Source organism: Nonomuraea antri (assembly GCF_013283785.1).
Classification (GTDB): Bacteria; Actinomycetota; Actinomycetes; order Streptosporangiales; family Streptosporangiaceae; genus Nonomuraea; species Nonomuraea antri.
Genome location: NZ_JABCPZ010000068.1, coordinates 1 through 44513 on the forward strand (window position 1 = coordinate 1; position 44513 = coordinate 44513).

Here is a 44513-nt window from a genome sequence, read left to right on the forward strand (position 1 = left end):
GGGTGGGCCGGGTGGTTCGCGCGCGAGCTGGTCCCGCACGGCCCGCTGCACCAGGGGCGCTGGACGATCGGCCCGGACGCCCCCTGCCTGGCCCGCTCCCCCGGGCGGGCGCCGGGGCCGCAGTGGGCGCGGTTGCTCGCCGACGGGCATCCCGAGGGGTATCTCGGCTGGATCCCGAGCGGTTCCGGCCAGGTGGTGCCGCTACGGCCGCTGCCCGGGCCCGGCGACGCCGAGGTCACGTCCTACCGGGCGGCGGCGCGAGCCGGGACGCTGCCGCCGGTGCTGCTGTGGTGGATCAGCGGCCTGGACGCCTACGTGGTGCTCGACGGGCACGACCGGCTGGCGGCGGCACTGGCCGAAGCCGTCGAGCCGCCGCTGCTGGCCTTGCACAGAGCCGCCGCCGCCTCCGAGTCCGCCGCCGGGTCCAGTGTGGCGTCGCTGGAGCGGGAGGTGATCAACCAGGCGGTGGGCGCGCGTCAGGCCCTCGCCCGGCGCTACCAGGGGTTGTCCGACCGGCCCGCGGAGCCGCCCGCGGGGCCCGAGCGCACCCGCGCCTGGCCCATGCCGGGCGGCCTGGCGGCCTGGAACCGCCACGCCGCCGGCTGGACCGCGGCCGGACCCCGCTGACGGCGCCCGGCCGCGCCTGCCCTGATCAAGCCTCGCTCAGTCCCTGCTCAGACCAGGCTCAGACCCGGCTCAGACCAGGCTCAGTCCTCGCCGGACGGGCGTTCCTGCAGGACCCAGCCGTTGCCGTCGAGATCGTTGAAGAACACGAACGAGTTCCACCGCCCGCCCTTGCCCTCCGCCAGGGTCCCGTCCTTGGCGTAGTGCCGTACCGGGCTCACCTCGACCCCGCGCCCGGTCAGCTGCGCGCGGGCCGCGTCGATGTCGTCCACCACGATCTGCACCCCCTGCAGCGAGCCAGGGGGCGTCGTGCCGGACGCGCCGAGCACGATGGAGCAGCTGGACCCGGGCGGGGTCAGCTGCACGATCCGCATCTCGGGGCTCACCTGGGTGTCATGGTCCACGACGAACCCCAGGCTCTCGCCGTAGAACGCCTTGGCCTTCTCGACGTCCGTCACCGGGATGGGGATGACCTCGATCTTCCACTCCATGTGCCACGTTCCTCCTTCGTCCGCCTCGGACTCCGTTTCTACCGGAGCGTCGAACGGGCGGGCCGGGATTCGACACGGCACACGGGCGAGTTCGTGGATCAGTTCTGGTAGGCCCCCGCGTCGGGCGCGGCGGGCAGGGCCTTGCCCTTGAGGTCCTTGGCCAGCGCGGCCCCGCCGAACCAGACCGGCGTCAGGGGCAGGCCGCGGTCGATGGCCGGGGAGCCGGGCCGCAGCCGCAGGTCGGTGCGCGAGACGAACTTCGGGTCGGCCATGACCGACTTGGGGCCCAGCTTGAACCTGGCGGTGCGGCCCTGGTAGACGCTGCCGCCCTCGTCGGCGCCCTTGCCGTCCTCCCAGCCGGCCTCGCCGCCGACCACGATCACGTTGTTGCGCAGCTTCAGGATGGACGGCGCGCACCCGTCGTGGCAGGACCAGCCGATGGTGTCCTTGGCCGGCAGGTACACCGAGTTGTGCACCGCGACCGTGCCCTTGACCGGGCCGACGACGTGCTTGGAGCCGCGGGTGATGAGGAACGAGCCGCGCGAGCGCGAGGAGGTGACCACGTTGAAGGCGAAGACGTTGCCGGTGGCGGTCTTGCCCTTCTGCGCGCCGAGCTCGGTGAACGTCTCGTTGTTGCGCGCGATGTTGTGGGTGACGCGGTTGCGGTCGCCGTTGAAGATCTCCACGGCCGCGCCGTCGGTGCCGTAGTCCTTGCTCTTGGCGTAGCTGCCGGTGATGGTGTTGCCGGTGACCAGGTTGTCGTCGCCGTTGAGCAGCACGCCGAAGGCGCCGGAGTCGTTGTCGCCGCCCTCGTCGTTGACGCTCATCAGGTTGTTGTCGATCAGCTTGCTGTTCTTGAGCGTGTTGCGCGAGCCGGACGCGGTGACGAAGACGCCGGTGATGTTCTTGTCGGCCTGGACGCCGTCGAGCGTGTTGCGGTCGCCGGAGATCGTGAAGCCCGCCCAGCGGCAGCCGGTCGCGCGCAGCCCGCTGACCCGCCAGTAGTTGCCCTTGATGTCGACGCAGTCGCCGTCCTTGCCGCTGATCTTGGGCAGCGCGCCCGAGCCGTAGGGGCGCAGCACGATGGGCTGGGCGGCGGTGCCCTTGGCCGACAGGGTGAGCGGCGCGGCGAAGGAGCTGCCGCGCTTGATGTTGATCACGTCACCCGGCTTGAACTCGGTGGCGTTGACCTTGTCGAGCGACTTCCACGCCGTGGCCTCGCCGGTGCCGGCCGCGGCGTCGTCGCCCGACTTGGAGTCGACGTAGTACGTGGTGCCCGCCAGGGTGGAAGCCGAGGCCGGTACGGCGGGGAGCAACGACGCCATGACGGCCACTGCGAGCAACCTCATCAGAGCACACACCACCACTATCTAGTTGAAATCAGAACAGGCAGGCGCCAACCGTAGCGTGATCACCGTGAGACACGCCAGATTCGCAACGACGGCCCCTCACCGGGGATCACGTCGCCGTCCGGGGCATTGTAGACCCCTTCGGCCTGCGTCCCGATCTCGACCGGCGTTCCCGGCGCCCGGCGGACGGACACCAGCAGCGTCTCGGCGTACGTCTCGCGGGCGAACACCAGATGGTCGGCGTCGGCGTGCAGCCAGCGCAGCCCGCCGTGGCGCAGCGCGGGCTCGGCGGCGCGCAGCCCGAACAGGGCGCGGTAGGCCGCGAGCGTGTCCCGGTCCTGGTCGTGCGGCCGGTTCCAGGGCATCGGGGTACGCGAGTGCTCGCCGTTGACACCGGTCAGGCCGAACTCGCTGCCGGCGAACACCATGGGCGTGCCGGGCAGCGTGGCCTGCAGGCCGAGCGCCAGCAGGTGACGTTCGCGCGAGCCGGTCACGGTGCGGATGCGCGGCGAGTCGTGCGAGTCGAGCAGCTGCCAGGAGTGCGTCAGCGAGCGCCAGGACATCTGCCCGGCGAACGCGCGGAACGTGGCCAGCGTGGCCTGTCCGTCGCGCGCCGGCACGCCGCCAGGGACGCCGAGGAAGTGCTCCAGGTCCAGCTCCGGGCCGCGCAGCCAGGCCCAGACCGGGCGGGTGAAGCCGCCGTAGTTCATGGTGCCGTGCCAGCCGTCGCGGTCCAGGTCCTGGGTGGCGTCGTGGTTGTGCTCGGCGATGAACGCGGCCTCGGGCCCGAGCCTGCGCCGCAGGTCGGCGGCGACCTCGTGGTTGTGGTCGGCGCCGCCGAGCCGGCCGGTCATGTTCGCCACGTCCACGCGCCAGCCGTCGAGCGGGCCGAGCCACTTCTTCAGCACCGCGCGCATGCTGGAGCGCACCAGCTCGCTGCCCCAGTTGAGCTTGGGCAGCGATTTCACGCCCCACCAGGACTCGTAGTCGCCGGTCTCCGGGTCGAAGTAGAACATCTCCCGTTCCGGCGCGTGCACGTCGGACACGGCGGCGGTGAACCACTCGTGGGTGTCGCCGCAGTGGTTGGTGGTGATGTCGCCGAGCAGCCGCATGCCGCGCGCGTGCAGCGCGGCCGACAGGCGGTGCAGCGCCTCGTCGCCGCCGAGCAGCGGGTCGACCCGCTCGAAGCTGGCGGCGTCGTAGCGGTGGTTGGAGCGGGCCGGGAAGATCGGCGTCAGGTAGACGGTGTTCACGCCGAGCCCCTGGACGTGGTCCAGGCGCTCGGCGATGCCGTCCAGGTCGCCGCCGTAGAACTGCTCGGCGGTGCCGGGGCCGCTGGGGATCACCGGGTCGCGGTCCCAGTCGCGCGGCAGCGCCCAGTCCGGCAGGTCCCGCATCGGGCGCGAGCGGGCGAACCGGTCGGGGAAGATCTGGTAGACGATCGCGTCGGACATCCACGCCGGTGGGGCCTGGTGGCAGACCAGGCGGAAGTCGCTCGCGTCGGTCAGGTCGTGGCCGGCGATCCCGGCCGCGGTCAGCCAGCGCTGGCCGGTGCCGGTGTGCAGCAGGAACCGGTAGCGGGTGACCGGGTTGACGGCGGTGATCTCCGCCTTCCACCACACGTCGGTGCGGCCGTAGCCGGTGGCGCCGGCGCGGGCCGCGTCGACGGCGGCCGCGGTGTAGCGGGGCTCGCCGTCGTACACGGTCCGTACGTGCACCGCCGTCACCCCGGCGGCCCGGGGCGCGCGGATCCAGACGGTCACCGGCGCGCCCAGCGCGGGCTCGGCCGTGGAGACGTACAGGGCCGAGCCGTCGTGATGCGGCTCGTGGAGATGACGCACGGCACCTATCCCTTGACAGCCCCGGCCGTGAGGCCGGAGACGATGTACTTCTGCAACCAGAGGAACACACCCACGGTCGGAACCGCGGTCAGCAGCGTGCCCGCGGCGAACATGCCGAAGTTCGCGTTGCGGTGGTCACCGGCGATCATGCCGAACATGCCGACGGCCAGCGTCTTGCTCTCCGGGTCGCGCAGGAACACGTTGGCCATGATGAACTCGCTCATCGTGCCGATGAACGCCAGCAGCGCGGTGACCGCCAGGATCGGCGTGACCAGCGGCATGATGATCCGCCAGAAGATCTGCGCGTGGGTGGCGCCGTCGACGGTGGCGGCCTCGTCCAGCTCCTTGGGCACGGTGTCCAGGAAGCCCTTCATCAGCCAGGTGTTCACGCCCAGCGCGCCGCCCAGGTAGAGCAGCATGAGGCCCCACACGGTGTCGAAGCCGAACGCCGGGTACAGCTCGGTCACCTCGGTGAAGATCATGAAGATCGTCACGATGGCCAGGAACTGCGGGAACATCTGGATGAGCAGCAGCGCGAGCAGCCCGATCCGGCGGCCGGCGAAGCGCATGCGGCTGAAGGCGTACGCGGCGCACATCGACAGCAGCAGGCTGGCGAACGAGGCGGTCAGCGCGATGAACACCGAGTTGAAGAACCACCGCGCGAACGGGTACGTCTCCGAGGAGAACAGGTGGACGAAGTTGTCCAGGCTCGCCCCGGTGGGCACCAGGTCGGTGGAGGCCAGCGTGCCCAGCGGGTTGATCGCCGCGGAGACCACGAACAGGATCGGGAACAGCGCGAACACGCACACGACCAGCACGAAAACATGTCTGAGCGCGATTTTCACGCGTAGACCTCCTCCTGCTTGCGTGTCCTGCGGAAGGCCACGGTGGAGATGACGGCCACGATCGCGAAGATGAACACCGAGATCGCCGCGGCGAAGCCGAACTGCGCGCCGCCGGCGCCGAACGCCAGCCTGAAGGTGTAGGTGATGAGCAGGTCGGTGCGGCCCACCTGCGGGCTCTCGGTGGGGAACGGCCCGCCGTCGGTGGTGAGCGCGATCGCGTTGAAGTTGTTGAAGTTGTAGGCGAACGACGAGATCAGCAGCGGCGTGAGCGCGACCAGCAGCAGCGGCAGCGTCACCCGGCGGAACGCCTTGACCGGGGTGGCGCCGTCGATGGCGGCGGCCTCGGTCAGCTCGCGCGGGATCGCCTGCAGCGCGCCGGTGGTGACCAGGAACATGTACGGGAAGCCGAGCCACAGGTTGACCAGGATCACGCCGAGCCTGGCGGTGCCGGTCTGGCCGAGCCAGTCGACGTGCAGCCCGAACAGCGAGTTGATCAGGCCGAAGTCCTGGTTGAACATGTCGCGCCAGACCAGCAGCATCGCGAACGACGGCATCGCGTACGGCAGGATCAGCACGATCCGGTACGCCTTGGTGGCGCGCATGCGCGGGTGGTGCAGCGCCAGCGCCACGCCCATGCCGAGCGCGAACGAGGCCAGCACCGAGGTCAGCGCGAAGACGACGTTCCACCCGAACACGCTCAGGAAGTAGCCCGAGATCGTGGGGTTGGTCAGCACCCGGGTGAAGTTGTCGAGGCCGACGTTGACCTGCCAGCCCTGCGCCAGGTGCTCGCCCTTGGCGTTGACGAAGTAGCCCTGGCCCTCGTCGGCGGTCCAGGTGTCGCCGTTGCCGCGCACGCAGTCGCAGCCGGCGTCGTAGACCAGCGCGGCCCGTCCTTCGACGGCGCGGCTCAGGCCGTTGGCCTTGATCACGCCGCCCGGCGTGGGCACGGCGAACGCGGAGATCTCCTGGCCCCTGGCCGCGGCCTCGGGCGCCTTGAGCACGGTGTAGCCGGGCGCCTGCTGCACCTTGCCGGTCACGCCCAGCCGGGCGCCGGGCAGCGGGGCCAGCCCGTCGGGGGTGCCCACCTGGGCCTGCTTGGTCTTGGGGTCGACCAGCAGGAAGACCAGCTCCTCGCCGCGCAGCGCGGCGGTCAGGCTGTACTCGGGCGAGCCCGGCGCCTGACGGACCGAGCCGGTCTCGATGGCGACGATCGCCTCCTGCTTGTCGCCGCGGTGGCCGTCGCCGAAGTTGGTGAACGCGGTGGTCACCGTGTAGACGACCGGGAACACCTGGAAGGCGAGCAGGAAGATCGTGCCGGGGATGAGGTACTTGGCCGGGATGAAGCGGCGGGTCAGATACAGGTAGGCGATGGCCGCCGTGACCAGGCCGAGCAGGGTCAGCGACACCCACGACTCGGCGGTGACGAGCGGCGGCACCGCGTAGAGCAGGATCGCTGCCGCCACGGCGAGCACCGCGATCCTGCTCACCACGAACGCGGTGGTGATCTCCCGGCGGGGCCGCGGAGACACCGGGGTCTCCGCGGCCGCACGGACGTCCACAGCCATGTCGTCAGTTCTTGAGCGAGCCGTCGATGGCCTTCTGCGCGGCCGTGGCGGCCTTGGCCGCGTCGCCGCCCTTGACCACGGCCTGCTCGGCGATGCCGAACGGCTCCCAGATGGCCGCCATCTCGGGGATGGCCGGCATGGGGAAGCCGTCCTTGCCCGCGTCCATGAACTTGACGGCGTCGGGGTCGGCGGCCTTGACCTCGTCGAGCGCGGCGGTCAGCGCCGGGGGCCGCGGGTCGGCCTGGTAGAGGGCCTTGGCGACGTCCTTGTTCGTCACGTAGTTGGCGACGAACTCCTGGGCCAGGGCCTTGCTCTTGCCCTTGGACGCGACGAAGAACGACTGGACGCCGACGAACGGGGTGGCGGGCTTGCCGTCCTTGAACGCCGGGACCGGGGTGATGTCGTAGGAGATGCCGCCCTTCTTGATCTCGCTGATGGCCCACGGGCCGGAGACCAGGAACGCGCACTTGCCGCCGGCGAAGTTCACGATGTAGTTCTCGTTGGTGATCGACGTCTTGAGCGCGCCGTCACCCTTCTCGCCGAGTTCCTTGAGCTTGCCGAAGGCCTTGATCGACTCGGGCGAGCCGACCAGCACCTGCTTGGGGTCGGGGTCGCCGGTCGGGGTGGTGCCGAACAGCGCGCCGCCGCCGGAGGCGAAGATCGGGTAGGCGTGGAAGGCGTCGCCCTTCTGCCCGACGGGCAGGCAGAGCGCTTCCTTGACCTTGCCGTCGGCCTTGAGCTTCTTGCCGGTGGCGATCATGTCGTCGAGCGTGGCGGGCGCGTCGGGGACGAGCTCGGTGTTGCGGATCAGGGCGAGGTTCTCCACCGCGTACGGCGCGCCGTAGATCTGCCCGTTGAAGGTGACCGCCTTGAGGGCGATCGGGGAGAAGGAGGCCTTCTGCTCCTCGGTGAGGTTGACCGGGTCGATGGCGCCGTTCTGCACCATGTTGCCGATCCAGTCATGCGCGCCGATGACGATGTCCGGGCCGCTGCCCTGCTGCGAGGCGTTGAGGAAGGTGATCTGGTTGTCCTTGCTGATCTCCTTGACCTCGACGCTCACGCCGTTGTCGGTGCCGAACTGCTCGGCGAAGGGCTGGAGCGGCTTGACCCGGTTCGGGTCGGCCCAGATGACGAGCTTGCCGCTGCCCTGCCCGGCGGGCGCGGACGCCTCGGCCGAGCCGGTGGGCGCGGCCGACGGGGCCGCCGCCGGGGTTTCGCCGCCGCACGCCGTGGCGGCGAACGCGAGGGAGGCGAGGGCGGCGACGCCCAGAGCCCGCATGCGCATGAGACCTCCTGAAAGAAGCGGCGGCGCCTCCACGCGCCGCCGCTGAAAGATCCGCTTTTCACCGCTTTCGCGGCTTATGAGTCCGGGACGTTAGCGGCTCTTTGCAAGTTTTGGAAGAACTTGCGAAAGACAGTTACCGGATCCAGACCCTACGCAGAGCCTGCTGACCTAGCAAACGAGGCCGATCCTGGAGATCTTCAGGATTTGCAACTTTCCGCAACTTGCGCTTGACCATCCGCGGCCGCCGCGTCAAGCTGCACAGACATCACCCGCATCTTGGGGCATCCCGGGGGAAGGACGACCATGCTCGGCAACAGCCTGCTCAGCAACGACGACTGGTGGCGCGACGCCGTCGTGTACCAGGTGTATCCCCGCAGCTTCGCCGACGCCGACGGCGACGGGACCGGCGACCTGGCGGGCGTCCGAAGCCGGCTCGGCTACCTGCGCGACCTGGGCGTGGACGCGATCTGGCTGAGCCCGTTCTACCCCTCGCCGATGGCCGACGGCGGCTACGACGTCTCCGACTACCGCGACGTGGACCCGATGTTCGGCACGCTCGCCGACTTCGACGCGCTGGTCGCCGACGCGCACGCGCTGGACATCCGGGTGATCGTGGACCTGGTGCCGAACCACTCCTCAGACCGGCACCCCTGGTTCCAGGCCGGGCTGCGCGACCGCTACATCTTCCGCGACGAGCCCAACGACTGGGAGTCCATCTTCGGCGGCCCGGCCTGGACCCAGGTCGAGGACGGCCAGTGGTACCTGCACCTGTTCGCGCCCGAGCAGCCCGACCTCAACTGGGACCACCCCGAGGTGCGCGCCGCCTTCCGCGACATCCTGCGCTTCTGGCTCGACCGGGGCGTCGACGGCTTCCGCGTGGACGTCGCGCACGGCATGGTCAAGGCCGCCGGCCTGCCCGACGTGGGGCCCAAGGAGGGCCGCCAGGCCGAGCTGCTGGGCGACGAGGTGCTGCCGTACTTCGACCAGGACGGCGTGCACGACATCTACCGCGAGTGGCGGCCGATCCTCGACTCCTACCCCGGCGGGCGGATGGCGGTGGCCGAGGCGTGGGTGTCCTCCCCCGAGCGGCTGGCCCGCTACATCAGCCCGGACGAGCTGCACCAGGCGTTCAACTTCGACTTCATGCTCGCCGACTTCCACGCCAAGTCCTTCCGCACCGTCATCGAGAAGGCGCTGAAGGAGTCCGAGCTGGTCGGCGCGCCGACCACGTGGGTGCTGTCCAACCACGACAAGCCGCGCCACGTCACCAGGCACGGCGGTCCGGCCCGCGCCCGCGCCGCCACGCTGCTCATGCTGGCCCTGCCCGGCTCGGCCTACCTCTACAACGGCGAGGAGCTGGGCCTGCCCGAGGTGCTCGACCTGCCGGACGAGCTGCGCCAGGACCCGGCGTTCAAGCGGACCGGCGAGAGCCGCGACGGCTGCCGGGTGCCGATCCCGTGGACCAGCTCCCCCGGCCTCGGCTGGCGCGACCCGTGGCTGCCGATCCCCGAGTCGTGGGCGACGCTGTCGGCCGAGGCGCAGGAGGACGACCCCGCCTCCACGCTGAACCTGTACCGGGCCGCGCTCAGGCTGCGCAAGGCCCACCCGGCCCTCGGCGGAGGCACGCTGACCTGGCTCGACGCCCCCAAGGACGTGCTGGTCATCGGGCGCGACCCCGGCCTGGTCGTGGTGCTCAACACCGGCGACGAGCCGGTCCGCGTCCCCGGCGAGGTGCTGCTGGCCAGCGGCCCGCTGACCGCGGACGGAGCCATCCCGCCGGACACCGCCGCCTGGCTCCAGCAGGACTGACAGGTTGGCCGAAACTTTCCCCTCACTGGGCAAATCGCTGCAATCACCGTTTGTAACCTCAGTAAGTGTCACCCCTGGCTAAGTCCCTCCGCGGACGCGTCACCCTCATCGCGACGGTCGTCGCGGCCCTCGTGCTGATCCCGGTCGGCGTCGCGGGGGTGGCCGTGGCCAGGTCGGTGGTGACGGCGTCGGTGTTCAGGGAGACCAGGGAGACCGCCGAGCGCGTGGCCGCCGAGCTGCGCGACGGGCTGCTGCCGCTGGGCGCCTCCATCCCGGTGCCCAACCCGTCGGTCGACCTCATCCAGGTGGTGAGCGCCGACGGCCAGGTGCTGTCCAGCAGCGACGCGGCCAGGAACCTGCCGGTGCTCGGCGACGTGCGGCCCACGCCCGAGCGGCGGCTGGTCGACGACGTGAACTGCCTGCCGACCGAATGCCTGCACCTGACCGCGGTCCTGTCCGCCACGGACGCCGGCGCGCCCGTCGTGTACGCCGGCCGCAGCAGCCCGAGCGTGCTGTCCACCCGCATGCTCGAGGTGATCGTCTTCTCCCAGGTGGCGGCGCTCATCGGGCTGGCCTCCTGGGCCACCTGGCTGGTCACCGGGCGGGCGCTGCGCCCGGTCGCGGCCATGCGGGCCGAGCTGGACGAGGTCAACGCCAGCGACCTCAGCCGCCGGGTCACCCAGCCGCACGGCGAGGACGAGGTCGCGCTGCTGGCCCGCTCGATCAACGGCACCCTGGCCAGGCTGGAACGCTCGGCCGAGCAGCAGCGCCAGTTCGCCTCCGACGCCTCGCACGAGCTGCGCACCCCCATCGCCGGGCTGCGCGCGCAGCTGGAGAGCGCGCAGCTCTACCCGGACGACACCGACGTCCAGGCCCTGGTGGAGAGCGCGCTGCGCGACACCGACCGGCTGGAGGCGATCATCACCGACCTGCTGCTGCTGGCCAGGATCGGCTCCCGGGTGGACATGGCCAGGGAACGCGTGGACCTGGCCGACCTGGTGCACCAGGAGCTGGCCGTGCGCCACGACAAGATCCCGGTGCGCGCGGCGCTGGCCGACGGCGTCGCCGTCGAGGGCGTGCGGCTGCAACTGGCCAGGGTGCTGACGAACCTGCTCGACAACGCCGAACGGCACGCCGAGACCCGGGTGGACGTCCTGGTGTACCGGGAGGACGACATGGCCGTGCTGGCCGTGGAGAACGACGGCGTGGAGATCGCCGAGGCGGACCGGGCCCGCATCTTCGAGCGCTTCACCCGCCTGGACGCCGCCCGCAGCCGCGACGCCGGCGGCACCGGGCTGGGCCTGGCCATCGCCAGGGACGTGGCGATGGCGCACCGCGGCCAGATCCGCGTGGAGGACCGGCCGGGCGGCGCCCGGTTCGTGCTGCGCCTGCCCGCGGTGTGAGCGGCTACTTGAGCACGCGGGTGCGCTGGTCCTTGCCCGGGTAGACGATGACCAGGAACTCCTGCCCGGCGCCCTCGCCGGACCTGGGCCGCTCGGCGCCGCGCATGTGCACCCGGACCCGGTAGTGTCCCGGGCCCGCCGGCGTCAGGACGGGCATGCGCTCGATGCCGTCGGTGAAGACGAGCCAGCCGCGTTTGCTGTGGTAGCCGACCTCGACGACACGTTCCCACCCCTTGAGCTCCACCGGCGGCCGGGTGCGGTAGGACTCGGCGGTGACGCAGACGTGCATGGCCTCGTCGGCGGTGAGCACGGCCAGGTTGTCGGGGGCCGAGCCGACCAGGCCGTTGGTGTAGGCGTGCTCCATGGCGGGGAACCGGTCGCCGTCGGGCCCCTCGTCGCCCTCGTAGACCTCCAGCACGCCCGCTTCCGACCACAGGGTGCCGCGCCCGGCCGTGACCGTGAAGATGCGCGGGCGATGCCTGGGCAGGGCCGCGCAGCGCCGCTTCGCGGCGGCGATGAAGCGCTCGTTCTCCTGCCGCTGCCGTTCCTCCTCCTCGGCCTCGCGCCGCTCGACGTCGCCGCACAGCACGGGCAGGAGCTCGGCCAGCCCCCAGTGGCGCTCGTCGGCGCCCGCCGGGGCGTCCTGGCCGCGCATCCGCTGCTCGCACAGGCGGCGGCCGATCGTCACCAGGTTCTGGTCGGGGGTGTGGGCGTACCGCTCGGCCAGGCCGCTGCCGTAGCTGCGGCGCACCTCGCAGACGAAGGCGCTCTCGCGCTCGGCGTCGGTGGTCCGCCCCGGCTCGCACGTCTCGGCCGTCTCCAGGGTGATCTCCCCGCGGACGCCGCCGGCCTCGAGCAGCCCGGCCAGCAGCGTCACGACGGCCAGCGCCGCCACCGCGCGCGAGATCGCGCCCCGGTGGACCGGGCCGGGACGGCGCACGCGGACCGCGAAGACGATCAGCGCGGCGGTCAGCAGTTCATAGCCGCGCCAGACGGCGGAGGGGCCGTCAAGGAACCCGGCCCACTGCGTCTCGCATCCGGGGGCGAGTGCGACGTCCATCCCGGCCAGGCCGAGGGCGAACACGGCGTCGGCCGCCACGTGGCCGGCGGCCACCCAGCCCAGCGCCCGGCCCCACCGCACGTACCCCTTGCGGGCCAGCAGCGCCCAGCCCGCGAACGCGACCGCGGCGACCACCAGCCCGGGGACCTGTTGCAGCACGAACACGACGTAGAGCAGGTCGAAGTACAGCCACAGGCCCGCGCAGACGCCGGGATTCTGGATGACCGACGTCGAGTACTCGGAGGTGCCGAACCAGATCGTCGCGGCCGAAAAGGCGATCATGACCAGCGCGAGACCCCAGGCGACCAGCGAAGGGCCCCAGCGCACCGGCAGCGGTGCCGGACGCCGCCGCGGCGGGCGCAGGCGCACCAGGAGCAGCACGGCCGACAGCGTGAACGCGGCGCTGTACCACAGCGGCGAGATCCCCGGCAGGACCAGCGGGGCGGGGTCGAGACCCATCCGCTCGGCCAGGACGGCCCGCGAGGCCTCGCTCGGCAGCAGCGCGGCGAGCCGGGCCGGCAGGTGGTCGCCGCCGGGCCGGGACGTCAGCGAGGCCAAGACCCCCGCCGCCGCGACGGCCAGCAGCACCCCCGCCACCACCCGGACGACCACCCGCCTGCGCCGCAGGACGACGGCGAGCAGCACCAGCGGCACCAGCGCGCCCGCGCCCACGGCCAGGTCGAGCGGGCGGAGCGGGCCGCCGGTCTCCGGCAGGACCCCGGACCACCACGGCCGCCCCAGCACGACGTCGGCGACCGTGGGCGCGGCGGCCAGCACGACCGCCAGAACCAGCCGCGCGGCCTCGAAACGCTTCAGCACCGGCGATTTCCGATCAAGGGAGGAAAGGGCGTGCCATCCTTACCGGAACCACCACACCCTGTCCATCCCCCCAGTGGCTACACGGAGGCCATCTCCCGTTTCTCGTCGGGCTCCTCGTCGGGTTCCTCGTCGAGCAGCGTGGCCTCGTCGAACGGCGCCCGCCCGGCCAGCACCAGCTCGGCCCGCTCCCGGTCGAACTCGCCGGTCCAGATGCCCACCAGCACGGTCGCCACCGCGTTGCCGGCGAAGTTCGTCAGCGCCCTGGCCTCGGACATGAACCGGTCGATGCCGACGATGAGCCCGACGCCGTCCACCAGCTCGGGCCGGTGCGACTGCAGCCCGCCGGCCAGCGTGGCCAGCCCTGCGCCGGTCACCCCGGCCGCGCCCTTGGAGGCGACCATCATGAACAGCAGCAGCGACACCTGCTCGCCGAAGCCGAGCGGCGCGCCGGTGGCCGAGGCGATGAACAGCGTGGCCATGGTCAGGTAGATCATCGTGCCGTCGAGGTTGAAGGAGTAGCCGGTCGGCACCGTGATGCCGGTGACGGCCCGGCTGACGCCCAGGTGCTCCATCTTGGCGATGAGCCGGGGCAGCGCAGACTCCGACGACGAGGTCGACAGGATGAGCAGGAACTCCCGTCCCAGGTAACGCAGCAGCGACCACAGGTTGATCCTGGCCACCAGCCACAGCAGCGCGCCCAGCACCACGCCCACGAACAGCAGGCAGGTGAGGTAGAAGGCGACCATGATGATGGCCAGGCTCTTGAGGGCGTCGATGCCGGTCGCGCCGACCACGGCGGCGATCGCGCCGAACGCGCCCACCGGCGCGGCCCACATGACCATGGCCAGGATGCGGAACACCAGCCGCTGAACGTGCTCGATCCCGCGCAGGATCGGCGTGCCCTTGGCGCCCATGGCCTGCAGCGCGAACCCGGCCAGCAACGCCACCAGCAGCGTCTGCAGCACCGAGCCCTCGGTGAAGGCCGACACGAGCGTGGTGGGGATGACGCCGAGCAGGAACTCGACGGTGGACGCCTCGCCGCCCTTGGCCGCCTCGGCCTCGGCGGCCTGCCTGGCGGCGTCGGTGAGCTGCAGCCCGGCGCCCGGGTCGATGACGTTGCCCACCGCCAGTCCGATGAGCAGCGCGACGACGGTCATGACCATGAAGTAGCCGAGCGCGAGACCGCCGACCTTGCCGACCTTGGCGGCCTGCCGTACCGAGCCGACGCCCAGCACGATGGTGCAGAAGATGATCGGGCTGATCATCATCTTGATGAGCGCGACGAATCCGGTTCCGAGGGGTTTGAGTTCCTTGCCGACGTCCGGCCAGATGAATCCGACCGCGATGCCGAGGACGACCGCCACGATGACGGCCAGGTACAGATAGCGAGTGCGATCACGCATGGGGGGACTCCGCTTGACGAACCTGCTGTTCGTGCGACTATGCGGCGCGGGGTGACGCAGGTCACCATTGCGTAAGTTTCGTTCATGGGAGTGTTCGCGATGCGCCGCTGGAGCCTGGCCGGGCAGATGCTGGTCCTGCAGCTTCTCGTGGTGGCCGTCACGGTCGCGGGCGGCGGCGCGCTGGCCCTGGTGCAGGTGCAGGACCTGCTCACCGACGAGGCGGGGGCCACGGCGAGCGCCGTCGCGCTGAGCGTGGCCGCCGCCCCCGACGTGCAGGCCGCGCTGGAGCGGGCCGAGCCGACCCGCACGCTGCAGCCGTACGCCGAGAAGGTCCGCCGGGCCACCGGCGTCGACTTCATCACCATCATGAAACCGGACGGCACCCGCTACACCCACCCCAACCCGGCCGAGATCGGCCGCCGGTTCCTCGGGCACACCGAGCGGGCGCTGGCCGGCGAGACGTTCACCGAGACCTACACCGGCACGCTGGGGCCGTCCGAGCGGGCGGTCACCCCGGTCGTCGACGCGCGCGGCCGGGTGCTGGCGCTGGTGAGCGCGGGCATCAGGATCGACAAGATCAGCGCCAGGCTGCAGGCGGAGCTGGCCTGGGGCGCGCTGGTCGTCGCGCTGGCGCTGGCGCTCGGGGCGGCGGGGGCGTGGCTGGTCACCGTCCGGCTGCGGCGTCAGACGCACGGGCTGGGGCCGGTCGAGCTGGGCCGCATCCACGACCACCACGACGCGGTCCTGCACGCGGTGCGCGAGGGGTTGCTGCTGATCGGCCCCGACGGCACGCTCACGCTCTGCAACGACGCGGCCAGGCTGCTGCTCGGGCTGCCGCCCGACGCCGAGGGCCGGCACGTCTCCGCGTTCGGCCTGGCCGAGCCGCTGTCCGGGACGGAGGAGCGCGTCCTGCTGGCCGGTGACCGGGTGCTGGCCGTCAGCAGCGCGCCGAGCAGGCTCGGCACGGTGGTCACCGTCCGCGACCACACCGAGCTGCAGGCGCTGGCCGGGCAGCTCGACGCCGAACGCGGCTTCGCCGAGTCGCTGCGCTCGGCCGCGCACGAGGCGGCCAACCGGCTGCACACCGTGATCACGCTGGTTGAGCTGGGCCGCACCGAGCAGGCGGTGGCGTTCGGCACGGCCGAGCTGCGCGCCGCGCAGGAGCTGACCGACCGGGTGGTCGGCGCGGTACGCGAGCCGGTGCTCGCCGCGCTGCTGCTGGGCAAGAGCGCCGAGGCGGCCGAGCGCGGCGGCGAGCTGGTGATCAGCGACGACAGCGAGCTGGACGAGCACGGGCTCGACGCGCGCGAGCTGGTGACGATCGTCGGCAACCTGATCGACAACGCCGTCGACGCCGCCACCCGCGTCGAGGTGCGGCTGCGCACGGAGGCCGGCGGCGTGCTGATCCAGGTGTCCGACGACGGCCCGGGCCCGGCCGACCCGGCGGCGTTCGCCAGGGGCTGGACGACCAAGGGCGACGGGCGCGGCCTCGGCCTGGCCCTGGTCGGCCAGGCCGTGCGGCGGCTGGGCGGCACGATCGAGGTGGCGGGCTCGGCGTTCACCGTCCGCCTGCCGGTGCGGGAGCGGGTGTCATGATCTCGGTGCTGGTCGTGGAGGACGAGGAGATCACCGCCGAGGCGAACCGGATCTACGTCGAGCAGGCGCCCGGCTTCCAGGTGGCCGGGGTGGCCCGCAGCGGCGGCGAGGCGCTGCGCTTCCTCCGCCGCACCCCGGTCGACCTGATCCTGCTCGACCTGTACCTGCCCGACCTGCACGGGCTGGAGGTGTGCCGGGCGGCGCGGGCCGGCGGGCTGCTGTGCGACGTCATCGCCATCACCTCGGCCAGGGACCTGGCGATGGTGCGCTCGGCGGTGTCGCTGGGCGTGTCGCAGTACCTGCTCAAGCCGTTCACGCGGGCGGCGCTGATGGAGAAACTCGCCCGTTACGCCAGGTTCAAGGAGGAGTCCCGGCAGATCGTCGGGCAGAGCGACGTGGACCGGGTGCTCGGCGCCCTGAAGGGCAGCACCGAACTGCCCAAGGGCCTGTCCAGGGACACGCTCGACACGGTCGCGGCCGAGGTGCGCGGGCACCCGGAGGGCCTGCCTGCGCAGGCTGTGGGCGAGGCGATCGGAGTGTCCAGGGTGACGGCACGCCGCTACCTGGAACACCTGGTGGAGCTGGGGATGGCGATCCGCGTCCCGAGGTACGGCGCGGTGGGCCGGCCAGAGTTGCTCTACCGGATCCCCATGGAAAGTTAATGACGGTGACGCTGGCCGTTCAATCCGGCCATCTAGCTTCTGGGTGCAAACCGTATGCACTGAGGAGTCACGTTGCGAGTCCTGGCCGTAGTTCCCGCCCGCGGAGGTTCGGCGGGCGTTCCCCTGAAGAACCTCGCCCCGGTGGGCGGCATCCCGCTGGTGACCCGCGCGGTGCGGGCCTGCCTGCGGGCCGAGCTGGTCGACCAGGTGGTGGTCAGCACCGATCACGCCGGGATCGCCGAGGCCGCCGCGCAGGCGGGGGCGTACGTCGTCGATCGTCCGGAGGAGCTGAGCGGCGCGACCGCCTCCAGCGAGTCCGCGGTGCTGCACGCGCTCGACGCGCTCGCCGCCGACGGGCTCCAGCCCGAGGTGGTCGTGCTGGTGCAGTGCACGAGCGCGTTCATCGACCCGGCCGACCTGTCGGCCGCCGTGCGGCGGGTGCTGGACGGCCAGGCCGACGTCGTCTTCTCCGGCCTGGCCACCCACGAGTTCCTGTGGACGCCGGCCGGCGCGGGCGTCAACCACGACCCGTCGTTCCGCCCGCGCAGGCAGGACCGGGAGCCGCAGTTCCGCGAGACCGGCGCGTTCTACGTGATGCGCGCGGCCGGGCTGCGCGAGCACGGGCACCGCTTCTTCGGCGAGGTGGCCGTGCAGGCGGTGCCGTCGCAGCACGCGGTCGAGGTGGACACGCCCGAGGACCTGGAGGTCGTGCGCGCGCTGGCGCCGTTCGTGGACGCGCCCGAGCCGATCGACGTCGACGCGGTCATCACCGACTTCGACGGCGTGCACACCGACGACCGCGCCTACGTCGACTCAGACGGCCGCGAGATGGTGCTGGTCAGCCGCTCGGACGGGATGGGCGTGTCCCTGCTGCGGCGGGCCGGGGTGAAGGTGCTGGTGATGTCCACCGAGCACAACCCGGTGGTGGCGGCGCGGGCCCGCAAGCTGGGCGTGCCGGTGCTGCAGGGCCTGGCCGAGAAGCGCACGGTGCTGCGCGACTGGCTGACCATCGAGGGCCTCGACCCGGCCCGCGTGGCCTACGTCGGCAACGACGTCAACGACCTGGGTCCGATGGCCGAGGTCGGCTGGCCGATCGCGACGCCCGACGCGCACCCGCGGGTGCGCGCCGCGGCCCGCGTCGTGCTGACCAAGGCCGGCGGTTCCGGCGCGGTGCGCGAGCTGTGCGACCGGGTGATCGCCTCCCGCCCCGAGCCCGCCGTGACCGAGACGGTCAAGGCGCGGCCCAGGCTGGGCCCGGTGGCGATCGGCGACGTACTGGTCGGCGACGGCGAGCCGGTGTACGTGATCGGCGAGATCGGCATCAACCACAACGGCGACCTGGACCTGGCCAGGAAGCTCATCGACGTGGCCGCCGACGCCGGCTGCCAGGCGGTCAAGTTCCAGAAGCGCACCCCGGCGATCTGCGTGCCCGAGGAGCAGAAGGGGCAGATCAGGCAGACGCCGTGGGGCGAGATGACGTACCTGGAGTACAAGGAGCGCACCGAGTTCGGCCGCGACGAGTACCGGCAGATCGCCAAGTACTGCGACGAGCGGGGCCTGCACTGGTTCGCCTCCCCGTGGGACGTGCCGTCGGTGGAGTTCCTGGAGGAGATGGACGTCCTGGCGCACAAGGTGGCCTCGGCCAGCGTCGCCGACCACGAGCTGCTGCGTGCCCTGGCCGCGACCGGCAAGCCGGTCCTGCTGTCGACCGGCATGTCCACCCTGTCGGAGATCGACAAGGCGGTGGAGATCCTCGGCACCGACAACCTGATCATGATGCACGCCACGTCCACGTACCCGCTGCCGCCCGAGGAGGCGAACCTGCGCACGATCACCACGCTGAAGGAGCGCTACCGGGTGCCGGTCGGCTACTCCGGGCACGAGCGCGGGCTGCAGATCTCGCTGGCCGCCGTCACGCTGGGCGCGGTCTGCGTGGAGCGCCACATCACGCTGGACCGGACGATGTGGGGCTCCGACCACGCGGCCTCGCTGGAGCCGGCCGGGCTGGAGCACCTGGTGCGTGACATCCGGATCATCGAGCAGGCGCTGGGCGACGGCGTCAAGCGGGTCTTCCCCGGCGAGGAGGCGCCGAAGGCCCGTCTGCGCCGCGTGACCGTCTGACCAGCCCGTCGTCAGTACGGCCGCAAGGGCCGTACCAGGAGAACAGAACATTGATCACTCTCTCGGTCGTCGTGCCGGTGCGTGACGGCGAGCGTTTCATCGCCGACGCGCTCGCCTCGCTCAGCCGCAACGCCCGGCACGACTTCGAGTTCATCGTGGTGGACGACGGTTCCGTGGACGCCACGGGCGCCATCGTCGAGGACTTCCTCGGTGAGCTGCCCGGGCTGAACGTGTTGCGCAACCCGGCCCCGGTCGGCCTGGCGGACGCGCGCAACACCGGCCTGTCGCTGGCCACCGGCCGGTACGTGACGTTCATGGACGGCGACGACTGGCTGGCCCCCGGCTACCTGGCCGAGCTGGTCGCCGCCATCGAGGGGCTGGGCTGCGACTTCGTCCGGGTCGACCACGTGCAGGTGGAGGGGCGCAAGCGGGTGGTGCACCGGGCGCCGCTCAGCCACCGCGGCACGGTGCTGAGCCCGCGCGAGGCGATCCTGCCGGCCGGGGTGAAGACCATGGTGGACTACCCGTACGCGTGGGCGGGCGTCTACCGGCGCTCGCTGCGCGACCTGCTGCACTTCCCCGGCTCGCTGCACACCGCCGAGGACCGGCCGTGGATCTGGCGGCTGCACCGCGAGGCGGCCACGTTCGCGGTGGTGTCGCTGGCCGGGGTGTTCTACCGGCGGCTGGTGTCCGGCTCGCTCACACAGGTGGGCGACGAGCGGCAGCTGCACTTCTTCGACGCCTTCGAGCTGGTGTTCAAGGACCTGGAGGCGGAGTTCCTGCCCAAGGCCGCGCGTAACTTCTGCGCGCTGCTGGCGCACCACCTGGAGCTGGCCGGCCGGTTCACCCCGGCGCTGCGCGCCCGCTTCGAGGAGCGCGGCGCGCAGATGGTGCGCGCGCTGCCGGTCGACCTGGTGACCGAGGCGGTGTCCAGGATGTCGGCCGAGCGCGAGCGTACGCTGCGGGCGCTGCTGCCCGACCTGCCCCCCAGCCCGCACGTCCGGCTCCGCCGCGACCGTGAGGAGTCAGATCGATGAAGGTCTTCTACGCCTCGACCCTGTTCGGCGCGATGTCGCTGGCCGCGGCCATCGACGAAGGCAGGTTCGGCGACGGCCGCCGGGTGCTGATCGTGTCGAACAACGCGGCGATCCCCGAGGTGTCGGTGCCGCTGGACGGCACGCCCGGCTTCGCCGCGCTGCGCTCCCGCTTCGAGGCGGTGCACTCGTGGAACGAGCTGATCGCGCCGCTGCACCCGTCGGACTGGAGGGCGCGCGTCATCGAGGTGCCGATGCTGGAGCGGCTCGTCCGCGCCCGGTGGGGCCTGGACGGCGTCGAGGAGCTGGTGCTGGAGTCGATCGCGGTGGCCCCGGCCAGGACGGTCGCCGGGCTGGTGCGCGACTGCCCGATCACCGTCTACTCCGACGGCCTGATGAGCTACGGCCCCACCCGCGACCCGCTGCCGGCCGAGATCTTCCGCCGCATCGGCCGCCTGCTCCACCTCGACCTGGTGCCCGGCCTGACGCCGCTGCTGCTCAGCGAGTACGGCGTGCCGCCCGAGATCCTGCCGGACGCGGCGTTCCTGTCGATCGTCGACCAGGTGGCCGCGACCGCGCCCACCATGCCCGCCGGGCGGGCGATGATCCTCGGCCAGTACCTGTCGGCGCTGGAGATCGTCACGCCGGAGGAGGAGGCCGGCCTGCACGAGAGCATGCTCGCCGCGCTGGCCGCGCGCGGCTACACCGAGGTCGTCTTCAAACCGCACCCGGCGGCTGGCCGCCGCCACGCCCAGCTCCTGCGGCCCGCGGCCGAGCGGCTGGGCGTGCGGCTGTCGGTGGCGGGCGAGAGCGTGCCCGCCGAGGTGTGCTTCGCGGCGCTGCGTCCCGAGCTGGTGGTGGGCTGCTTCTCCACCGGGCTGGTGACGGCGGCGCGGTACTTCGGGCTGCAGGTGGCCTCGTTCGGCGCGGGGCTGGTGCTGGAGCGGCTGACGCCGTACGAGAACAGCAACCGGATCCCGGCCACGATCGTGGACGCCATGCTGCCCCGGATGTCGGCCGAGGGCGCGATCGACCGTCCGCCGGCGGTGGACCTGCCCGCGCTGGTGCGTGCCGTGGGTTACTGCATGCAGGCTGAGGCGTACCCCGAACTGCGGCCCTCGGGGATCACCTTCGATCCCCGGTACTTCCGCCGCAAGCGCCTCGAAACGCTCGGCCTCACCGCGAGACCCACCGTGCTCACCCGCCTCCGCCGCAAGATCCGCGCCACCCTCTGACCCCGAGCGCCGGGTCGGGGGCCGATGCGGCCCGGCGCGAGGCGGTCGGGTGGCCTGGCCGCCCGCGAAGGTCAGGTCAGGGCGCGGAGGTAGCGACGGACCCGGCGCTTGGCGCGGTAGCCGGCGCGCAGCATCGTGGGCGGCACCTCCACCCGCAGTCGCGCCCGCCGCCGGGCCGCCGCGTGTTCTGGGCCGTCCAGCAGCGACCGGGCCGGGACCCGGGGACGGGAGATCACCAGCCCGGCCAGCAGCCCCGCCCAGTCGTTCCGCTCGGCGGCGTGGAAGTAGTTGGCCGCGCACCAGCCCGCGGAGGCCGTCCTGAAGTCGCCCTTGGCCAGGTCGTCGAGGGAGCCGAGCAGGTCGCTGCCCTCGAACACCAGGTTGATCATCTCGGCGCTCACGCCGAAGTCGGCGAGCACCAGCGACGGCACGTCCATGGCGATGGCCTCCAGCGCCGCCGTCGAGCTGACCGTGACGAACCCGGCCGCCTGCGCGAGTTGGTCGTGCATGGAGCCGGTCGCGAACGTCAGCCGGCCAGGCTCGCCCATCTCCCGCCACAGCCGCTGGTAGTGGTGCCGTTCGTTGTGGGTCTGGCGTTCGTCCTCGAGTGCGCGCAGTTTGACGACCACGTCCAGGTCGGGACGGCGGTCGGCGAGCGCGGCCAGCGACAGCAGGACGCGCTCGCGGTCGGGACGCGCGGCCGGCACCTTGGCCTGCGTGGCGAACACCACCCGCGATCCGCCGCCCGAGCCGGCCTGCGGGCGCAGGAACGGCAGCCTGGCCAGCCCGATCGCCCCTCCCCCGCCCAGCTCGGCGGAGATCCGGCCGAACTCGGCGGCCTCGCGCTCGCTGTGCACCACGAACAGGTCGCAGCCGCTGCGGAACAGCCACGCCTTCTCGGTGGCCGGCACCGAGATGCCGGGCAGCCCGGTGACGAACACCGGGCGCGGCCGCAGCCCGCGCAACACGTCGGCGACCAGGACGTCCACCACGGGCCCGGTGCAGGCGACGAGGATCACGTCGGGCCGCAGCCGCTCGGCGGCGCGCCGCAGCGCCCTGGCCGACAGCACCGGGGGCAGTGCGTCCCCGTCGCGGACGGCGGCGGCGATCTGCTCGGGGGACGGCGCGATCGGGGTGCGCACCACCACCAGCTCCGTCACGCAGCCCGCGGGCAGGTCGCCGAGGAGGCAGGCCGCCCACTTCAGATACGAGTCGGAGTCGGCAACCGCCAGCACTCTCACCCGGTCACTCCTGTCAGATGCGAGCTCAAATGCGAGCGCAGCGCGGGGGCCGCGCGGCTCGTCCACCAGTCTTCGGGCACGTCGACGGGTTCGACGGCGACGCCGCGCGGGCTGAGCAGCACCCGCAGCGAGGTGATCGCGGTCGAGGGGAGGCTGAGCACGCGCTGGCCGGGGTCGAGGCCGCGCAGCGTCAGCTCGGCGGGCACGCCCTCGTCGTGCACGGTGATGCCGGGACGCTCGCGGATCAGCGCCAGGTCCACCGGGTCCTCGCGGCGGTGCGGGTAGTAGGCCACCGGCTCGCGCGCGGCCAGGTCGGTCAGCCAGCGCAGGTACTGGTCGCGGTGGACCAGGCCGTTCCTGACCAGGGAGGTGCCGAGCACGACCGTGCGCTCGGCCGGCACCTGGGTGCTGATCGGCTGGGCGCGCAGCCAGGCGAAGTCGTGGCGTACCAGGTCGACGCCGGCCCGGCGGACGGCGGCGGCCAGTTCGTCGGTGACGGGCAGCGCGGTGAAGACCGTGACCTTGCTCAGGCGCAGCCTGAGCGCCGCCGCCAGGCCGAGCGCGCGGCGCAGCCGGCCGGGCCGGGCGCGGGCCCGCAGCAGCGGCCGGTACGGTCCCGCGGCCAGCAGTTCGAGCAGCCGGATGGTGGCCAGCCCGTCGTCGACGATGACGATACGGCCCGGGTTGGAGGTGAGCCAGCGCATCTGGACCTTGCCGGAGAAGGCGTCGCCCACGGCCCGGACGCGGGAGGGCATGCGCTCACGCGGCGCGGCCAGCTCCAGCCCGCCGGGCAGAGTGAGCGCGCGCAGCTCGCGCCGGGTGACCCGCAGCGCGCGCAGGCCGGCGCGCGGCACCACCTCGGTGGCAGGGCCGAGCAGCCCCGCGTGGTGGGCCTCGACGGCGCACAGCATCTGGAGCGGGGACTCCACCCAGGCCGACGCCTGTTTGACCACTCTTGTTCCCCCAGCCGGGTGATGGCCCGTTCACGACCGCTTCAAGGTAGCCCCGCCGCTTTACGGCGCCAGAAACGACACGTGAACAATGGAGGTTATGAACTCGCTCATGCTGAACACTGACGGCGTGCAGATCCCCCAATTGGGATTCGGCGTCTTTCAGGTGCCCGACGACGAGGCCGAAAGAGCGGTGTCGGCCGCCCTGCAGGCCGGCTACCGGCACATCGACACCGCGATGATCTACGGCAACGAGGAGGGCGTCGGCCGGGCCCTGCGCGGCTCGGACGTGCCACGGGAGAAGCTGTTCATCACCACGAAGTTGTGGAACTCCGACCACGACCGGGCCGAGCGGGCCTTCGACGAGAGCCTGGCCAGGCTGGGCCTGGACTACGTGGACCTGTATCTGATCCACTGGCCGGTCCCCGCGCAGGACAAGTACGTCCAGGCGTGGCAGGCGCTGCGGTCGATCCACGCCGACGGCCGGGTCAAGGCGGTCGGCGTGTCGAACTTCACCGCCGAGGGGCTGACCCGGCTGATGAACGAGACCGGGGTAATGCCGTCGATCAACCAGATCGAGCTGCACCCGTACTTCCAGCAGCGCGAGATGCGGGCCTTCCACGAGGCCAACGGCATCCTCACCGAGGCGTGGAGCCCGCTCGGCCAGGGCAAGGGGCTGCTCGCCGACCCGGCGCTGACCGTGTTGTCGGAGAAGTATCACCGCACGCCCGCGCAGATCGTGCTGCGCTGGCACCTGCAGCTCGGCAACGTGGTGATCCCCAAGTCCGTCACGCCGGCGCGGATCAAGGAGAACATCAGCGTGTTCGACTTCATCCTCGACAGCGAGGACATGGCCGCCATCGGGGCCCTGAACAGCAACAAGCGTATCGGGGCGGACCCGGACACGATGAACATGCTGTAGGCGGTCTACGATCTGCGGGTGCGAGAATTAGCATGGGGAATCGCGGCGACGGGCGGGATCGCGCGGACGGTCGGCGCGGCCATCGTGGCGGAGCCGGGCATGCGGGTGGCCGCGGTCGGCTCTCGTGATCTGGGCCGGGCCGCGGCGCTGGCCGCCGAGCTGGGCGCGCCGGCCGCGTACGGCAGCTACGCCGAGCTGTGCGCCGACCCATCGGTCGACGCCGTCTACGTGGCCACCCCGCACGCCCAGCACCTGGAGGTGGCCGCGGCCGCCATCGCCGCGGGCAAGGCCGTGTTGTGCGAGAAGCCGCTGGCCGCGACCGTGGCCGACGCCGAGCTGATGGTCAAGCTGGCCCGCGAGGCCGGGGTCTTCCTGATGGAAGCGATGTGGATGCGGTTCAACCCGCTGATCCGCATGCTGGCCGCCGACCCGCGCTTCGGCGAGATCCGCTCGGTGCACGCGAGTTTCGGCTTCACCGCGCCCTACGACCCGGCGCACCGGCTGTGGGCGCCCGAGCTGGGCGGCGGTGCGCTGCTCGACCTGGGGATCTACCCGTTCGGGCTGGCGCAGCTGCTGCTCGGCATGCCCGCGGAGATGCGGGTGACCGGCTCGCTGGCGCCCAGCGGGGTGGACGCCGAGGCGGCCGGGGTGCTGGCGTACCCGGGGGGCCGCTGGGCGCTGGTGGAGACCTCTTTGCGCGGGGATTACCCGAACCGGGCCAGCGTGGTGGGCACGCACCTGCGGGCCGACATCGAGGCGCCGTTCTGGGCGCCGGAGCGGATGGTGCTCAGCGGGCCGGGGCTGGAGCGGCCGGAGGAGCACGTGCTCGACCCGGCCGACAACGGGTACGCGGGTGAGCTGCGCGAGGTGCGCGACGCGCTGGCCGCGGGCCGCACGGAGAGCGCCGTCATGCCGCTGGACGAATCCCTGGCCATGATGGGGCTGCTGGCCGACGCGAGGCGCCAGATCTCCTAGCGATAGATAACCGGATTTGCCAGCTCTTGCCTCATGTATTACCTTGTGGGCAATCACGCGGCAGATGTCCGGTTTATCCGGATTTGTCCAACCATCGCAAGACACATCACAGGATCGTCCTGTGACCGCTGAATCCGCCCGCAGGGGCAGAACCGGGGACCCACCGTCCTTTGGGGTGAATCGGCACACTACGTGCCGTAGGGCAGCTTCCACGTCCGAACCCGTCAGCTAACCCGGTAAGCGGCATGGAAGCAAGGAGCAATCCCCTCGATGGCCAAGCACCGTCTCACCCGTGCCCTGAAGTCCGACTATGCCCGCGTCGCCATCGGCGCCGGCGTCATCGCCTCCGTATTCACCCCGATCGCCGCCACCGCTGACACCGTCCAGACGCTGTCGGTGGCGCAGCAGAGCGCCGCGAACGGCGCCCAGACCGCCGTCCAGGCCGCAAAGCCCGAAGAGGCTCAGGTCAACGTCACCGCCCAGCAGGTGCTCGAACTCGCCAAGGCGCAGGTCGGCACCTCCGAGAACGCCCAGGGCGGCGGCACCAAGTTCCAGCAGTGGTACGCCGCCTCGCCCCGCGCGCTCGAGACCGTCGCCCGCGACGGCGGCAACCCCCGCGCCTACCTGAACGCCGCCTGGTGCTCGATGTTCGTCTCCTGGGTCGGCGAGCAGACCGGCGCCCGCACCCAGGTCGGCTGGGACGCCTGGACCGTGGCCCACGCCAAGTGGTTCTCCGCCAACGACCGCTGGGGCAGCGAGGCCAAGCCCGGCGCCGTGGTGTTCTTCAACTGGCGCGGCAGCAAGAGCATCAGCTCGGTGCAGCACGTCGGATTCGTGGTCAAGGACAACGGCGACGGCACCATCTCCACGATCGAGGGCAACACCGGCAACGGCAAGGTCGAGGAGCGGACCCGGCCCAAGTCGCAGGTCGTCGGCTACGGCTACCCCAAGTACGCCGCCTGACCCCCAAGGATCGCCACGAGCGCGCACTCGCCCCGGGTGCGCGCTCGTCCCGTTCGCGCCGGCCAGTGGACGAGCCGGTCAGTAGACGAGCCGGTCAGTAGACGAGCCGGTCAGTAGACGAGCCGGTCAGTAGACGAGCCGGTCAGTAGACGATCGACACGATGTGGCAGACGGCCGCGCCGAGGCGTTCGTCCCCTTCCAGCCCGGCCCGTTCCAGGGCGGTCTCCGGCTCGATCCCGCGCGTGCACAACAGCCAGGCCGTCTCCGGGTCGAGCCGCACCACCGCGGCCGGGGTCCCCGCGGGCGCGGGGGCGAGTGACCAGCGGCCGTTCCCCGCGGTGACCGTCCAGGTGCCGCCGCCCGGGCCGTCGACGTCCACCCGCACCTGGACGCCGTCCTCGGCGGGCGTGTCGCGCAGCGTGTGCGGCAGCGCCCGCATGAACGTGTCGAGCACCAGGCCGAGCGCCGCCGGGTCAGGGTCGGTGCCCAGCCCGGTGGCGTGCCTGATCTGCTGGCGGTGCGTCCAGTGCTCGGTGAACTCCCTGGCGCAGTCGAGCCACAGCGGCGCGGGATCGACCCCGGCCCAGTTGACCCCGAGCGCGGGGGCGTGCGGGTCGGAGGTGCGGAACAGCTCCGCGATGGCGGCCCCGGTCAGCTCCAGCGTGTCCGTCAGGGCGCGCGGGCTGAGCCTGGCGCAGGCGTCCACCCATTCCTGGTTGGTGCGGTGGATGTAGGCCGCCAGGCCCTCGCCAGGCAGGAAGGGCGGCCCGTCGCGGTGGCCGTCGCGCTGCATGGACAGGCGCGCGTAGTCGTCGCCGAGCAGGTGGGCGGCCACGTCGCGCACGCTCCAGCCGGGGACGGCCGGCGACCGCCAGCCGCCGGGCGGCAGCGCGCGCAGGTCGCCGAGCAGCGCGGCGCGCTCGGCGGCGAACCTGTCACGCGCGTCGATCACGGGCCCCAGCCAGGAGAAATCCGTCATCCGCCCGATACTCGCAGCGCCGGGCGGGGCCGGGCAAACAGGTTTCACAGCATGTCGGCCACCAGGGCGGCGAACTCCTCCGGCGTGGCGATGCGCACGCCCAGGCTCTCCGCCTTGGCCCGCTTGGACCCGGCCTTCTCCCCCGCCACCAGCAGCGAGGTCTTGGCCGACACGCTGGAGGACGCCTTGCCGCCGGCCCGTTCGATCAGCTCGTTCATCTCGTTGCGCGACAGCGTCTCGAGCGGGCCCGACATCGCGCCGGTGACGACCACGGACATGCCGGTCAGCGGCAGCACCACGCTCACCACGGCCTCCCCTTCCGCGACGGCCGCGACGGCGGCGACCTCGGCCGGGACGAATCCCGGCTCCTCCATCGACACGCCGGCCGCGACCAGCTTGTCGATGAGGACGGCCAGCTCGGTCAGCTCGGCGACCACGACCGGCGCCTTCTCCGGGCCGATGCCCTCCACCGCCTGGATGGCCTCGGCGTCGGCGGCGCGGATGGCCGCCATGGAGCCGAAGTGCCTGGCGATGCGGCGGCTCATCGAGCGGCCGGTGCCGCGCACGCCCAGCGCGCAGAAGACCCGGCTGAGCGGCCTGGTCTTGGCCAGTTCGAGCGCGGCCAGCAGCTTGTCCGTGCTGATCTCGCCCATGCGGTCGAGCCCGAGCAGCTGCTCGCGGGTGAGGAAGAACAGGTCGGCGAAGTCCTCGATCAGGCCGGCGTCGAGCATCTGCTTGACGCGGTTCTCGGCCAGGCCCTCGATGTCGAGCTGGTCGCGGCCGACGGCGTACTGGATGGAGGCGATCGCCTTGCAGGAACGGCCGAGCACGCAGCGCCACCGCTCCTGGCTGCGGTCGATCTCGCCGCCGCAGTTCGGGCAGACCTCGGGGATCGGGATGGGCCGCTCCTCGCCGGTGCGCAGGTGCACCACCGGCGCCTCGACGCGCGGGATCACGTCGCCCGCCTTGTAGACGACCACACTGTCGCCCAGCATGAGGCCGCGCCGGCCGATGTCGGCCACGTTGTGCAGGGTCGCCGCCTTGACGATGCTGCCGTCGAGCTCGACGGCCTCCAGCACGGCGGTGGGCGCGATGACGCCGGTGCGCCCGGTGTCCCACACCACGTCGAGCAGCTTGGTGATCTTCTCGGTGGCCGGCAGCTTGTAGGCCACCGCCCAGCGCGGCGCCTTGGAGCTGGTGCCCGCCTGCACCTGGTCGGCGGCCAGATCCGCCTTGACGACGATGCCGTCGATGCCGAACGGCAGCCCGGCCCGCGCCGCCGCGATCTCCTCGATCCTGGCCTGGATCCGCTCCACCTCGCTGGCCACGATGCCGGCGACCGGGGTGGCGGCGGTGGTCTGGGCGCCCTGCCCGGCCACCCAGGCCATGATCTCGCTGTGCGGCTGTTCGCGCAGGCGTACGGCCAGCTCGGAGGTGTCGCCGGGCATGGGCAGCGCGCCGTAGGCGAAGTAGGTCAGCTCGCACACGTACGGCCGCTCGCGGGTGCGCAGCGTGCCCGCGGCGGCGCTGCGCGGGTTGGCGAACGTGGTGCCGTCGTGGGCCTGGCGCTTGGCGCAGGCGTCCTCGAACTGGGAGGTGGTCATCATGACCTCGCCGCGCAGCTCCACCGTGACCGGGTCGGCCAGGCGATCGGGCAGGCCCACGATGGTGCCGATGGCGTGCGAGACGTCCTCGCCCTCTGCGCCGTCGCCGCGCGTGACGAGCTGCACCAGCCGACCGGCGCGGTAGCGCGCGGCGATGGCCAGGCCGTCGAGCTTGGGCTCGACGCTCCACTGGGTGACGGGACGGCCGAGCCTGCGCTCCAGCCCGGCGGCCCAGTCGATGAGCTCCTGCGCGCCGAAGACGTTGTCGAGCGAGAGCATGGGCGCGATGTGGCGCACGTCGCCGACCGCCGCTCCGCCGGCCACCTTGCCGGTGGGCGAGGTCGGCAGAACCTCGTCGGGGTGCTCGCTCTCGTAGGCCTGGATGCCGCGCAGCAGGCGGTCGTAGGCGTCGTCGTCCAGCGGCGACTCGCCGTTGGAGTAGTAGGCGGCGGACGCGTCGAGGGCGAGCTGTACGGCCTCGGCGTAGGCGGCCTGGTCGGCGAGAAGCGTGAGGGGTGCGTCACTCATAAAGGCATCATCCCGGACGACACCGACAATTCCCCAGGCCGAGGGGTGACGTAGTGGCAAGGTTGCGCAAAGAATGGCCTGTCCATCGAAGAGGGAGACCGTGACGTGAAGTTCATGATCGTCGGCAAGGGGAACGCGGAGACCGAGGCCGGGGTGCTGCCCAGCCAGGAGGTGGTCGACGCGATGCACGCCTTCAACGAGGAGCTGACCAAGGCCGGGGTGCTGCTCGCCGCCGAGGGGCTCTACCCCAGCTCGCGGGGCGCGCAGATCTCCTACAGCAGGGGCAGCGGCAGGGGCACGGTCATCGACGGGCCGTTCGCCGAGGCCAAGGAGCTCATCGCGGGGTTCTGGCTGATCCAGGTGAAGTCCAGGGAGGAGGCCCTGCAGTGGGCGCTGCGGGTGCCCATCGTCGACAGTGAGGAGGAGGGCATCGGGCTGGACGTCTGGCAGGTGTTCGACGCCTCCGACCCGATCGACGAGTCCCTGAGCCCGGCGGAGGCCGAGCAGGAGGCCGCGCTGCGCGAGCGTCTCAGCGACCCCTCCTGACCGTCACCGGTACGAGCCCGCCTGCCCGGCTTGCGAGGGGAGGCGGGCTCCTGGTGTCATGGGCCGCGTGACGGCTTCCCAGGCTCACCCGGCCCTTTCCCAGACGCATCGGGCGATCGAGGCGGTATGGCGGATGGAGGCGGCCAGGCTCATCGCCGGCCTGGCCAGGCTGGTGCGCGACGTCGGGCTGGCCGAGGAACTGGCGCAGGACGCCCTGGTGGCGGCGCTGGAGCAGTGGCCGGACGGCGGCGTCCCGAGCAACCCGGGCGCGTGGCTGATGACGGTGGCCAAGCGCCGCGCCGTCGACATGATCCGCCGCCAGGAGCGCTACGAGCGCAAGCTGGCCGAGATCGGCCGCCTGCTGGAGGACGAGGAGGAGGAGCCGCCGGACGTCGACGAGATCCAGGACGACCTGCTGCGGCTGGTGTTCACCGCCTGCCATCCGGTGTTGTCGACCGAGGCCCGGGTGGCGCTGACGCTGCGCGTGCTCGGCGGCCTGGCCACCGACGAGATCGCGCGGGCCTTCCTGGTGCCGGAGCCGACCGTGGCGCAGCGCATCGTGCGGGCCAAGCGCACGCTGGCCGACAAGCAGATCCCGTTCGAGGTGCCGCAGGGCGAGGAGCTGGCCGGGCGGCTGGCGTCCGTGCTGGAGGTCATCTACCTGATCTTCAACGAGGGTTACGCGGCCACGGCCGGCGACGACTGGATGCGCCCGGGGCTGTGCGCGGACGCGCAGCGGCTCGGCCGCGTGCTGGCCGGTCTCATGCCGAAGGAGCCCGAGGTGCACGGCCTGGTGGCGCTCATGGAGATCCAGGCGTCGCGGGCCGCGGCGCGGGTGGGGCCGTCCGGCGAGCCGATCCTGCTGCTGGAGCAGGACCGGTCGCGGTGGGACCGGCTGCTCATCGGCCGCGGGCTGGCCGCGCTGGAGCGGGCCGAGGAGCTGAGCGAACGGCTCGGCCCCTACGCGCTGCAGGCCGCGATCGCCGCCTGCCACGCCCGCGCGCTCGACCCCGTCGACACCGACTGGCCGCGCATCGCCGCGCTGTACGAGGAGCTGGCCGAGCTCTCCGGCTCGCCGGTGGTTGAGCTGAACCGGGCGGTGGCGCTGTCGATGGCCTACGGCCCGGCGGCCGGGCTCGACCTGCTCGACCAGATCGCCGGCGAGCCCGCGCTCCAGGGGTATCACCTGCTGCCGAGCGTCCGGGGCGACCTGCTGGTCAAGCTGGGGCGCCGGGCGGAGGCGCGGGCGGAGTTCGAGCGGGCCGCGGCCATGACGCGCAACGCCCGCGAGCGCACCCTGCTGCTGGACCGCGCCGCCGCCTGCGCCTGAGCCGGACATCGTTAGGCGATCGTAATATGAGTCTTGTTCATGTTTGTCTATCGTTCCCATCACCCCCCACTGATGGAGCACGCCGATGCGGATCCGAACCAGACACGCCCTCGCCGCCCTGATCACGCTCGTGACGCTGGTCCTGCCGCTCGCGCCGCCGGCATCGGCGGCCTCCGGCACGCCCGGGTTCGGCAAGCTGACCACCGCGGACGGCCGCACGTACATCACCGACGCCAGTGGCCGGGTGCTGAACCTGCGCGGCTTCAACGCCGGCAAGTGGGACACCGACCGCCTGCGCGAGGACGACGTGCGCGCCCTGGCCGGCAAGGGCTTCAACCTGCTGCGCCTGATCGTGCAGTGGTCGGAGATCGAGCCCGAGCGCGGGAAGTACAGCCGGGAGTTCCTCGGCTACATCGACCGGGTGCTGGGCTGGGCCGACCGCCACGGCGTGTACGTCATGATCGACATGCACCAGGACGTCTTCGGCCCCGCCTTCGGCCACAGCGGCGCGCCGGAATGGGCGACCCGCACCGACGGGCTGCCGTTCGACCCCGAGCCCGGCAACTGGTTCAACGGCTACTTCACCCCGGCCGTGCAGCGCGCCTTCACCCACCTCTACGACGACCCCGACCTGCGCGCCGCCCAGGTGGAGATGTGGCGGACCCTGGTCAGGACCGTGCGCGGGCACCGCAGCCTGCTCGGCTACGACCTGTTCAACGAGCCGTTCGGCGAGTTCAAGCCGGGCGAGGACCAGGTCACCGCGTCGGCCAGGATCGAGTCGACCCAGCTCTCGGACATGTACGACCGGCTCATCGCGGCCATCCGCCCGCTCGACCGGCGCTCCTGGATCTTCGTGGAGCCGACCGTCCTGGTCGGCTTCGGCGTGCCCACCGCGCTGCGGCAGTTCGCCGACGACCGGGTCGGCTACGCCCCGCACTTCTACGACACCAACGTGGAGAACACCGGCGGCGACTGGGACCGGAACCCGCAGTTCATCACCGGCTACGCCGACGCCATCAAGATCTACCCGACGGCCGGCCGGATGCCGGTGATCGTCGGCGAGTGGGGCCCGCCCAACACCCGCACCCCGGGCAACCGGGCGCTGGTCCGCGCCCAGGTCGACACGATGAGCACCTGGGCGGCGGGCTGGGCGATGTTCTACTGGTGCCGTTCGGCCACCGGCGGCTACTGCGCGCTCGACCAGAACGGCGAGGCCGCGCCGGGCGCCGAGCCCGCCTTCGGCCCGTACGCGCCGTCGGTGGCCGGGGTGCCGGTCGCCGAGACCTACGACCCGGCGACCGGGGTGTACACGCTCAGGTACCGGCCGGGCGGCGGGCGCACGACGCTGGTGTCGGTGCCGTTCGCCAAGTACGCGGTCGGCGTCTCCGGCGCCAGGTGGCACCGGCACGGACGGGACGGCGACCTGCTCCAGATCGTCGCGCACGGCCGCGCGGCGGAGGTCGTCGTCACCGTCACGAAGCGCTGACCACCCGTTTCAGCCGAGCAGGGCGGTGATCGCGTCGGCCAGGTCGGCGGGCTCCCACCCGTGATCCTTGCCGGGGATCTCCGCCCGCTCGGCCCTGGCCAGCGACGCCACGAGCGCGTCGGCCGCGGCGTGGAAGAACGGGAACGCCGCCGAGCCGAGCAGTACCGTGACAGGCACGGTGACCTGCGACCACAGCCGGGCCCAGGGCGCGGACTGCGCCCAGGCCAGCGCCTCGGCGTCGGCCCGCACGCTGGGCGCCATCCGCTCGAACAGCGGCCAGTGCGGCCCGGTGCGCATGCCCTCGAACCACTCGGGCGGCATGCCGGCCATGAACCTGCGCAGCGTGCCCTCCCGGTCCCCGGCGGCGGCCAGTCCCTCGATCTCGGCGAGCAGCGCGGCGCCGTCGGCGCCCTCCTCCTCGCCCAGCGGCACCTCCCACAGCAGCAGCCGCTCGACGCCGGGCAGCGCGGCGGCGGCCGCCAGCGCGATGAGGCCGCCGGACGAGCTGCCGTACAGGGTCGCGCGCCCGCCGACGGCCCCGACCAGCGCGCGCAGCGCCGCCACCTCGCCGTCGAGCGTGAAGGGCGGCTCGCCGCCGCTGTCGCCCCTGCCGGGCCGATCGTAGTGCACGACGTCGAAGCCCCGGCCGGCCAGCTCGGTGGTCAGCGCCCGGGTGGCCGGATCGACGGCGCGGAACTGCCCGGCGCCGCCGATGAGGACGATCGGCCGGCCGCCGCCCTCACGGTCGTAGGCGATCTCGACGCCGTCCGCGGTCGTGACGAACTCGGTCATGTGTCTCACTCTCCATCGTCGGGGGTCGTCCGTGGAGACTCCGGGCGGGGGCGGAATTCATCGCCGCGCGCCCTCGTCCGGGTGCCATAACAGGCAGTCAGGCCGCGGGTGCGGGTGAGATGCACACGAAAGTGATGGGAGCGCTCCCAAACGGCCTTTCGCCCTACTTGCTGCCCTGAAGTCCCAGTTCACCTCACAAAACCGCCGTATCGGTAACGGTTGGGTTTCGGTGGATTGACGGGCAGGGGCAGCAAGTGCACCCTTTGTGGGAGCGCTCCCAAGAACTTCCCACCGCGGCCGGAGCGTGCGCCGCGGTGCACCTCCCCCACATCACCCGAGAAGGGGTCCACCATGATGATCAGCAAGCGTCGCGGTCTTGCCGCGGCCTCCGTCCTGGCCGCGGCGGCGCTCACCGTCGCCTCCTGCGGTTCCGGCGGAACCCCGTCGGCCAGCGCCCCCGCCTCGTCCGCCGCCGCTCCGGCGGCGCCGGTCACGATCCGGGTGCAGGTCTTCGGCGGCGGTTCCAACTTCGGCTACAAGAACGCCATCGAGAAGTGGAACGCCGAGCACAAGGACATCCAGATCAAGGAAGAGCGCCTGTCCGACCAGTTCGAGCAGCAGTACTGGCCGCAGATGATCCAGTGGCTGCAGGCCGGCAACGGCGCGGGCGACGTGGTCGGCATCGACGAGGGCGGCATGGGCCTGGCCAAGGCCCGCCCCGAATGGTGGGTGGACCTCAAGGAGCACGGCCTGGAGAGCCGCAAGGCCGACTTCCCCGCCTGGAAGTGGGAGAACGGCGTCGCGGCCGACGGCAAGCTGTTCGGCCTGGGCACCGACATCGGCGGCATGAGCATCTGTTACCGCGCGGACCTGTTCAAGAAGGCCGGTCTGCCCTCCGAGCGTGACGAGGTCAGCGCGCTCTGGCCCACCTGGGACGACTTCATCAAGGTCGGCCAGCAGTTCCAGGGCAAGGTGAAGGACAGCAAGTTCACCGACGGCACCAACACGCTCTACCAGGTGTACCTGTACCAGGAGGCGGCCAAGAACGGCAACGTCACCTACTTCGACAAGGACAACAACCTCATCGTCGACAAGAACCCGGCGGTGAAGAGCGCGTTCGACTTCGCGCAGAAGATGACGCAGGCCGGGCTGACCGCCAAGCTGCGCAACTTCACCGACGAGTGGGCGGCGGGCACCCAGAAGGGCGCCTTCGCCACGCTCGGCTGCCCGTCCTGGATGCTCGGCGTGGTCAGCGGCAACGCCGGCGACGGCGGCAAGGGCAAGTGGGACGTCGCCTCCGTGCCCGGCGGCGGCGGCAACTGGGGCGGCTCCTGGCTGGCGGTGCCCAAGCAGACCAAGCACCCGAAGGAAGCGGCGATGGTCGCCGACTACCTGACCCAGGCCACCACCCAGGCCAGCGTGTTCACCGACTTCGGCAACATGCCGAGCAACACCAAGGCCCAGGCCGACACGACCGTGCAGGGCGCCAAGAACGAGTACTTCAACGACGCGCCGATCGGCGACATCTTCGCCAAGTCGGCCTCCAGCCTGCAGCCGGTGTTCCTCGGCGTGAAGCACGCCCAGGTCAAGAACGCCATCGAGTCGGTCATCCAGGGCATGGACGACGGCTCGGTCGCCCACGACAAGGCGTGGCAGCAGCTCATCGACGACGCGGTCAAGGCCGCGGGCTGATCCCTCGCCCGGCCCGCCACGAGCGGGCCGGGCCCTGTCGTCGAAAGGTCTGCCATGAGCATCGACACCCTGCCGCGGGCGGACAGGCCCAGCCGCCGCCGCGCCCGCCCGCCCGGCCGTCGCTGGAGTTCGAGATTCGACCTCAAGGCGATGCCGTACGTACTGGTGTCCCCCTACTTCATCCTGTTCGCCGCCTTCGGGTTGTTCCCGCTGGCCTTCACGCTCTACTACTCGCTCTACGACTACGACCTGACCGGCACGACCGAGTGGGCCGGGCTGGGCAACTACGCCGAGCTGCTGGCCGACGCGGACTTCTGGAACGCCGTGGTCAACACGGTCGGGATGTTCGTCCTGGCCACCGTCCCGCAGTTGCTGCTGGCCCTGTTCCTGGCCAACGCGCTGAACAAGCGGATCAAGTTCCGCCTGGCCATCCGGATGAGCGTGCTGCTCCCGCTGGTGACCTCGGTGGTCGCGGTCGCGATCGTGTTCACCCAGCTCTTCGCCCGCGACTGGGGCCTGGCCAACTGGGTGCTCGGCTGGTTCGGCGTCGAGCCGATCAACTGGCGGGCCGAGCGGATCCCGTCCTGGATCGCCATCGCCCTGATGGTCGACTGGCGCTGGACCGGCTACAACGCGATCATCTTCCTGGCCGGCATGCAGACGATCCCGAAGGACCTGTACGAGGCCGCGGCGATCGACGGCGCCTCCCGCCGGCGCCAGTTCTGGCAGATCACGCTGCCGATGCTGCGCCCGACCATGATCTTCGTGGTGCTCAACTCCACGATCGGCGGCCTGACGCTGTTCTCCGAGCCGACCACGTTCTACAACGGCAACGTCGACGGCGGCTCGCAGGGCCAGTTCCAGACAGTCGCGATGTTCGTGGTCAAGCAGGGCTTCCGCGAGTTCGACTACGGCTACGCCTCGGCCGCCGCCTGGCTGCTGTTCCTGCTCATCCTGATCGGCGCGCTGATCAACTTCCTGTTCGTCCGCCGGCTTGGAGGCGCCAAATGACCAACTGGTCGCCGACCCTCATGACCAGGGTCATGCTGGCGCTGGCCATCATCATGTCGGCCTTCCCGCTGTACTGGATGATCGTCATCGCCTCGCGGACGAACTCCGACGCCGTCTCGGTGCCGCCGGCGCTGCTGCCCGGCGGGAACCTGGGCGAGAACATCGCCGCGGTGCTGAGCAACGAGGACGCCCACTTCCTGCTCGGTCTCACCAACTCCTTCATCGTCTCGGCCACGGTCACGATCTCGGTCGTGATCATCTCCACGCTGGCCGGGTTCGCGTTCGCCAGCCTGCACTTCCGCGGCAAGAACGTGCTGCTGGTGCTCATCCTGCTGACGATGATGGTGCCGCTGCAGCAGATGGGCGTGGTGCCGCTGTACCGGCTCATGGTGAGCCTGGAGTGGACCGGCACGCTGACCGCGGTGATCCTGCCGTACCTGCTCAACGCGTTCGGCGTGTTCCTGATGACGCAGTACACGCGCCAGGCCGTGCCCGGCGAGCTGGTCGAGGCGGCCAGGGTGGACGGCGCGGCGACCATGCGCATCTGGTGGAACGTGGTGCTGCCCGCGGTGCGCCCCGGCATGGCGGTGCTCGGCATCAACACGTTCATGTTGCTCTGGAACGACTTCATGTGGCCGCTGATCGTGCTGACGCCCGACAACCCGACCGTGCAGATCGCGATCACCAATCTCAACGCGAGGTTCTCCACGAACTACACGCTGATCTTCTCCGGGACCCTGCTGTCCATCATTCCGCTCGTTGCTGTGTTCGTGATGTTCGGCCGCCAGATCGTCGGCGGCCTCATGGAAGGTGCGGTCAAGGCGTGACGACTTACGAGGAGCAGACGCGGGCCGGGCTGCGCTTTCCCACCGGCTTCACCTGGGGCGCGGCGACCTCGGCGTACCAGATCGAGGGCGCGGTGGCCGAGGACGGGCGCGGCACGTCCATCTGGGACACCTTCACCAAGACGCCAGGGCGGGTGGTCGGCGGCGAGAACGCCGACGTCGCGATCGACCACTACCACCGCTACCGCGAGGACGTGGCCATCATGGCGGAGCTGGGCCTGAGCGCCTACCGCTTCTCCGTGTCGTGGCCGCGCGTCCAGCCGGACGGCTCCGGCGCGATCAACGCCAAGGGCCTGGACTTCTACAAGCGGCTGACCGACGAGCTGCGCGGGCACGGCATCGACCCGTGGCTGACGCTCTACCACTGGGACCTGCCGCAGGCGCTGGAGGACGCGGGCGGCTGGCCCAACCGTGACACGGCCTACCGCTTCGCCGACTACGCGGCGGCCGTGCACGAGGCGCTCAAGGACCACGTGCACACCTTCAGCACGGTCAACGAGCCGTGGTGCGCCGCTTTCCTCGGCTACGCCTCGGGCGAGCACGCCCCTGGCCGGCGCGAGCCGGGGAACGCGATCAGGGGCGCGCATCATCTGCTGCTCGCGCACGGCCTGGCCGTGCAGGCCATGAACGCCGCCCGGGTGGGCGGCTGCGTGAACCTGTACCCGGTCGCGCCGGCCACGAACAGCGAGGCGGACGTGGACGCCGCCCGCCGCATCGACGGCCTGCAGAACCGGTTCTTCCTGGACGCCCTGCTGACCGGCGCCTACCCCGAGGACGTGATCGCGGACCTGCCGGTCGACTTCGGCTTCGTCCAGCCGGGCGACATGAAGACCATCGGCTCGCCCATCGACGTGCTGCTGGTCAACTACTACAGCCGCTACCTCGTCTCCGGCGCCCCCGGCGGCCGCGCCTCGGCCTCGGCTGCGCCCACCGAGACGGCCTCGCCGTGGGTGGGCAGCGAGCACGTGTCGTTCCTGCCGGGCGGCCACCCCGTCACGGCGATGGGCTGGGAGGTGGACGCCAGCGGCCTGACGGAGATCCTCGCCCGGGTGGCGCGGGAGTACCCGCCGATCCCGATGGTGGTCTCGGAGAACGGCGCCGCCTACGAGGACGTGCTGGTCGACGGCCGGGTGCACGACACCGAGCGGCGCGACTTCGTCGAGGCGCACCTGCGCGCCTGCCGCGACGCGATCGACGCCGGCGTCCCGCTGGAGGGCTACTTCGCCTGGTCCCTGATGGACAACTTCGAGTGGGCCTGGGGTTACGACAAGCGCTTCGGCCTGGTCCGGGTCGACTACGAGACGCAGGAACGCGTGCTGAAGGACAGCGCGCGCTGGTACGCCGAGATCATCCGGCAGAATAGGCGCCATGAACCGACCGACTCTTGAGGCAGTCGCGGCTCGGGCCGGGGTCGGCCGGGGCACGGTGTCGAGAGTCATCAACGGCTCGCCGAACGTCAGCGCCAAGGCCCGCGACGCCGTCCAGAAGGCCATCAGGGAGCTGGGCTACGTGCCCAACCGGGCGGCGCGCGCGCTGGTGACGCGCCGCACCGACATGGTGGCGCTGGTGGTGTCGGAGTCGCAGCTGCGGGTGTTCGACGAGCCGTACTTCGCGGGCACGATCCGCGGCATCGGCTCGGCGCTGTCGGAGACCGGGCTGCAGCTCATCCTGGCGATGGCGCGCACTCCGCAGGAGCACGAGCGGCTTGAGCACTACCTGACGGGGCAGCACGTCGACGGCGTGCTGCTGCTGTCGCTGCACGGCGCCGACCCGCTGCCCGGGCGGCTGGAGGAGATGGGCGTGCCGACCGTGCTCGGCGGCCGCCCGGTCGGCCTCGACCCGTACAGCTACGTCGACGTCGACAACCGGGCGGGGGCCAGGCAGGCGGTCAAACACCTGCTGGGCCTCGGCCGGGCCCGCATCGCCGCCATCGCGGGCCCGCAGGACATGGGCGTGGGCGTCGACCGGCTGGCCGGCTACCGCGACGCGCTGCTGCCGTCGGGCCTGCCCGAGCTGGTGGCCTTCGGCGACTTCTCCGAGGAGTCCGGCGCGACGGCGATGGCCGAGCTGCTGGCCGCGCATCCCGACCTCGACGCGGTGTTCGCCGCGTCCGACCCGATGGCGCTGGGCGCGATGCGGGTGCTCAAGGCGGAGGGCCGGGCGATCCCCGACGACGTGGCGATCATCGGCTTCGACGACTCCAAGGCCGCGATGCACGCCGACCCGCCGCTGACCACGGTCCACCAGCCGAGCGAGGCCATGGGCAGGCAGATGGCGCAGCTGCTGGTGGCCCGCATCAACGGCGAGGAGCTGCGCCAGCCCGTGGTGATCCTCGACACCCACCTGGTGCTCCGCGAATCCGCCTGACCAGCCGATATCCTGACCCCGAACCCCCGGCAACCGATCGAGAGGACCTTTGTCGTGCCCCAGCTCGCCGGCGGCGGCTACACCGCGCAGATCAGCCCGCGTGGCGCCGCCCTCAGAACGCTCAAGCACGGCGAACGCGATCTGATCACCAGCTGGCCCGAGGGCGGCCCGGTGCCGTTCTACGCGGGCACGATCCTGGCCCCGTGGCCGAACCGGGTGGGCGATGCCCGCTACACCTTCGAGGGCGAGACCCACGAGCTGGAGGTGACCGAGCCCGGCCGCGGGCACGCGCTGCACGGGCTGGTCGCCGGCGTCGACTGGGAGGTGGTGGAGTGGCTGCAGACCGAGGACGAGCACGCCTTCGCCCGCCTCGCGCACACCATCGACCACGCCAAGGGCTACCCGTTCAAGCTGGAGCTCGAGGTGCTGCACCGGCTCGACGCGAGCGGGCTCACCACCACCGTGACCGCGCGCAACACCGGTGACGCCGACGCGCCCTACGGCTGCGCGCCGCACCCGTGGCTGCTCGGCGACGACCTGCACCTGCCGGCGTGGGAGGTGCTGATCCCCGACGAGCGGCTGCTGCCCAACACGCTGGAGAGCGTGGCGGGCTCGCCGTTCGACTTCACCGAGCCGCGTTCGGTGGCCGGGGTCGACGTCGACCACGCCTTCACCGCGCTGGAGCGGGGCGAGGCCAGGGTCGGCGGCGTGCGCATCTCATGGGACCCGCGTGTGCTGCCCTGGGTGCAGGTGTGCACGGGGGCGCAGCTCGGCTACGAGGGCGTGGCCGTGGAACCGATGACCTGCCCGCCCGACGCGTTCAACTCCGGCACCGCGCTGGTGGTGCTGCGCCCGGGCGAGGAGCACGAGGCGAGCTGGACGATCAGCGCCGCCTGAGCCGGCCGGCATCCGGGCCGGCCGCCGCAGCGAGAGACGAGGTTCCCCCCGTGGACAGCAGGACGAAGCGCCGCTTATCCCCCGCCGAGCTCGACGACCTGGCCCGGCGCGCGCTCGGCGCGGGCGTGTGGGCGTCGGCCGAGCTGACCGACGGCTTCGCGAACGCGGTCTGGCGGCTGACGCTCGACGACGGCCGGGAGGTGGTGCTCAAGCTGGCGCCGCCGCCCGAGCTCGACCAGCTCAGCTACGAGCGCAACCTGCTGCGCATGGAGGCCGCCGCCTACGGGCTGGCCGCGGCGGCCGGGGTGCCGGTGGCCGAGCTGCTCGTGGCCGGGTTCGACGATCCGGTGCTCGGCGGCGACTACCTGCTGCTCGGCGCGCTCGACGGCGTCTCGTGGAACGACGTCAAGCCCGAGGGCGAGGCCGGGCTGCGCCGCGAGCTGGGCCGCCACCTGGCCAGGCTGAACGGCGTGACCGGCGAGGTGTTCGGCTACCCGCACGCCGGCATCACCGGCTCGACCTGGCGCGAGGCGTACCTGGCGATGGCCGGGGCGCTGCTCGGCGACACCGAGCGTTACCCGACGCCGCTGCCGCGTCCGGCCGCCGAGATCATGTCCGTGCTCGCCGCGGCCGCCCCCGCTCTCGACGAGGTGACGACGCCGCGGCTGGTGCACTTCGACGTGTGGGCCGGCAACGTGTTCCTCGACCTGTCGGGGCCGCCGCGCATCCAGGCCATCATCGACCACGAGCGGGCGTTCTGGGGCGATCCGCTGGCCGAGTTCGTCACTCCGACGATCTTCGGCGAGCTGAGCGAGGACGACCCGTTGCTGGCCGGGTACCGCGAGGTGACGCCGCTGGAGCTGACGCCTGCCGCGCGGACCCGGCTCGATCTCTACCGTGCCTACCTGTATCTGATCCTGCTGGTGGAGAACGGGCCCCGGCAGTACCCGGAGTCCGAGTACGCCAGGGTCCGCGATCTGGCCACCGCCTCACTCACCGCCGTGCTGGACCGCCTCGTACGCCTTGCCCTTGGGGCCCGCGGCTAGCGTCCCGCACTGGCCGGTGCTCGCGCCGGTCACCCGGTTCGGCACGTCCAGGTCGGCGGGCGCGGGCGTGTTGCCCGAGCAGGCGAGCGCGCCGCGCACCGACGAGCCGGACATGATCGCGTCGCCGTTGCCGCTCAGCACGGCCGCGCCGCGCAGATCGGCGCCGACGACGGCGACCCCGGAGCTCCTGACGACGCTGAGCGCGCCGTCGAGCCTGGTGTTGAACAGCTGGACGGCGGCCGCCCCGGTGGCGCTGAGCGTGCCGGAGATCCGGCCGCCCTGGACCACCAGCGACGCCCCGGCACGCACCGTGACCGGGCCGGTGACGTGCGCGTCCTTGAGGCAGGTGACGCCGGAGGAGACCGTGAGCGGGCCGCGGTGCGCGCCCGTGACGGTGGCGGTGCAGGCCGGCGGCGGCGCGATCGTGGTGACCGTGAAGCTCTTGGCCTGGCCGTAGTTGCCCGCCGCGTCGATCGAGCGGTACTCGATCGTGTGCCTGCCGCGCGGCAGCTTGCCGTACGTCAGGTGGTCGATGACCGTGCCTTCCTCGGTGAACGTCCAGGGGAGTTCGGAGGAGGTGGGCCAGCCGAAGTAGTTGAACCAGCCGTCGCCGTCCACCCGCGACTCCGACACCACGTAGCCGTCGCGGTCGTCGGCGCCGGTGAGCTTCATCGAGAACGGGCCGTTGTAGACGTAGGTGTCGCCCGACCTGACCAGCGGCTCGGACAGCTCGTAGCCGGTGGTGGGCGCGCTGGCGTCGATCTGCCAGGTGAGCGTGGCGCCGCCGAGCGCGGCGGTGAGCGTGTGCGCGCCCGGCGCCAGGTCCGCCTGGCTCAGGTCGACGTCGCCGTCGGTGTCGGCCAGCGGCTTGCCGTCCAGCGTCCAGGTGACGGCGGGGACCTCGGCGGCCGGGTGGGTGGTCTCGACGTAGACCACGTCGTCGCGGCCGAGCGGCCGGTCGGTCGGCGTGGACGACACGAAGCCGGGACGCACGCCGTCCTGCGGGGTGGTCAGCGTGGTGTCGACCGTCCAGGTGCGGGTCCTGGTGATGGCCGCGCGGACGGCCGGGTCACGGACGAACTCGGACGGGTCCGACACCGTGGCCTTGACCGTGTGCGTGCCCGGGGAGAGCCCGAGCGTGCGCAGGTCCAGGCTGTCGGCGTCGCCGGGCAGGTCCTTGCCGTCGACGTTCCAGGTGGTGGTCAGGGTGTGCGAGACCGGGCGCATCGGCTCGACCCAGAGCACCCGGTCGGCGCCGACGGGCGCGGCGGTGGGCGCGGAGTCCTGGATCACCATGGTCTTGGCGGTGATGCGCTGCACCATCACCTCGCGGCTGACCTGGTCGAAGTAGTAGCCGAGCGTCTTCATCATGGAGTGCTTGCTGGGCCGCCACACGCCGGTGGTGGTGTAGAGGCCGCCCTCGTAGCGGGCGATCGGGCCGCCCGACTCGCTGTCGTCGCCCAGCCAGCGCCACCACTTCTTCTGCTGCTCGCGCATCTGCTGCTCGGTGAGCAGGCTGTGGTGCGCGCTGTTCGGCTCGGGTCCGGTGTAGTGGCCGCCGGGGACGCCGCGCTGGTAGTAGTCGTACTCGTCCTGCAGCCCGCCCAGCGAGTGGCCCAGCTCGTGCGGGCTGATCAGCGCGGACATGGCGTTGCTGCCCGAGGCGGTGGCGTACGAGCCGCCCGCGCCGCCGTAGGTCTCGCTGTTGCCGATCGCCAGGATCTGCCGGTTGCCCGACACGGTGCCCGCGACCATGTTGGCGTAGCGGTTGGCGGCGGCGTTGTCCATGGTGATGAGCCGCTGGACGCTGTTCGGGTTGCACTGCCCCCAGAAGCCCATCTTCAGCGGGGTGGTCTTCCTGGGCGAGGTCAGGTCCGGGTCGCAGCTGATGCCGGACTCACCGGAGACGATGTCGATCCGGTAGACGTTGATGTAGTTGCGGTACGACTTGAACGGCTCGATCGACCACATCACGTTGAGGTGCCGGTCGGCGTCGGCCCGCCACCGGGCCTGCTCGGCCTCGGTGTAGCCGTCGCCCATGAGGATCAGGTTGAACCGCTTGGCGGGCACGCCGGTCACCTGCACGGGCACGACGGTGGCGTCGCCGGGGGCGGCCGCCGCCACGGTTTCCGCCTCGGCGGTCGGGACATATAACACTGCTGCGGCCAGCACCAGGGCCGCGAATCTACGCATGCCATGCACTATCTGCCGCGGCCGTCCGGCAGTCTCATCCCATAAGGGCATAACTCCGGCGTGATAGCTTCTGCCAAATGCAGCTGGAGCTCAGGCATCTACGAACGCTCCGCGCCATCGCCGACCAGGGCAGCGTGACGAAGGCCGCGGCCGCGCTCGGCGTGTCGCAGCCCGCGCTCACCGCCCAGCTGCGCAGGATCGAGCACCTGCTCGGCGGCGCCGTCTTCACCCGCGACCACCGCGGCGTCGCGGCCACCGCGTTCGGTGAGTTCGTGCTGGCCAGGGCCCGCGTGGTGCTGGCCGGCGTGGACGACCTGCTGGCCGCGGGACCGTACGAGCTGGCCGGGCAGGCGGTACGGGTGGGCAGCTTCGAGAACCCGGTCGTCGTCACGCTGGTCGCCAACCTGGCCGGGGCGATGCCGGAGGCCAGGATCACGTTGCAGACCGAGCACTTCGTCCGGGTGCTGGTGGACATGGTGGTCAACGGGCGGCTCGACGTGGCGCTGGTCGCCGACTACCCGGGGCACGAGCTTCGTCCGCATCCGTCGCTGGGGTTCGGGGTGGTGGCGGTGGAGCCGGTGTTCGTGGCGCTGCCCGCCTCGCACCCGCTGGCCGGGCGGGCCGAGGTGGAACTGGCCGACCTGGCCGGCGAGCCGTGGGTGCTGCCGCCACCCGACGGGATGGGCTGGCCCGAGCACCTGCTGGAGGCCTGCTCCCGCGCCGGTTTCACACCGCGCGGACGCTACCAGCTGGTGGAGGCCGGGGTACGGCGCGAGCTCATCGCCGCCGGGCACGCGGTGTCCGCCTGCCAGGCCCTGCACGACCCCGGGCCGCGGGTGGCGGTCCTGCCGCTGCGCGGCAACCCGCTGTGGATGCGGCAGGTGCTCATCTGGCGCTCGTCGTTCGCGGCGCACGCGCCGGCGCTGCTGGAGAGCGCGCGGGTGGCGCACGCGGCGGTGGCGGCGCGAAGCGCGGCTTACACCACCTGGACCACCCGCTACGGC

36 protein-coding genes and 1 riboswitch are annotated in these 44513 nt (G+C 71.8%); of the genes, 22 read left to right on the forward strand and 14 right to left on the reverse strand.

The window, feature by feature from the left end; all coding sequences use genetic code 11:
• Positions 1-627 (forward strand): hypothetical protein (locus HII36_RS22780; RefSeq protein WP_217369833.1); only part of this gene is annotated, 627 nt, incomplete at its 5' end.
• Positions 628-707: 80 nt separating this feature from the next.
• Here the strand turns inward: HII36_RS22780 and HII36_RS22785 are convergent.
• The 6 genes from HII36_RS22785 to HII36_RS22810 all read right to left on the reverse strand — a co-directional run bounded on the left by HII36_RS22785 (position 708) and on the right by HII36_RS22810 (position 8000).
• On the reverse strand, positions 708-1115 hold the full coding sequence (locus HII36_RS22785; protein ID WP_173525261.1) for a VOC family protein: 408 nt from the start codon (positions 1113-1115) through the stop codon (positions 708-710).
• A gap of 98 nt (positions 1116-1213) precedes the next feature.
• Entirely contained in the window at positions 1214-2464 is a 1251-nt protein-coding gene (locus HII36_RS22790; RefSeq protein ID WP_236003766.1) for a right-handed parallel beta-helix repeat-containing protein, read from the reverse strand.
• Between the two features lie 62 nt (positions 2465-2526).
• Complete coding sequence (locus HII36_RS22795) at positions 2527-4305, reverse strand: glycoside hydrolase family 13 protein (protein ID WP_173525262.1); 1779 nt, start codon at positions 4303-4305, stop codon at positions 2527-2529.
• 5 nt (positions 4306-4310) lie between these two features.
• A complete protein-coding gene (locus HII36_RS22800; protein WP_328807828.1) occupies positions 4311-5150 on the reverse strand; it encodes a sugar ABC transporter permease in 840 nt (279 codons plus the stop codon).
• Positions 5147-6715 carry an ABC transporter permease subunit gene (locus tag HII36_RS22805; RefSeq protein WP_173525263.1) on the reverse strand — a complete coding sequence of 523 codons (1569 nt, stop codon included), beginning with the start codon at positions 6713-6715 and terminating at the stop codon, positions 5147-5149. The genes HII36_RS22800 and HII36_RS22805 overlap by 4 nt, the downstream gene beginning before the upstream one ends.
• Before the next feature lie 4 nt (positions 6716-6719).
• Positions 6720-8000 (reverse strand): sugar ABC transporter substrate-binding protein, encoded by a 1281-nt coding sequence (locus tag HII36_RS22810; RefSeq protein ID WP_173525264.1) that lies wholly within the window; start codon positions 7998-8000, stop codon positions 6720-6722.
• A 303-nt stretch (positions 8001-8303) separates the two neighbouring features.
• Between HII36_RS22810 and HII36_RS22815 the strand changes: the two genes are divergently transcribed.
• Positions 8304-9809 carry a glycoside hydrolase family 13 protein gene (locus tag HII36_RS22815; RefSeq protein WP_173525265.1) on the forward strand — a complete coding sequence of 502 codons (1506 nt, stop codon included), beginning with the start codon at positions 8304-8306 and terminating at the stop codon, positions 9807-9809.
• Between the two features lie 65 nt (positions 9810-9874).
• Positions 9875-11212 (forward strand): sensor histidine kinase, encoded by a 1338-nt coding sequence (locus tag HII36_RS22820; protein ID WP_173525266.1) that lies wholly within the window; start codon positions 9875-9877, stop codon positions 11210-11212.
• A gap of 4 nt (positions 11213-11216) precedes the next feature.
• Here HII36_RS22820 and HII36_RS22825 read toward each other — a convergent pair whose 3' ends face one another.
• Entirely contained in the window at positions 11217-13091 is a 1875-nt protein-coding gene (locus HII36_RS22825) for a hypothetical protein (protein ID WP_173525267.1), read from the reverse strand.
• A gap of 77 nt (positions 13092-13168) precedes the next feature.
• Positions 13169-14494, reverse strand: a complete 1326-nt coding sequence (locus tag HII36_RS22830) for a cation:dicarboxylate symporter family transporter (RefSeq protein ID WP_173525268.1) — start codon at positions 14492-14494, stop codon at positions 13169-13171.
• Positions 14495-14578: 84 nt separating this feature from the next.
• Here HII36_RS22830 and HII36_RS22835 point away from each other — a divergent pair, with 84 nt between their 5' ends.
• The 5 genes from HII36_RS22835 to HII36_RS22855 all read left to right on the forward strand — a co-directional run bounded on the left by HII36_RS22835 (position 14579) and on the right by HII36_RS22855 (position 21142).
• Entirely contained in the window at positions 14579-16090 is a 1512-nt protein-coding gene (locus tag HII36_RS22835; RefSeq protein ID WP_236003767.1) for a sensor histidine kinase, read from the forward strand.
• On the forward strand, positions 16087-16752 hold the full coding sequence (locus HII36_RS22840; RefSeq protein ID WP_173525269.1) for a response regulator: 666 nt from the start codon (positions 16087-16089) through the stop codon (positions 16750-16752). The genes HII36_RS22835 and HII36_RS22840 overlap by 4 nt, the downstream gene beginning before the upstream one ends.
• Before the next feature lie 72 nt (positions 16753-16824).
• Positions 16825-18873, forward strand: coding sequence for an N-acetylneuraminate synthase family protein (locus HII36_RS22845; RefSeq protein WP_173525270.1), 2049 nt, complete (start codon positions 16825-16827; stop codon positions 18871-18873).
• 50 nt (positions 18874-18923) lie between these two features.
• Positions 18924-19910 (forward strand): glycosyltransferase family 2 protein, encoded by a 987-nt coding sequence (locus HII36_RS22850; RefSeq protein ID WP_173525271.1) that lies wholly within the window; start codon positions 18924-18926, stop codon positions 19908-19910.
• Positions 19907-21142, forward strand: coding sequence for a polysialyltransferase family glycosyltransferase (locus tag HII36_RS22855; RefSeq protein ID WP_173525272.1), 1236 nt, complete (start codon positions 19907-19909; stop codon positions 21140-21142). The genes HII36_RS22850 and HII36_RS22855 overlap by 4 nt, the downstream gene beginning before the upstream one ends.
• 71 nt (positions 21143-21213) lie before the next feature.
• Here HII36_RS22855 and HII36_RS22860 read toward each other — a convergent pair whose 3' ends face one another.
• On the reverse strand, positions 21214-22383 hold the full coding sequence (locus HII36_RS22860; protein ID WP_173525273.1) for a DUF6716 putative glycosyltransferase: 1170 nt from the start codon (positions 22381-22383) through the stop codon (positions 21214-21216).
• The gene (locus HII36_RS22865) at positions 22380-23336 is read right to left on the reverse strand and encodes a hypothetical protein (protein ID WP_173525274.1); all 957 of its coding nucleotides are present in this window, start codon (positions 23334-23336) and stop codon (positions 22380-22382) included. Before HII36_RS22865 ends, HII36_RS22860 begins: the two co-directional genes overlap by 4 nt.
• 97 nt (positions 23337-23433) lie before the next feature.
• Between HII36_RS22865 and HII36_RS22870 the strand changes: the two genes are divergently transcribed.
• From HII36_RS22870 to HII36_RS22880, 3 genes are all read left to right on the forward strand, one after another.
• On the forward strand, positions 23434-24255 hold the full coding sequence (locus tag HII36_RS22870; protein WP_173525275.1) for an aldo/keto reductase: 822 nt from the start codon (positions 23434-23436) through the stop codon (positions 24253-24255).
• Between the two features lie 18 nt (positions 24256-24273).
• Positions 24274-25230, forward strand: coding sequence for a Gfo/Idh/MocA family protein (locus HII36_RS22875; protein ID WP_217369834.1), 957 nt, complete (start codon positions 24274-24276; stop codon positions 25228-25230).
• 116 nt (positions 25231-25346) lie between these two features.
• Positions 25347-25488, forward strand: a riboswitch (cyclic di-AMP (ydaO/yuaA leader).
• Positions 25489-25500: 12 nt separating this feature from the next.
• Positions 25501-26193, forward strand: coding sequence for a CHAP domain-containing protein (locus HII36_RS22880; protein ID WP_173525276.1), 693 nt, complete (start codon positions 25501-25503; stop codon positions 26191-26193).
• A 142-nt stretch (positions 26194-26335) separates the two neighbouring features.
• Here the strand turns inward: HII36_RS22880 and HII36_RS22885 are convergent, their stop codons facing one another.
• Complete coding sequence (locus HII36_RS22885; protein WP_173525277.1) at positions 26336-27172, reverse strand: maleylpyruvate isomerase family mycothiol-dependent enzyme; 837 nt, start codon at positions 27170-27172, stop codon at positions 26336-26338.
• A gap of 44 nt (positions 27173-27216) precedes the next feature.
• Complete coding sequence (ligA, locus tag HII36_RS22890; RefSeq protein WP_173525278.1) at positions 27217-29304, reverse strand: NAD-dependent DNA ligase LigA; 2088 nt, start codon at positions 29302-29304, stop codon at positions 27217-27219.
• Positions 29305-29418: 114 nt separating this feature from the next.
• Between ligA and HII36_RS22895 the strand changes: the two genes are divergently transcribed.
• From HII36_RS22895 to HII36_RS22905, 3 genes are all read left to right on the forward strand, one after another.
• Positions 29419-29850 carry a YciI family protein gene (locus HII36_RS22895; protein WP_217369840.1) on the forward strand — a complete coding sequence of 144 codons (432 nt, stop codon included), beginning with the start codon at positions 29419-29421 and terminating at the stop codon, positions 29848-29850.
• A 133-nt stretch (positions 29851-29983) separates the two neighbouring features.
• Positions 29984-31180 (forward strand): RNA polymerase sigma factor, encoded by a 1197-nt coding sequence (locus tag HII36_RS22900; RefSeq protein ID WP_236003770.1) that lies wholly within the window; start codon positions 29984-29986, stop codon positions 31178-31180.
• Positions 31181-31265: 85 nt separating this feature from the next.
• Positions 31266-32666, forward strand: coding sequence for a cellulase family glycosylhydrolase (locus tag HII36_RS22905; RefSeq protein WP_173525281.1), 1401 nt, complete (start codon positions 31266-31268; stop codon positions 32664-32666).
• Between the two features lie 9 nt (positions 32667-32675).
• Here HII36_RS22905 and HII36_RS22910 read toward each other — a convergent pair whose 3' ends face one another.
• Positions 32676-33458: an alpha/beta fold hydrolase gene (locus HII36_RS22910; protein WP_173525282.1), complete on the reverse strand. Its 783-nt coding sequence runs from the start codon at positions 33456-33458 to the stop codon at positions 32676-32678.
• 351 nt (positions 33459-33809) lie between these two features.
• On the opposite strand from HII36_RS22910, the gene HII36_RS22915 reads away from it, so the two are divergent.
• Genes HII36_RS22915 through HII36_RS22945 form a run of 7 tightly spaced genes read left to right on the forward strand, consistent with a single transcriptional unit; the run spans position 33810 to position 41316 of the window.
• The gene (locus tag HII36_RS22915) at positions 33810-35150 is read left to right on the forward strand and encodes an ABC transporter substrate-binding protein (RefSeq protein ID WP_173525283.1); all 1341 of its coding nucleotides are present in this window, start codon (positions 33810-33812) and stop codon (positions 35148-35150) included.
• 54 nt (positions 35151-35204) lie between these two features.
• Complete coding sequence (locus HII36_RS22920) at positions 35205-36161, forward strand: carbohydrate ABC transporter permease (protein WP_173525284.1); 957 nt, start codon at positions 35205-35207, stop codon at positions 36159-36161.
• Positions 36158-36988 carry a carbohydrate ABC transporter permease gene (locus HII36_RS22925; protein WP_173525285.1) on the forward strand — a complete coding sequence of 277 codons (831 nt, stop codon included), beginning with the start codon at positions 36158-36160 and terminating at the stop codon, positions 36986-36988. The genes HII36_RS22920 and HII36_RS22925 overlap by 4 nt, the downstream gene beginning before the upstream one ends.
• Entirely contained in the window at positions 36985-38394 is a 1410-nt protein-coding gene (locus HII36_RS22930; RefSeq protein ID WP_173525286.1) for a GH1 family beta-glucosidase, read from the forward strand. Before HII36_RS22925 ends, HII36_RS22930 begins: the two co-directional genes overlap by 4 nt.
• Positions 38375-39373: a LacI family DNA-binding transcriptional regulator gene (locus HII36_RS22935; RefSeq protein ID WP_173525287.1), complete on the forward strand. Its 999-nt coding sequence runs from the start codon at positions 38375-38377 to the stop codon at positions 39371-39373. Before HII36_RS22930 ends, HII36_RS22935 begins: the two co-directional genes overlap by 20 nt.
• A 54-nt stretch (positions 39374-39427) precedes the next feature.
• On the forward strand, positions 39428-40270 hold the full coding sequence (locus tag HII36_RS22940) for an aldose 1-epimerase family protein (RefSeq protein WP_173525288.1): 843 nt from the start codon (positions 39428-39430) through the stop codon (positions 40268-40270).
• A gap of 50 nt (positions 40271-40320) precedes the next feature.
• The gene (locus HII36_RS22945; protein WP_173525289.1) at positions 40321-41316 is read left to right on the forward strand and encodes a phosphotransferase family protein; all 996 of its coding nucleotides are present in this window, start codon (positions 40321-40323) and stop codon (positions 41314-41316) included.
• On the opposite strand, the gene HII36_RS22950 is transcribed toward HII36_RS22945, so the two are convergent.
• On the reverse strand, positions 41260-43509 hold the full coding sequence (locus HII36_RS22950; protein WP_173525290.1) for a M64 family metallopeptidase: 2250 nt from the start codon (positions 43507-43509) through the stop codon (positions 41260-41262). The genes HII36_RS22945 and HII36_RS22950 overlap by 57 nt on opposite strands.
• 77 nt (positions 43510-43586) lie before the next feature.
• On the opposite strand from HII36_RS22950, the gene HII36_RS22955 reads away from it, so the two are divergent.
• Positions 43587-44513: LysR family transcriptional regulator (locus HII36_RS22955; protein ID WP_173525291.1), on the forward strand; the 927-nt coding region annotated here is incomplete at its 3' end.

Excerpts from the sequence above, each read along its gene's own strand:
- HII36_RS22950 (WP_173525290.1), bottom strand. The coding sequence starts at position 43,509 with ATGCGTAGATTCGCGGCCCTGGTGCTGGCCGCAGCAGTGTTATATGTC.
- HII36_RS22915 (WP_173525283.1), top strand. The coding sequence starts at position 33,810 with ATGATGATCAGCAAGCGTCGCGGTCTTGCCGCGGCCTCCGTCCTGGCC.
- HII36_RS22840 (WP_173525269.1), top strand. The coding sequence starts at position 16,087 with ATGATCTCGGTGCTGGTCGTGGAGGACGAGGAGATCACCGCCGAGGCG.
- HII36_RS22815 (WP_173525265.1), top strand. The coding sequence starts at position 8,304 with ATGCTCGGCAACAGCCTGCTCAGCAACGACGACTGGTGGCGCGACGCC.
- HII36_RS22880 (WP_173525276.1), top strand. The coding sequence starts at position 25,501 with ATGGCCAAGCACCGTCTCACCCGTGCCCTGAAGTCCGACTATGCCCGC.
- HII36_RS22785 (WP_173525261.1), bottom strand. The coding sequence starts at position 1,115 with ATGGAGTGGAAGATCGAGGTCATCCCCATCCCGGTGACGGACGTCGAG.
- HII36_RS22790 (WP_236003766.1), bottom strand. The coding sequence starts at position 2,464 with ATGAGGTTGCTCGCAGTGGCCGTCATGGCGTCGTTGCTCCCCGCCGTA.
- HII36_RS22920 (WP_173525284.1), top strand. The coding sequence starts at position 35,205 with ATGAGCATCGACACCCTGCCGCGGGCGGACAGGCCCAGCCGCCGCCGC.
- HII36_RS22830 (WP_173525268.1), bottom strand. The coding sequence starts at position 14,494 with ATGCGTGATCGCACTCGCTATCTGTACCTGGCCGTCATCGTGGCGGTC.
- HII36_RS22810 (WP_173525264.1), bottom strand. The coding sequence starts at position 8,000 with ATGCGCATGCGGGCTCTGGGCGTCGCCGCCCTCGCCTCCCTCGCGTTC.
- HII36_RS22870 (WP_173525275.1), top strand. The coding sequence starts at position 23,434 with ATGAACTCGCTCATGCTGAACACTGACGGCGTGCAGATCCCCCAATTG.
- HII36_RS22835 (WP_236003767.1), top strand. The coding sequence starts at position 14,579 with ATGGGAGTGTTCGCGATGCGCCGCTGGAGCCTGGCCGGGCAGATGCTG.
- HII36_RS22855 (WP_173525272.1), top strand. The coding sequence starts at position 19,907 with ATGAAGGTCTTCTACGCCTCGACCCTGTTCGGCGCGATGTCGCTGGCC.
- HII36_RS22805 (WP_173525263.1), bottom strand. The coding sequence starts at position 6,715 with ATGGCTGTGGACGTCCGTGCGGCCGCGGAGACCCCGGTGTCTCCGCGG.
- HII36_RS22905 (WP_173525281.1), top strand. The coding sequence starts at position 31,266 with ATGCGGATCCGAACCAGACACGCCCTCGCCGCCCTGATCACGCTCGTG.
- HII36_RS22935 (WP_173525287.1), top strand. The coding sequence starts at position 38,375 with ATGAACCGACCGACTCTTGAGGCAGTCGCGGCTCGGGCCGGGGTCGGC.
- HII36_RS22895 (WP_217369840.1), top strand. The coding sequence starts at position 29,419 with ATGATCGTCGGCAAGGGGAACGCGGAGACCGAGGCCGGGGTGCTGCCC.
- HII36_RS22900 (WP_236003770.1), top strand. The coding sequence starts at position 29,984 with ATGGAGGCGGCCAGGCTCATCGCCGGCCTGGCCAGGCTGGTGCGCGAC.
- HII36_RS22910 (WP_173525282.1), bottom strand. The coding sequence starts at position 33,458 with ATGACCGAGTTCGTCACGACCGCGGACGGCGTCGAGATCGCCTACGAC.
- HII36_RS22925 (WP_173525285.1), top strand. The coding sequence starts at position 36,158 with ATGACCAACTGGTCGCCGACCCTCATGACCAGGGTCATGCTGGCGCTG.
- HII36_RS22885 (WP_173525277.1), bottom strand. The coding sequence starts at position 27,172 with ATGACGGATTTCTCCTGGCTGGGGCCCGTGATCGACGCGCGTGACAGG.
- ligA (WP_173525278.1), bottom strand. The coding sequence starts at position 29,304 with ATGAGTGACGCACCCCTCACGCTTCTCGCCGACCAGGCCGCCTACGCC.